Source organism: Nostoc sp. CALU 546 (assembly GCF_048836525.1).
The window spans coordinates 1-45,451 of record NZ_JAWJTF010000078.1 but is presented as its reverse complement, the minus strand read 5'-3'; the positions used below and the strand labels follow the sequence as shown (position 1 = coordinate 45,451).

Below are 45,451 nucleotides of genomic sequence, written 5' to 3'. Positions count from 1 at the left end.
ATAAACTAGAGCTAAAATCACTTCGCTGACGTTGTTATTTTGATAAGCGTCCCAGATAAAGAAGCCAATTCCGACAATACCGGACATGACGATTTCGGCGGCGATAATCGCTAACCAAGCTAAACCGATCGCAATTCTCAAGCCGGTAAAGATGTAGGGTAATGCCGCCGGAATCAAAATATTAGTGAAATATTCTTTGCGGCTAAGTTGCAGAACTTTGGCGACGTTGTTGTAATCTTGGGGAATTTGGGTAACACCGACAGCAGTGTTAATTAAGATGGGCCAAATGGCGGTGATGAAGATTACGAATAAGGCTGCGGGTTCGTTTTGTCGTAAAGCTGCTAAAGAAATGGGAACCCAAGCTAGAGGTGGTACTGTCCGCAGTAGTTGAAAGATGGGGTCTAATGCTTTGGACATGGTTTTATTCACCCCAATCAAAATGCCCAAGCCAATACCAACGATCGCAGCTAGGGTATAACTGATAGCAACCCGTTGCAAACTAGCGAGAATCTGCCAAAATAGACCTTTATCAATGCCACCTCGGTCATAAAATGGCCAGAGAATCAAAACCCAAGTGTCTTGGATAACCTGTATTGGCCCTGGTAATGTGGCTCCCGGAGTCCAGGCGAATAATTGCCAGAGAATCAGGAAAATTGCGATCGCGATCGTTGGTGGTATAAGATCGGGAAATTGCTTTTTCAGGCTGGATATAAAGCCATTACTCAATCTAGGGTTTGCAGGGCGTTTTTGGGCGAGTGTCATGATGCTGTGTTCTCCTCAAATTTTATTTGTTATTTGTCATTTGCAATATCTCTAGACGCGATGAATCGCGTCTCTACAAGAGAGGAATTGCATCTCTATTTTTTGATTTTGAGACTCTTCAAATATTCTTCTGGCTTTTCGGGGTCAAATTTGATGCCATCAAAAAACTCTTCTACACCACGGGATGTATTTGTAGGAATATCAGCAGTAGCGATGCCAGCTTCTTTGGCAGCTTCTTTCCAAATATCTTCGCGGTTGACTTTGTTGATAAGTTCCTTAGCTTTAGCAGCATTATTGTCTAGGTAATCTTTTGGCAAGAATCCCCAACGAACATTTTCAGTGATGAACCACAAATCATGACTCTTGTAGGGATAGGAAACACTACCTTTTTCATCTTTCCAGTAGTAAGCAGCCATTGATTTATCATCAATCTTGCGACCATCACCCATGTCATATTTGCCTTGGTATGGATCTGCTAATATTTCCGGTGAAGAAAGATTGAAATAATTACGTCCAGCGAGAATTTGAGCCGCTTCTTTGCGGTTGTCAAAATTATCTAACCACTGTTGGGCTTCCATAATTCCTTTTAAAATTGCTTTGGTAGCCTTGGGATTTTTATCAACCCAGTCGCCTCTCATGGCAAGGTATTCTTCAGGATGATTCTTCCAAATTTCTGCGGTTAATGCTGCTACGTAGCCGATTTTGTCTTGCACCAAGCGATAAGGCCAAGGATCGCCTGTACTAAAGGCATCCATTGTTCCTGTTTTCATGTTGGCTACAGTTTGCGCCGCTGGTACTGTGAGCAATTTGACATCTGCATCTGGGTCTAAGCCACCTGCTGCTAACCAGTAGCGAATCCATAAATCTTGGTTGACGTGGGGAAAGGTGAATGCAGCAGTGAAGGGGGTTGAGGATTTTAATTCGGTAAATAGGGACTTAGCGCCAGCGAGTTGTAAGCTAATACCTTTGCCTTGGTGCTTGCTGGCGATCGCAATTCCATTTCCATGTGTAATTAATTGACATAATACATACATGGGGATTTTTTGATTGCCCTTGGTAATTAAACCTTCTGAAATTAAATGTGGCATTGGCATCTGCCATTGACCGCCATCTATCCCACCACCGGCAGAACCAATTTCTACGTTGTCTCTAGCTGCACCCCAAGAAGCTTGTTTGGAAAGGTCAACATTAGTCATCCCATACTTTGCAAAAAAGCCTTTTTCTTTAGCAATAATTAAAGGAGCCGCTTCTACAATGGGAATATATCCTAACTTGACTGTAGTAGTTTCTGGTGTTTGTTCAGGGCTAATATTAGCAACCGTTTGAGCAGTTGGCTGTGCTTGAGTGCTTCCACCAGTTAGGTTTTCAGGAGGATTACCCAAACAGCCTTTGAGGAATACAGCACCCGCAGATGCTCCGGCTGTGAAGATGAATTTGCGGCGAGAAATTTGATTAAAAAATTCTGTCATAAATATCTCCTGAAAATGTAAATGTTATTTTTATAGCTATGACAATTTAGGCAAAAAACCTTATGTTTCTTGCATTATTAATGATTAATCAAGCTATATTTGACCAAGCGATCGCAGCCATTTCATCAATGAAATAGCTAGCTATATAAAAACTCGGTTAAATTATTGGCTCTGCTTTTCTAGTGTGATGCAGAGGTGTCATTCACCTTGTTGAAATCAGTTTACAGCCTTTGAAGCCGAAATTGTTAACTTGGAGTCGGGATTATTAAACAAATATTAGATTGGATGTATAAGGAAAAATTTATCTATTTTCCTTAACTATAGGAATAATTTTTAATATATCAACTATTATTTATGAAGACTATTGTGTTTACTTTATGATTGACTATCTTCACTTCTTTTGTAACTTAAATTTTAGTAGTAATTTGTCATCTATAAGTTTTTATTTATCACAGCTATTATGTTATCTCTATAATTTAGGAATCGTACTGCGATGAGAGCGAGATGGTAAGGCTGGGAAAGCTGTAGACCTAAGTAAACACCCCAAATAGGTGTATTTCTTATCCAGCGATCGCAACTATCTGCCATTTCCAACACCACGAAGAAACCCCGTCTCTTTAAGCAGCTGCCGTAGCTCTTTGTGACGAAGTTTCGTATCCTTGTTGTTGTTTTCCCACATATCAGAAAAGAAGTCTTGCATCAGCGCAATGATACTGCGGTACTTGACGATGCTGGCAACATAAAAATTATCTAACTTCATGACTCCATCAGCATGTATCTGCTCAATGTTGTCGAGTAATATAGAGCGCAGTTCATAAGGTTTTAAGCCTTCTTTTATGCCATATTTTTCCATAATCCGGCGTTTATCGTTCTCCGAACACAAATCATATGGCGCTCGAATCAGATGACCAAGATTCCGCAGAACTTCTCCGTAGTCATAAAATCTGTTCTGCTTAAAAAAAGACTCTTCATCTTTCGTCAACGTAAAACTCTTATCAAGTACCAAACCAAAATCGGTCAAATATGTCCGCTTACCGTCGGTGAGGATATTGCGAAAATGTGCGTCAAAGTGGATGATTCCCTTCGTTCTCAAAAAGGTAATCGTCGTGCGTAAGTCATTTAGGGGTTTTTGAAGTTTGTTGGGGTTTTCCCGCAGCCATGTTTCCAGAACATGGGGTATGTACTCTAGAAACAGAACCAACTCATAGTTGGCGATCGCTCTATCTAACATATAATTGCCGGCGTTGGTACTATTGCCCCAGTACTCCACATAACTTTTTAGACGCGATCGATCAACATCCGCCCGCCGCCCGGAGAAAGGAATAATCCGATAATGGTACATCAGTGGGAAAGTGGCAATTACGCCCGACAATACCCAGTTGGTTGTCTTGATATGGGTAACAAGTTCCCGAAAGACTCCAAAACCAGTGGAACCGAAGCCGTAATTACAGTAAGTCGGCAGATTGTAGAGGTTTCTGGTGGAGAACAGGTTGTCATATTCGATGTTTGTAACCGGAACACGTTTCACAAAGACCTTAGATTCCCCAAGGACGATGGTGTGATTCATTCCCCAACCCGTACTCGACTCATGCGACTCACTATTGTCAAATAGAGAACGCAATTGTGCATTATCCAACTGAGCGATTTGTGAACTGAGCTTGAAGTACCTCTTCCTTCTAAGTTCTATATGCTTCTTAGGCATTTTCACCCGTCCAGCTACAGTATGAGAAACTTTAAAACTATTCTGATACCAATTCAATTAATGATTGCAACACATCCTTGGCTCAAGACGCGATGAATCGCGTCTCTACAAGGCAAACAATGGGAGTAGTTTACGTAGTGTATTCGGCGTTAATCTTCACGTAGTCGTAACTCAAATCACAACCCCAAGCTTTACCCACACCATAACCATTGCCAACGTTAACGGAGATTAACACCGTATCCTGTTGCAGATAAGCACCCGCCGCTGCTTTTTTCAAATAAGCACTTGCTGCTGCACGGTCAAATTGCAGAGGTTGTCCATTTTCTAACATTAAGAAATCCCCTAGCTTAATTTGCAGGTTTTCTTGCTCAAATGCTACACCTGCACGTCCGGCGGCGGCGGCGATGCGTCCCCAATTTGGATCGCGGCCAAAGATTGCAGATTTAACTAAGGATGAACCGGCGATGGTTTTGGCTATTTGTCGGGCTGAGAGTTCATCATGAGCGCCAGTCACTTCCACTTCAATGAGACAAGTTGCACCTTCACCATCACGAGCGATCGCTTTGGCTAAATGCTGGCAAACTGCTGTTAACATCGCCTCTAATTTCTCTGCTTCTGCACCCCATTCTATAATTGCTGGGGTGCGAGATTGACCGTTTGCCAAGGCAATTAAGCTGTCGTTGGTGCTGGTATCACCATCCACAGTGATGGAATTAAAGCTTCTATCAGCTGCTCTTGCTAACATCTGTTGCCAAAGGTGAGGCGAAACCACAGCATCACAAGTCACAAATGCCAGCATGGTTGCCATGTTGGGGTGAATCATGCCGGAACCTTTGGCAATGCCGCCAATTCGTACTGGGCGATCGCCTATAGTTGTCTCTAGGGCAATGGATTTAGTTACCAAGTCTGTAGTGATAATCGCTCCGGCGGCGGCATCTGAGCCTGTTTCTGATAGTGCTGCTACTACCTTGGGAATCCCGCTTCGCAAAGCATCCATCTTAATTCTTTGACCAATCACACCAGTGGAAGCTAATAATATAGATTCAGATGGAATGTTTAATGCTTGACCTACTGCCAGAGCAGATTCTAAGGTATCAAGGTAGCCTTGAGTCCCTGTAGCGGCGTTTGCTTGTCCAGCGTTGCAGAGGATGGCACGAGCGCTTTGTTTGGCTTGCAAGCGTTGGCGACAATATTCTACGCAGGCAGCTTTCACTTGACTAGTGGTGAATACACCCGCTGCGATCGCTTCTGCTTCTGAGAAGATCAAAGCTAAATCTGGTAACCCCGAAGGTTTCAACCCTGCGGTAATTCCCGCCGCTTGATACCCCCTTGGTGCTGTGATACCACCTGTTATTTCTTGCCAATCTGCCATTATTTTTCCTTATAACTATTAGGTTAAATATGTCAATTTGTGCTTAAAAAAGTTCTGAGGGCTGAGTTAGGAGTCAGGAGTTATTAGTTTTTCCATACTTCCTCTGCTTCCCAGTCTCCAGTCTCTTTTATTTGCTGATGGCAATAATAATGCACTAATTGACGATTGGCATAATTGTTTTTATCTTTCGTCATAAGAAAGGTAAAAGTAAAAAAAGGAGAGTTACTGAGGTCGCTCTCTAGATTATCAAGGTGCATCTACTTATTGCACTCTCTCATTTATCGAACAGAATAAAGGCGTGAGTCGTCAGAATGGGCTAAACCTTAGCTATCCGCTAAGGTTTAGCCCATTCTGACTTCTGAATTCTTCTTCAACTTCTAAGGTTTAATACTTATTAATTGAGATTATTAAAAATAATCTTATGAGATTATCCCTAAATATTAGAAAAATAAAATAAAAAAGAGAGCCACTTAGGCAGCTCTCCAGATCATCAGGGTGCATCTACTTACCACAGCATATCATTTCAAGTATGCGGGTTGTCACCATCTTTTATATGAAGATTTTGTAAAGAAGCACCGAGAAAATACTTACTTGGGAATTGGGTACAGGTGAAAAACCTACTGCAACTCCCCCATACACTCCTCATCCAGCAATGTTCTGTCTTATTAGTTACGATGGGTGAATAAGTTCGTAGTAAGGACTTTAGTCCTAGATTTTTAAGCACTGAAGTGCTTACTACAAACTCATCATATTTAACTCAGTTTGGGGGTTTAAGTCCCCTGGATTTACAGGCACAACGTTTTGATGCCTAAGCTAAATCCCCGGACGCTCTCTACGAGACGCTAAAAGCGAACGCAGACTCGCTAACGCAAAACGTAATTACGAATTATGTTAGCGACGCAGGAGCGTCATTACGAATTACGAATTCCGCCTTGCGGTACTAAGCGTTCAGTTTCTTCTCGACCAATTCGTTAGTCAGCTTAGGATCAGCACGTTTACCTGTCTTTTTCAGAACTTGTCCAACAAAGAAGCCTTTGAGGTTGGTGTTACCGTTGCGATACTTTTCTAGTTCTTTGGGATTGGCGGCTATAACTTCATCAATGATGGGTTCTAGTACACTAGGATCGGTGATTAACTCTTGACCTGCAAAGGCTTTCTCAGGAGAAACACCACTGAGCAAATCTGGCAGCTTTTCTTTAGCTTGAGCATTACTAATTTTGCCTGTTTCAATGCGAGTGATGATATCTGCTAAATTGATGGGAGTCAGGGCGATTTCAGTAATATTAAGTTTTTGCTTATTGAGGTAGGCTGCAATATCTTGAGTAATCCAGTTAGCAGCAGCTTTGGGATTTGCTCCAGCTGCGATCGCAGTTTCAAAATATTCGGTTACTGGACGATCTTCTGTCAATACTCGCGCATCATAAACTGAAAGCCCTAACTCATTTTCATAATGATGGCGTTTTTGGGCTGGTAATTCTGGTAATTCACTACGCCATTGCTCTAATTGGGCATTTGTCACCTCAATTGGTGCTAAATCTGGTTCTGGGAAGTAGCGATAATCGCTAGAACCTTCCTTTACCCGCATACTACTTGTGCGTTGAGCGCCTTCTTCCCACAGCCGAGTTTCTTGGATGATGCGCTCCCCTGCTTCGATTGCGGCGATTTGGCGCTCAATTTCGTAATCAATCGCCCGTTGGATGGCGCTGAAGGAGTTCATGTTTTTAATTTCTACCTTAGTGCCAAACTCCTTTCGTCCGACTGGACGCACAGAAATATTGACATCGCAACGCAGAGATCCTTCTTGCATATTGCCGTCACTCACACCGAGATAGCGGACAATCCGACGCAATTCTTCAGCATATTCAGCAGCTTCTAGCCCAGAACGCAAATCCGGCTCTGAGACGATTTCGACTAATGGTATACCTGCGCGATTGTAGTCTACTAAAGAATAGGAAGAACCAGAAAGGCGATCGCTACCTGCGTGTACCAATTTCCCAGCATCTTCTTCCATGTGCAGACGGGTGATTCCAATGCGTTTGCGAGTTGGATTCCCCTCAGCATCTACCAACTCAATTTCTAACCAACCGTGTTCTGCGATCGGTAAATCGTATTGAGAAATTTGGTAATTTTTGGGTAAATCAGGATAAAAATACTGTTTTCGGTCAAACTTGCTATATTTAGCGATTTGACAATTCAGTGCCAAACCAGCTTTAACGGCGTATTCTAATACTTTTTCATTGAGTACAGGTAAAACCCCAGGCAAACCCATGCAAACCGGGTCAATGTTAGTATTGGGGTCAGCACCGAATGCCGTAGAGCTATTAGAAAAAATCTTGGTGTTAGTACTTAGCTGACAATGGGTTTCTAGACCAATAATCGCTTCATACTCAGTTTTTACAGTCGTAGCAGTCGTCATAATATCACTATTTCAGCATAATCCTTCTTAGGGTACTATTGTAGCGGCGTATTGAGTTGCGCTGAAGACGGTTATTTGGGTGAGTAATGCTTACCCTGTTGAGCTTGAAAAAGAAGGTGCAAACCTAAAGTGAAGAAAATCTTGATTATTGGTTCTGGGGGTGCTGGCAAATCTACCCTAGCCCGCGAATTGGGAACCATTTTAGGCTTAGAAGTCATTCACTTGGATGTTTGGTACTGGAATCCTGGTTGGGTTGAGACTCCAAAAACTAAATGGCAAAGTATTATCCAAGACCTAACCTTGCGAGAATCTTGGATTATGGATGGTAACTATGGTGGTACTCTCGACATTCGTTTGTCGGTTGCAGACACGGTAATTTTTTTAGATTTTCCCCGGCTTTTATGTTTGTCGCGAGTGATTAAACGTCGCTTGATGTATGCTGGGAAATCCAGACCTGATATGGCATCAGATTGTCCTGAAAGATTGAATTGGGAATTTCTTAAATATATATGGTCATACCCAATTATTCGTCGTCCTGGAATTCTAGAAAAACTTAGTCAAGTAACACCAAACCGACAAGTTATTATTCTCCGCAAATCCGCAGAAGTCAGAGATTTTTTGCAAAATATTTCCCGCCATTAAAATTTACTAAATTGATAGACAAGTATGAAAGATTTGATTGCTTCCCTTATTCGTCGTTATTTAGGACTTACGCATTAACAGAAAATACCAAATATGGATTCTTTGAAAAAGCACGTCTGTCGTAGGGGTTTAGCACTGCTAAACCCCTACAGATGACCATCGAAGAACGATTAATAAAAGGCTGAAACGACCCATTTCTATAAATACACGCAAATTAAAAAATGCCTGGGAGTGTTGCCGTGTTTCCACCCCAGGCATTTTTTATTCTTAACTTGCTCCTCACACACAAATAGAGGATATCACTACTTCTATCAAATAGCAAGTATATTGAGTGACACATCTAAAATCGTACAAACAATCTAATTTCTGACAAATTAAAAAGCGCTTGGGAGTGTTGCCGTGTTTCCACCCCAGGCGCTTTTTATTTTTAACTTGCTCCTCACACACGATTAAAATATATCACCACTCCTATAAAAGAGCAAGTATATTGTGTGACACTTTCAAAACCGCACACTTGAGGGTCAATGATTTAGTGTAAAAAGTGACGTACACCAGTTAAAACCATCAGTAAACCTAGTTCGTTAGCAGCTTTGATTGAATCTTTATCGCGCAAACTTCCTCCTGGTTGGACGATGGCTGTAATTCCTGCGGCTGCGGCTGTTTTCACCGAATCATCGAAGGGGAAGAATCCATCGCTAGCTAGAGTTGCACCTTTGGCTTTTTCCCCGGCTTGTTCTAGGGCAATTTTAACTGAGCCGACACGGTTCATTTGACCAGCACCTACTCCTAGTGTAGTGCGATCGCTTGTCACAACAATGGCATTGGATTTAACGTGTTTGCAAACTTTCCACGCAAACAGCAATTCGGCTAATTCGCTGTCGGTGGGTTGACGTTCAGTGACTACTTGCCATTGACTGGTGTCAGCAATTATATCATCGCTAGTTTGGACAAGGAAACCACCTGCGATCGCTTTTACTGTATCCTTGGGGCCACTGCTCAAATCAGCTAGAGTCAAAACCCGCACGTTAGATTTTTTGCCAAGGATTTCTTGCGCTTCGGCATCACAACTTGGTGCAACCACACATTCCAAAAATGTTTTGGTTAATTCGCTGGCTGTCGCCGCATCAATTGGACGGTTGAGTGCGACAATTCCACCAAAAGCAGAAGTAGAATCAGCATTGAAAGCTTTTTGGTACGCTTCGGAAATAGTACTTCCCAGTGCAGTGCCACAGGGATTTGTATGTTTGATAATCGTTACGGCTGGGGTATCAGTGAATTCAGCAATAATTCGGCGTGCGGCTTCTAAATCAACCAAGTTATTGTAACTAAGTTCTTTGCCTTGGAGTTTGGTCGCGGCTGCCCATCCCGTTGGAGTAGTACCAGTTTGATACCAGGTGGCGGGTTGATGGGGATTCTCGCCGTAACGCAGAGATTGCAATTGTGTACCGTTGAGGGTGTACTGCTGTGCTTCTGCGAGATAAGATGCGATCGCTTGATCATAACTAGCAGTGTGCGAAAATCCTTTTAAAGCTGCCTTTTGGCGAAACTCTAGGGATGCTTCGCCGTTATTTTGGCGCAATTCCTGCAAATACTCGTCATACTGTGCTGGATCGCATAATACAGCGAGATGGGCGAAGTTTTTCGATGATGCCCGTAGCATAGCCGGGCCACCGATATCAATTTGCTCAACAGCTTCTAATAATGTTACCCCTGGTTTAGCGATCGTTTCCTCAAAAGGATATAAATTCACCACCACTAAATCAATCGGGCGAATTTGGTTATTTTCTAAATCTGTAATATCTTCGGGAAAATCGCGCCGTGCCAAAATCCCACCATGAATTCTGGGATGCAGCGTTTTGACTCGACCACCTAAAATTTCTGGAGAACCTGTGTAATCTGCAACTTTGGTGACAGGGAGTCCCGCATCTTTGAGGGCTTGGGCTGTTCCCCCACTGCTGATTAAATCAAAGTCGAATTCTTCAACCAAGCTACGGGCTAGGTCAATTATACCAGTTTTGTTAGATACACTCAGCAGGGCTAGACGCGCCATTGATCAATTCCTTAAAAGTAGGCTAGAAGCGAAGGATCTCAAGTTTTGCATAAGCCTTGCTTCACTTCAAGACCATAAGGATTGAAGGAGACAGGAGGAAAACTGCCTCCTGCCCCAATACTTGTCGGTTAAGGGGGAAAGGGGAAGGGGGAAAGGGAAATTAAAAACCTTTAACCCAAACCCAGTAACCCTTTCCCAAAACCAAACTTTGGGTTCAAAATGCTTAACCGAGTAAGCTAATAGTCATTCATTTTTCCAGAATGATTCGCTTGTAGTAAGGGCTTCAGCCCTGCTTTTATGCAACTTAAATGCCGATTAGCTTAGTATTGCCTCCTGCCCTCTGCCTTCCTTGATAATATTGACTCGTGTAATTTATATCCTTATACCAATTTGAAAAAAGAATGCGACAAATAGACCATTTGTAGAGACGCGACTCATCGCGTCTTTACCCAAGGATGTGTTGCTGTCGAAAATACTGGAAATAGCTAAAAATTAGGCGTTGATTTAACCAACAGGTACAGCAACATTATTTAGGATAGGCTGACGGGTTTTGAGGTCAAATTTGAATCCATGTGGCAAGATATGAAGCTTTGCTCCACAAATTGCCAAAGACTCATCCTTCAAAATTTCGCCCATATTGTTGTATGTAGCTTCTGATTCATCAACAATCGTAACCGCACCTGCACCAATCACTTCAATTTGGTGATCTGTCACTACCATAGCGGTATTTTCGTCAATACCAAATCCCAAAACAGCAGGTTCTAGTATTAAAGCTGAAATTAAGCGTCCCAAGCGTCCCCGCTGAGAAAAATGCTGGTCAATTACTACCCCTGGTAAAAATCCCATACCTGGGCCCATTTCAACAGTTTCCATCCGAGGATGTGTCTGTGAATCACCTTCCACAATCATTTTATCTGGCATCACAGCAGCACCCGCACTTGTGCCTGCGATAACTATACCTTCAGAGAAACGTTTGTGAATCGCCACATCGATTTCGGTGTCTTTGAGGATGCTGGTAATTCGAGCTTGGTCTCCCCCTGTAAAAAATACCCCAGTTGCTTTACTAATTGCTTCCAATGCGGTAGATGAAGATGCATCTTCGCGGGTTTCTGTATCAATAATGCGAGTATTTTCGGCTCCCAGGCGTTCAAACACTCTGATATAGTTTTCTCCCACTTCTCTTGGTAGTTCCGTTGCTGCTGTCAGAATTACAATGTGCGCCTTTGTACCCCCAGCACGTCGTACAAAATCCCGCAAAATTACGGAATCGCCATCTCTATCTTCGGCTCCCCCAATAATTACCAACTGCCGTTTGATATTACTTTCCATTATTGATGACTCCTGATTTGAGTTAGTAAATTTCACTAAACCATGACAATTAAAACTATCAAACCATCCTTATGGTAGATTGCTTGATAGAAGTAGGATTAACATTTGCGAATCAAAATTAGACCAAAAGATTTTCCGAAAAATTACCTAAATTTTCACTTACTAAATAAAATCTACAACGTCAACTGCCTCTAGAGTTATTTTCTAGAGGCGTTGTTAGCTATACTGCTAAGTGTTGATTGGAGATTTATCGTGCGATTGTGAGTAATTTGGTATTAACTCTAAATGGCAATTCCTAATGAATCCGACTTCTGTAAAGTAAGTTAGTTAAGAAAAAACGCGCTTGTTCTAGTGGTAGATGTCTGGGTTTGCCTTGGTAGACAATTTGATACTCATTCATATCTGCCCCATCTCCATGTCCAGAGATCAGCTTTTGGTGAAAAGCTTCCTCAGCAAGTTCTCGAATTTCATCTCTTAGAGCAGCTTGTGTGCTATTCATACCTTTGCTGTCTTTTTGATACCTCACTATTTATACAAATTCTTGGGTGAGGTTGCACCCTTCAAAAGTTATAGCTTTGATTACTCGTCAGGATGAATTGACTGTTGTTGATTCCCGGCTGAGGAATGGAGATTGAATTATGCCTTAAGATAGTTAAAAATACTTAACAATAGAGTTAGGGTGGGTTCTGATTAGCTTAATTGCAAAGCCATCACTCTCCAAAATAAATGTGAATCAATCTACAATCAATAAGTCTGAGAAACCAGAACTCAGAATTGAAATTTCAGGGTGTTTAGCCAAAGGTTCGTAATCAATGGTTCTACAAAAAAGCAGTGATTTAGTCCGCATTAATGCTAGAAGAACGGATGTATTCGATATTTTCAACTTCAAGCATTATTTAGGACCTAACCCTTATTTAAATATAGGGTCGCTAGTATTTGATTTTGCTCTAGTTGACTCTAGAGAGCCTTTGCCCATTGAAGATTATATTGCCAGCATTGGCGATCGCTATCCAAAACTGCGCGATCAAACTTACGAATCCCATGCCCATTTATTTGCCCAAGTTGTGTCCGAAGTCGGAAAACTGGACATGGATTTACACCTTAACCACTGGAGTGTTAAGCCATATCCAAATCTGACACGGATTAGCATCCAATCACTACATGAACGCACAAGCAGAGAAGTAGTTTATTTTGTTTGGGATTGGTTTGAAGCTATTACCCAAGACGAAAAATTCGCCTTTGATGGAGAACTAATAAGGCTACAAGATAGATTTCGCGCATCTGTCTACGGTGGTCCTACAGTTTACGCCCTATTGCGAACAGCCTCCGAGAAAGGTATTCCTGCCTTTTATTTGTGGGAAGAAGGATTAATGCAATACGGCTGGGGAAAAAAACACGTCCGGGGGGTAGCAACAACATTTAACTGTGATAGCCATCTAGATTCGGAGTTTACCACCCGCAAAGATGACTGTAAGGCATTTTTGAAAACCTTGGGTTTCCCAGTGCCTAAAGGTGATATTGTCTTTTCCGAGAAGGAAGCCTTGGCGGTAGCAAGAGAAATTGGCTACCCAGTAGCAGTTAAGCCAGTGGTAGGTCATAAAGGAATTGGCGTCACGGCTGACATACAAGACTCAAAAGAACTGGTAGCTGCTTACAATAGAGCAGTGGCAGCCATTCCCGAAGATCAGCTAACCCGAATAATTGTTGAGAAAAGCATCTCAGGATCAGATTTTCGCTTGTTGTGTGTCAATGGCCGATTCGTCGCCGCCACAGAACGCCGTCCAGCATCGGTTGTCGGTGATGGGTATTTAACTCTTGCAGAGTTAATTCGCGAAGAAAATCGCAAACCTGCACGTTTAGATACGCCAACCTCACCAATGAGTAAAATTCAGATTGATGAAGCGATGGAACTCTATCTAGACGAACAGCGCTTATCATTAGACAGCGTGATTGAGAAAGGACGCACTGTTTACTTGCGGAAAGTTGCAAATCTTTCAGCCGGAGGTGTAAGCATCGATGCAACCCCGACAGTTCATGATGATAATATTATTCTGGCGCAAGATATTGCCCAACATTTTCAATTGACTTGCCTGGGGATTGATGTCATTACCAAAAGTCTTGCAGAATCTTGGAAATCCAGTAATTTTGCCATCCTGGAAATAAACGCTGCACCAGGCGTTTTAATGCATCTTAAACCTTCTGTTGGTGAAAGCGTTGATGTGCCTTCTCATATTTTAGAAACCTTTTTTGAGTCTGGTACAGATGCGAGGATACCGATTATTACCTTCAATAAAATCTCTGTTGAAGAACTGCAAGCGACAATTGACCATATCCTTTTGCAACATCCCGATTGGACAATAGGTGCTGTTTGTCGTGATGCAGTTTTTGTGAATCGCTCGAAAAAAGTATTAAGCAAAGATTACAACACCAATGTCCAAACTTTGCTGCGCCATCCCAAACTTGATTTGCTGATTGCTGAGTATGCAGAAGACATTTTAGAAGAAGAGGGGATGTTTTACCAGAGTAGTAATATGGTAGTTTTGGATAATCCTACCGAAATTGAAATGATTTTGGTGCGGGATGTTTTCGATGGTTCAACTGTGGTGATTAGAAAAGGTAATGATATTTCTATTCGTCGCAAAGGGTTGATTGAAGATTATACTCTGGGTGAAGATGAGCCATTTACGCGGGTTTATTTGAAAGAAACCGGGACGATTTTGTGAGTTAAGTGAATAGGTGATTGGGGAACTCGGGGCCCCCTCTGGGGATTAGGGGCAATGGGGACTGGGGACTGGGTAACTAGGATCAGTTTACTCCCGATTCAAATCTTTAAGTGTACCCAATCCCCCGGATTTCTCACCACACTTCTTAAAGCCTGCGCTTGTGCAGGGAAAAAGTAATAAGTAATAAGTAATAAGTAATAAGTAATGAGTAGAATTTATTACTTCTTACTCATTACTCATTACTCATTACTTCTCCTCTGCTCCATCAAACGCCTTAAGCTTGTGAGAAATGCGGGAATCCCCAATTCCCTGTTAAAGCTTTCAAAGGTGGAGAGAGAGAAAAGAGCGCGTGGAGTCAGTTAAACTAAAGAAGAAATTGCTTAATAAGTTTTAATAATTCTGTTATGAGTACTGACTCACCTGTTAAGTCTCCCGAAAAACCTGAATCCACATTCGGGAAACGCCTGAGAAACTTCTTAATTGTAATGGTAGCGATCGCACTTAGCGTTTCCCTCGTCTTAGGATTGCGAACTGAAACAACCTCGGCAACTCTAGCTAAGTTAAGCGAGACTTCCACACCGTTAGAAGTAGCAATCAGCAACGGCAAACCATCTCTAGTAGAGTTTTATGCTGATTGGTGTACTGTCTGCCAAAAAATGGCCCCAGATATCACTCAACTAGAAACCGAGTATGCTGGCAAGATGAATTTTGTCATGCTAAATGTGGATAATACCAAGTGGCTGCCAGAAATGCTGAGATATCGGGTGGATGGGATTCCCCATTTTGTATTTTTGAGTCAGCAAGGAGAAACCATAGCCCAAGCCATAGGCGATCAACCCCGGACAATTATGGCAAGCAATTTAGAAGCTTTGGTTACTGGTTCGTCTCTTCCTTATGCTCAAGCTAGCGGCAAAGTTTCCAAGTTTTCAGCCCCAGTCGCACCAACGACTAATCAAGATGACCCCCGTAGTCATGGCAGCCAGGTGGTAAATTAGCAAAAACAACAGTAAAAATGAAATTCACACAGGAAGACTTATACTTAATGCGATCGCTGACAAAATTTCACTTTTAAGCCATCACGAGGACGAGAGAACGGTAGTAAAACCCTCTCAAGATTTTGTCCAGGGAGCAGTTCCCATTCATAGTCACGGATTAACATAGCTGCAAACAACTTCATTTCCAGTCTGGCAAACTCTTTACCTAAACATTCTCGGATACCACCACCAAAGGGTATGTGGCTAAAGATTTTTTTGTCCTCAGCCCGTTCAGGAGCAAAGCGCTGCGGGTCGAAACGTTCAGGCTCAGTATAAACATTCTGATCTTGATGAGTCTCCGGGATTTGGTAATGTACATTCCAGCCCTTGGGAATTAAGTATCCACCAAATTCGCACGCCTCAATCACCTCCCTAGATCCACTGCGAACTACTGGAGGGGTGAGCCGTAGAACTTCTTTGAGAACTTGCTCTAGGTAGGTCATTCGCTTGAGGTTTTCTTGAGTAAGGGGTTCTATGAACCCTAACTGCTCTTGTTCTGCACGGGCAGCTTTTAACACTTCTGGATGCTGGGCTAGCAGCAAACATAAGGAAGTCAGTGCTGAAGTCAAGGTTTCATGTCCAGCGACTAGCAATGCCAAAACGTTATCCTTCACTTCCTCTAAACTCAAACAATTTCCCTCCCCGTCTCGCGCTTGCAACAAAATTCCTAAGACATCTTGATTTAAGGAAGGATTTTGCTGGCGTTGGTAGATCATCTCATCAATCCTGGCAAGAAGTTGTTCACGAGCGTGTACTGCGCGATCAAACTTACTCCCAGGTAATCGAATCGGAACTGATAACAATCCTTCTCCCCAAGTTTCATAGACTTTTTCTAAGTTCTCGTCCGAGGCTGTATCAACTCCCACTAACAGCTTACAGGCAACATCAAGGGTGTATTTTTTCAGTTCAGAATACCAGGTCATTGTACCCAAGCGTTCCCATTTATGCAGATAGCTGCGGGTTATTTTCTCCATTATGGAGACATATCCTGCTAAAGCTCTGGGCTGGAAAGCTTGTGACAACTGCTTACGCAGATTTTGGTGAGGGATGCCAGTTTTCATCCCAATAGAACCTGCTCCCAATAACACCTCAAAACTTAAAGGGTTAGTCATGGCCAATATCTGACCCTCGTTAGTGAACAGAAAACGGCTGGCTTCTGCCCCAATCAGGACAATTGTCTTCTGACCCAATAAATGAGTTTTGAAGATTGTTCCATGTCTCTGCTGTCGCTGCTCAATAAAACGTCCTGGATCGCGCAAATAGCTCATTGTTTCGCCAATGATAGGTAAGCCCAAGTTACCAGGGGGTAATGGGAGGCGCTCTTTAGAGAAAGTTGTCATTTTTATTGTGGGAAAAAAGGTATTATTTTAGTTACGGAACAGTATCGTAAATTTATAAGAGTATGTCAATCGGTAAGATTTCATGAGTGAATCTGTCAAAAACTCGCCCGGACGACCTCGGAGTGTCCTATCACATCAAGCCATCCTCAAAGCGGCCTTGGATTTGTTAGCGGAAGTTGGATATGAACGCATGAGTATTGAAGCGATCGCAGCGCGTGCTGGGGTAGGGAAACCTACCATCTATAGGCGTTATAGTTCTAAAGAAGAACTCGTAGCAGATGCTATTGAAAGTTTAAGAGAAGAAATATCAATACCGGATACTGGTAGTCTTTGGAGTGATCTCGATCTCATCATTGAGAGTGCCGCCAGAACTACCCTTACTCCCTTGGGTCGTCAGATTAAAGCCTTGATCCTCAGCACCGCTTCGAGTAGTCCACAGTTTGCCCAGGTCTACTGGGCAAAATACCTACAACCGCGACGCCAAGCCTTCCGAGTCGTGATCGAGCGTGCAAAAACAAGAAACGAAATCCAGACTGACACAGACAGCGATTTAATCTTCGACTTGATGAGTGGGGCAATGCTCTACGCTCAAATCTTTCCTCCCGCCTCTGAGCCTTGGGAGGCACATATTCGACGTGCTTTGAAGCTTTTCCTGAAAAGCAATTTCCCTACCTAATCCCCAGTCCCCTGTCCCCTGTCCCCTGTCCCCTGTCCCCTGTCCCCTGTCCCCTGTCCCCTGTCCCCTGTCCCCTTCATGTAAGAGATTGCCGCTTGAGACGCTTATGAGCATACATTAATTCGTCAGAGCTAGCGATTAATTGTTCCAGTGACATATTGCTTTCTGGTGAGTAACGCTCTATCCCCATACTCATTGAAAGTTCATAGCTACGGTTTTCCTGTTGATTAAAGTTGGCAATATTTGCTTGCAGATACACTTGGATGCTATCAGCGTCCTTAAAGTAGCTGGAGATGAAAACAATGAACTCATCTCCACCTAAGCGGGCAACAATATCCGAGTTCCGAAAACTTTGCTTGAGTAATTGACCAGCATCAGTAATCAAGGCATCTCCTATATCGTGACCAAGGGTGTCGTTAATCTGTTTTAGCCCATCTAAATCAATGAAGATCACCCAGCAGAATGCTTTCGTGTGGTGAGCAATTTTTAACTCTTGTTCAGCCATCAAGAAGAAACCACGTCGGTTATGCAAACCGGTTAATTCATCAGTCAGCGATGCTTGTTTGCGGTTGCGAACTTCCTGAATAAGTTCCATCTGAGCGATCGCCTGACGGCTTAAGCGACGCAGTGCATCTAACTGCTGGTAACTTAGATGATGAGGAATGGTATCTAAAACACACAATGTGCCGATTGAAAGACCATTGGGCGTAATTAGAGGGACACCAGCATAAAAACGAATTTTGGGATTACCTTTGACTAGGGGATTGTTATTAAAGCGATCGTCATGAATGGCGTTCGGAACCACTAATATATTTTCTGGTTGAAGAATGGCATGGGAGCAAAAAGACCCATCTCTAGGTGTTTCGCTCACTTTTAGTCCAACCTTAGATTTAAACCATTGGCGATCGCTATCAACTAAGCTAATTAAAGCAATTGGAGTCTTACAAATGTAGGCAGCAAGAGCAGTTATATCATCAAATGCTTCTTCAGGCAGGGTATCCAGTATATTGTATTCCGCCAGTGCTTTGAGCCTTTCTGCTTCATTGTCAGGTAAAGGAACACCTTGGGTTTTCACAGATAAGTGTCTGAGCCTTAGCCAGAAAATTCTGGGACGCTGGAAATTTTGCAACAACTGTAAGATTACCTCTCCAGCAGCAAGGCTGCGTGACATAAACATCTCTGCAACGACAATCAACATTCTGTTGAATATACAGAAATATTGTATTATATGATGTTCTTCATGCCTTTGGTTTGCTCTATTGTTCATGTCACCCTGGCTTTCACTGTGCAAAATCCCTGAATATGTAAATGCTTACAAGGTCTTTTGCCCAAAGCCAGCTTGAAAATAATTAATTATAGCTAAAAATTATCAAAACTTATTATATCATCAGGCTTCCTTCGTCAAAACTTGATAATTTTGATACCGCTAATTTGTATAGATACACGGAAGTTGTGAGGGTCGGCTTTCAACTCCTGCAACTTCTCTTTCTGGTCTTTATAATCCTTCTCGATCATCTCTGCGTAGACACGCAGAGATAGGCTCAAGAATAGTTACAGCAGAAGTTCTAATTTATGCAGAATTTTTCTCTATGACCAAACCAAGTTGTTTGAAAAGTTGCCTCTGCGACTAGAAGTCGCGGCTACACAATACAAAACCCGCCTACGCGGGTTATAAAACTCGATTTTCTGCTAGGTGGACTTAGAGACGCGATAAATCGCCGTCTCTACAAGTGTTTTGGTCTTATCTGAACTGTATTGAATTATATTCGCCCAAAACTTTTCAAACATCCTCTAAATAAACTTTGCTGCTAAATCTCTAAACACGGTGGAATAATTTTCTTCTCCCTAGAGCAATTTCCAGTATTACATCAGGCTTGAATTACTCTTTATACGACTCTAAAACCCCACTGCGAATCATGAGTTGTGGCCAAAAAAACACAAAAAATACCATCCACGTTACTACAGGGATAGAGACGAGAACTGTTAGCCAGATAGTTTTAAATAGTAACCAGCTACTACTAATCAGTATTACAGTTGTGAGAACTATAGACCAGGGCTGACACCACCAAGGTTTGTAGTTCCAAGGACTTATGGGTTTTTGTTCAGTCATTAGTTTTATTTAGTAAAACTCCAAATATTCCTTTAATAATTATGAATTACTTTGACAGATTAAATTTTGTCGTACTCTATTTTTCCATAGTCAAGTTTGATAATTCGGTCTGCTAAATGAAAATAGTGATCGTCATGGCTAATCACTAACACTGTTTTGCCCCGCGATCGCAGTTCTGGCAAAAGTTGAGTGTAGAATATTTCCTTGAATACTGGATCTTGATCGGCTGCCCATTCATCAAATAGATAAATTGGTCGATCTTCCAAGTAAGCTGTGAGTAAAGCTAGTCTTTTCCGTTGTCCTTGAGAAAGTGCTGTGGTAGAAAGTTGTCCATTTTCAACTTTCACCTTATGGTCTAGTTGCAGTTGTTGTAAATATTTTGTCGCTTGAGCATCCAAGTGAGAATTTTTTAATCCTAAAAGTTCTTCAAATAAATAAAAGTCGGAAAATACCACAGAAAAATGCTGGCGATACCATTCTCGATTTTGTTCGCTAATTAGCTCCTCACCGAAGATAATCTCGCCGTTCTCAGGGATGTAAAGTCCAGTAATTAGTTTCGCTAAGGTAGATTTTCCGCTACCATTCCCGCCAACAATAAATACCAATTCTTGAGGATATAGTGTTAGGTCGATGGGGCCAAAGATAAAGCTATTATCTTCTTGATCTGTGTAGTAAGTGTGGGTAACACTTTTAAATTTTAAGCTATGCCAGTCAGATTTCAGGGCAGGTGGAACAGTGGATATTTCAGTTCGACTAGCTAGAGATAAACCCAGAGATTCGATTTTTTGAAAGGCAATACTGGCTTTACTTAATAGGGGAAGTTTGCTGATGATGTTATCCATTGGTAACACCAAGTAAGTGAAGGTCAAAATATAACCAGAAAGAGTTTCGGCATTGATGGTAAGCAGATTCGGCAGCGCAAACAGTACAAAACCAAGGGCAAAAAAGAATATGAGTTGACCCCAGCTTGAAGTCATGGCAAAAAGAGTTAGACCGTTAACGTTGTGATGACGGAACTCGCTAGCAGTTGATTGCAGTTTTTCTTCTAAAAAGTCTTGACGCCGCCTGTAATTCAGCTTGAGTTCCTTGACTCCTTCGGTAATGGTGCGAAAATGTTTAAACAGCTGATCTTCATCTTCACGAGCTAGGGCCAGCAATTTTCCTCCTCTGTTGAGTAGCCACTGACAACTAGCGATCGCAACTACTGAAATCCCACAAACCATTAACAATACTAACCAAGAGAGCCAAGTTATATACGCGACACAACCCAAGACGATCGCTAAATTAATAAAGATGAAAGGCATCTGATAAACAGCATTGGCAACTGCCTGAATATCTTCTGTGAGAGTTGCCAATAATCGAGGATTCCCCAAGCGTTCTAGGTGACTCAACTCGGAAGCGAGAATCTGGCGACTTAAACGCATCCGTAATTGCAAAACTGCACTCTGAGAAAGGCGAATCAGCATCACTTGAGAAATGATACTGGTAATCAGTGCAACTATTGCCAGTCCCGCAAAACCCCAAATTATCGATGTGAGGCGGGAAGTACTACCGCTACTAGCAGCACGGCTAATTAAGGCAATCAAACCAGCACTACTACCGCCACTCAAGAATCCAGTAGCGATCGCGATCGCTACCATTCCCCACGAAGAACGCAAAAGAAAATAAATCAAATTCATGATATTGGCTTGCCAACAAACTCAGTTCGCCCTTCTATGGGAAATTTTATATTTTACAGTTAAAAACCTCTGAAAGATCACGGTAAGCTAGTTTGCATTACAGCTGATTATGTCAATAAACTGTCAAATTACCTGCTCAGTTTTCCAGGGTGAAATTTGCAATGACTGTGAATCTAAAGTCTTTAGAGAACCCAATTCATGTTGCGGCCGATTCCAAAACCGCTTCTATCACTCAAAGAACCCGCTACATTCCTTCGCACCATCGACGCATTCTGTGTATCTTTCCTAAATACAGCCGTTCCTTTGGTACTTTTCATCACGCCTACCCACTCATGGGCAATGTCCGGGCTTTTATGCCACCCCAAGGTATTTTAATTGTGGCTGCCTACTTACCTCAAGAATGGGAAGTGCGGTTTATTGATGAGAATGTCAAATCAGCAACGAGGGCTGATTACCAATGGTGTGATGTGGTGATTGTGAGTGGAATGCATATCCAAAAACCACAGATTAATCAAATTAATGAACTTGCCCATCGAGCCGGGAAAATTACAGTTGTGGGTGGCCCTTCGGTATCTGGGTGTCCAGAATATTATCCTGAATTTGACATTTTACATTTGGGTGAATTGGGAGATGCTAGCGATCGCATGATCGAATATCTAGACCAAAACTCTCAACGTCCCCCGCAACAAATTCGCTTTGAAACTAAGGAACGTTTACCCTTAACAGAGTTTCCCACCCCAGCTTATCATTTGCTGAATATCAATGATTATTTCCTAGCAAATGTCCAGTTTTCTAGTGGTTGCCCTTATCGTTGTGAGTTTTGTGATATTCCCGAACTCTATGGCAACAGTCCCCGGATGAAAACACCAGAGCAAGTAGTCGCGGAGTTAGATGCAATGCGACAATCTGGCAATTTGGGGGCAGTGTATTTTGTCGATGATAACTTTGTTGGCGATCGCCGCGCCGCCATGAAGTTGCTTCCTCACCTGATTGACTGGCAAAAACGCAATGGCTACCCCATCCAGTTTGCCTGTGAAGCAACGCTCAACCTAGCTCAAAGTCCAAAACTGCTGGAAATGATGCGCGAAGCTTATTTCTGCACAATCTTTTGCGGCATTGAAACACCTGAAGCAAATGCTCTCCATGCTATTTCCAAAGACCAAAATCTGAGTATGCCAATCTTAAAAGCAATTCAGGTTTTAAATAGCTATGGCATGGAAGTAGTATCAGGAATCATCATCGGATTAGATACAGATACACCAGAAACAGCAGACCGAATTATCGAATTTATTCGGGCATCCCAAATTCCCATGTTGACAATTAACTTAATTCATGCTTTACCAAGAACTCCTTTATGGCGGAGATTAGAAGCAGAAGGACGACTTGTCTTTGATGAAAGCCGTGAATCAAATGTGGAGTTTTTAATGCCTTATGAGCAAGTTGTTGAGATGTGGCGGCGCTGCATCACAACTGCTTATGAGCCAGAATTTTTATATCAGCGGTTTGCCTACAATATGGAACACACCTATCCAAACCGCATCGAAGTTCCTAACAGCCCGTCTCGAACTTCTAGGGCTAATATTCGCAAAGGTTTAACTTATTTAGCTAATATTTTGCTGCGGATAGGCATATTTAGTAATTATCGTCAGACTTTCTGGAAAATGGCCAAGCCAGCACTAAAAGCAGGTAATATTGAAAACTTGATTCACGTTGGACTTGTCGGACATCATCTGATTAAGTTTGCCCAAGATTGTGCCAAGAATCAAGAATCGGCTTCGTTTTATTCCCAAAAAATTCTCACTAAAGTTCGTAGCTAACTGTCATTGACAAGGGACTGGGGACTGGGGACTGGGGATTAGGGACTGGGAAAACTTGGAAAGTGATTCAGACCTCAACCAAGTTTTGTTCGCGACACGTTGATTATTCTAGTCTGAGACTGGGAATTTAGGGAGGCTCTGACCGCCTCCTGTCTACTTGACACTCACCGACCTAAAGGTTCGGTGATTCTTGGTTCAGCGAGTCCACTTAAACTAGACCCCTTGCGTTATCTAGCACAGAGGTGGTTCTCTCCCCAATTTTAAGCCAAAGCAACTGCTGGTTGTTGCCAGCGTCCCACTGCCTTACCAATCACTGCTAATTCTTGCATCAAGTTGTCAAAACGGTCTGGTGTGACAGATTGGGGGCCGTCGGATAAAGCTTTGGCAGGATTGGGGTGTACCTCTATCATCAGGGAATCTGTGCCAGCTGCGATCGCAGCCATTGCCATTGAAGGTACAAACTCAGACCAACCGACGCCGTGGCTGGGGTCAATCATGATTGGTAGGTGAGTCAGCTTTCGCAACACTGGTACTACTGATATATCCAGCGTATTTCGCGTATACTGGCGGTCAAAGGTGCGTATTCCCCTTTCACACAAAATCACATTGGGATTGCCAGATGCCAAAATATACTCGGCTGCCATTAACCAATCTTCAATAGTAGCCGCCATTCCTCGCTTCAATAGAACTGGTTTCGGCTGCGCTCCCACTTTTTTGAGCAAGGAGAAATTCTGCATATTCCTTGCCCCCACCTGGATTACGTCAGCAACTTCTGCTATTTTATCCAGGTCGGCGGCATCCATTACTTCTGTAATAATACCTAGTCCGCTGACTTCCCGCGCCTTCGCTAACAAATCCAAAGCACTCTCGCCGTGTCCTTGGAAGGCGTAAGGTGAAGTCCGGGGTTTGTATGCCCCGCCGCGCAAGAACTTGGCTCCAGCCGTCTTGACGCGTCGCGCTGTTTCCACAATCATCTCTTCATTTTCTACCGAACAAGGCCCAGCAACGACTACTAAAGGATGGTGTTCACCAAATACCACCGCTCCATTAGGAGTATTAACCACTACTTCTGAAGCTTCACCGTGGCGATACTGGCGGCTAGCTCGTTTATAAGGCTGCTCTACCCGTAACACCTGCTCAATCCAGGGGCTAAGTTCCTGAATTTGGAGTGGATCTAAGTTGGCGGTTTCACCGACTAGACCAATAACTACTTTGTGTTGACCAACAATTTTTTCTGGAGTTAGCCCCCAGCTAGTTAGTTCCTCATCAATGCGGTTTATTTCCGCCTCTGGGGAACCACTTTTCATTACTATAATCATGTGAAAGTTCCTGATTAATTGAGTAAAATTTTCTGTAAATGGGCTAACTTTATTGTTGCTTATCAGCCTAATTACGAGTAGTTCAAAATAAAACTTATTTACAAAATAAATAGACAAAACATAGCGCTCAGTCAGTAGTTTTACTACTAAATAACTGCATGTAGGGTATAAAAAGTATTATATAAAATTTAATTAGCAATGTTGAAGTTATAAAATTTCAACTTCAACATTCACTTCTTTATTTACCCAATACCGCAGTTATGTAATACCTGAGCGCCGTTTATTATGAGTTTTTTTGCCGAGTTTCACGCCAAGCTGCCACCATTCGTCCCCAATTGGTGTTGAACTCACCCAAACCCAGCAAACTTCCATCTTTTTCTTCATCCCAAGAGGCAGAGAGAACGCCATAAGTTATCCCTAAGACCCCCAAACCAAATAATCCCATGTTCACCAGTAGCACGGCGATGGGAGGTAGTCGGATGTCGGAGTAGATAGCAAGCAGATAGCTAACAACCAAGGCGCTAATGCCCAAAGCTGTTGGTACACCACAAAACCCAGCTACGCGTCTGATCATGCGTTCGCTGACTACTTGGGGAATTGCCATCTCTTGTTTGGTGTAAGGCACCTTTCTCTCAGCCTGTTTGACGGATTCTTGTGGCTGTGCTGCTGGTTTACTTTGAGCTTTTGCGGGTTTTTGGCGCTTTTTGTTTGGTTCAAAGGGCAAGCGACTGCGTTCAGATTCTTCAGCAGACATAAGCGGTAGTCCTATCCACGAATACCAAGGCGAGCAATCAAAGCTTGATATTTTTCGCGGCTTTCCTGCGATATATAAGCTAGAAGACGCTTGCGCTGACCAATTAGCTTTAACAGTCCCCGCCGGGAAGAATGGTCTTTTTTATTTGCCTGGAGATGTTCGCTGAGGCGGTTAATCCGCTCAGTGAGCATGGCTACTTGGACATCGGCCGAGCCAGTGTCGGTTTCGTGAACTTGGTAATTGGAAATTATTTCTTGTTTCCGCAGTTGCGTCAGGGCCATGATCGATTCAGTTTCTAGTTTTTCTAAATGTATGTAGCAGTCTCCCATAATATCACAGCCCTCAAGCTGGATGTGGAATGACCTTATATAGCTTAATATCTGTACTTTTTGATACAAAGGAATCAAGAAGCCAAATTTTTATCATACTTAAATTTCAATCCCTAATAGGGATTTTGGTTGATTGCAATACCTTGGAAGCCAATCAGCTAAACCTATTTTCAGATGTGTTTCAATCCCTAATAGGGATTTTAAGTTGATTGCAATAAACAAGTCATGGCTGGGTGATGCAGAGCGCCAAAAGTTTTAATCCCTGATAGGGATTTTAGTTAATTGCGATGACAAAATGTAGTTGCAGTATCAAATTGGGCATAGTTTCAATCCCTAATAGGGATTTTAGTTAATTGCGATTACCAAGATGAAGAGGGTAAACATTATCAGCAATGTTTCAATCCCTAATAGGGATTTTAGTTAATTGCGATAATTTCCTCTTGTTCTTCTGCTGCCTTGGAAATTGCGTTTCAATCCCTAATAGGGATTTTAGTTAATTGCGATATTTACAGCCAAAGATTCAAGAAGCTCTTAAGGCTGGTTTCAATCCCTAATAGGGATTTTAGTTAATTGCGATCGCAGGCGTCTGAAAGGCGTGTGTTATTTAATTTTCAAGGTTCAATAGCGCGAATGCAGAAATCATAACATGGGGAGTGGCAATTGTGCCAACTGTAAATAGCTGAAAGTCAGTCTACATAAGGTGCGCGGATGGTTTCAAGATGCTGAAAGCCTCAAATCCTTTGATATACGGCAATCTAGCCATTTTTGTAGTCACCCCTTCACCAACACCTACCCATTCGCGCACTTCGCAAAAAACTAGTACAGCACGGCGTAAATAAACCAATCATTCCAAATCAACGAAACCCTTATGCTGTATTCATTTCCAATTTTTAATTTTTAATTCCGCCTTGCGGTACTAGCCTGATGATTTAAAAATTTTCCTTAGCAGCTAACATCTGTAAAATCTTTTCTACATGATCCAACTCTCCAACGATTCGGCGAATTGGGTGAGGCCAAACCTTGACAAGGGTAGGAGTTGCAGAAACCTGATTGAGTTCTGCTTGTTCTGGATGACTTAAAACATCAATTACCTTCAGAGTATAAGGATGTCCGAGCGATCGCTCTAACAATTCGTGTAAATTTTGCAGAATGCGTTCAGTAGTGCTGCTGTGTCCAGCAACAAACAAGCGGAGAACATAACCTTGTGTAATTGCTTCTTTTTTTTGTACTATAACTGGCTGGTGGTATTTTGGCACAGGTTCAGAAAGGTCTAGACGGACAATTAAATCGTGATCCTCCCAAAGCTGCGAAAATGAGGAACGATAAGTTGTTAACACCATGCGATCGCACAATCCATCCTGCCAAGGAGCTGGTTGCCAGACTAACTCTCCAGTGCCAAAAATGGCATTCAGCAAAGTTTGATGTCTAATTACAGCCGGATAAGCTTCAGCAAAAGTTCGCACTTGTTGAGTACGCGGATCTAACCAATTGTCAATAGTCGCAGTATAACAAGGCACTAAAAAGTGCGGAGGTTCTGGTAAATCTAGGATTTCCTGCAAAGCCGAACACAAATGCAAATGCCATCGACCTTGTTTGCTAGGGTCGATGCAGTAAATTAAATCTCCTCCAGGTGTAAATAGCGCAATGCCTTTAAACAACCGGGGTGTAGATAGTTTATTTGTCGTCAAGTTATTCACAGAGGCTAAGGAGCTAAAAGTAAAAAATTCTCTCTTTTACCTTTACCTTAGCTATAACTGCAACCAGGATCAGCTAGAAAATTGGAAACCCGTTAAAACAATTCGCAATATCTCCCGCTCACAATCCCCACAGAGATGGGTACATTGAAGGTGGGGACTTCCGCGATACGTTAAACCCCATCAGTACGTTGGTGTAGTCTGTCGTAGACATCGCATTTTCTCAGAAATCTTTTGACTAATTTTATTTTTTCTTAATTTCGCTACCAGTAAAAACCTTTTGAAAGGTGGTGATATAAAATATACTAAGAATAAATACAGAGAACGGTTAAGTGATTCTCTGCAAATACTCATCTTTGCATATAAAGGAGCGCATTATGGAATATCTTGCTTATTCTCAGATGTTTATTGCTCAAGAAGAGGCATCTGGTAACACTAAATTTCATCTCCCTAAACCTCAATTAAATTGGAAAAAACTACTTAAATCTTCGGCTTGGTTAGCTTTAGCTGGTGTTGGTGTATTACTTGCTGCTGTTGCTCAAATTCAAATGAGTTCGGCTGCTTATGTAAAAACTAACGGTAGTTGTTTACGTATCCGTACAGGCCCAAGTACCAACTATTCCTATGTAGATTGTGTACCAAATGGCACTACACTTCCAGCTATTGAAAGGTATGAAAACGGTTTTGCTAGGCTTTCTACGGGTAGATACGTTTTTTCCCGATGGGTTGGTGATAGACCTAGCAATCCTCCTGTAACTAGACCTGGTGGCGTTGGCGGTTCGGTGATTCTTACCCCTGGTTCTAGAGGTCAGCTTGTTAGAGACGTTCAAACAGCTTTAGGTAATCTTAGAGTTGATGGAATTTACGGTCAACAAACTGTTAGCCGAGTCCGCAGCTTTCAGCAAAGTAAAGGTCTACTTGTAGATGGTGTTGTGGGCCCCGAAACTCGATCCGCTTTGGGTGTTTAGCCAGAAGCCGCCCTGCGATTGGTCTTAAAGTCTCTTGTTCTAAGCACTTAGTTTAGCGCTATAGGGGAAGCAGAGGGTGATTTTATGCTCGAACTGCCCTCTGCAACAACTGCCTTTCTTGGTAAAAATTAAAAACCGGGATAAAAGCCGATTTTATACACCCTGAAAAACAGAAATTTTGCATTTTGTTCACTCTAAGTTTCTAAGTTGATGTTTCTGATGAAATACCCAAGTAATTTTGCACAATCTGCAAAATTCGCTCTGCTGCATGACCATCCCCAAAAGGATTGATTGCATTTGCCATTGCTTCATAAGCATCTGAATTGCTGAGTAACTCCGCTGTCGCTGCAAAAATGTCCTCACTTTTAGTACCTACAAGTTTGGCTGTACCAGCTGCAACCGCCTCTGGTCTTTCAGTGGTATCTCTTAAAACCAGTACTGGTTTTCCCAAACTGGGGGCTTCTTCTTGCAAGCCACCAGAGTCAGTGAGCAGAAGATGCGATCGCTCAATTGCTCCTACCAATTCGCCATAATCTAGAGGTTCTGTCAAGAAAATTCGGGGATGATTCCCTAAAAGTTCCTGCAACGGTACTCGCACTGTCGGATTGCGGTGCAATGGTAGCAGCAAAGCTGTATCAGGAAACTTGTCTAAAATTTGTAAAAAGCTCTGAGCGATCGCTTGTAAAGGTTCTCCCCAATTCTCCCGACGATGAACTGTTGCTAACAGAACCCGATATGATTCCCAGTCTAAGCCTGGGACATTACAAACTACTTGGGTTGCAGCTACATTTAACAACGCATCAATTACTGTGTTACCTGTCATGTGAATTTCACCCAAAACACCAGAACGATGCAAATTTTCTACAGCCCAAGGAGTCGGCGCAAAATGCAACTGAGTAATTTGAGAAATCAACCGCCGATTAGCTTCTTCTGGGTAAGGATTGAATATATCATCAGTTCTTAGTCCTGCTTCTACATGACCAACAGGAATTTTTTGATAAAAAGCTGCCAAAGCTGCGGCAAAAGCCGTGGTAGTGTCTCCCTGCACGATTACTAAATCTGGCTTTTCCACCTTGAATAACGCTTCTAACCCTTGTAAACTGCGGCAGGTAATATCATTTAAAGATTGCTGAACCTGCATAATTTCCAAGTTATAATCTGACTTGATATTAAACAGTTGCATAACTTGCTCAACCATCTCTCGATGCTGTCCAGTTAGAATTACTTGCAACTCAAAACCTGAAGATTTCTGGAAAACTTGAATGACTGGAGCTAGTTTAATGGCTTCCGGGCGAGTACCTAAGATAATGCAAACGCGTTTTTGATTAGTCATTAGTCATTAATCATCTGTAATTTGCCAATGGTTATAGTCAATGGTCTGTGATCAATAGTCAATAGTTGGCGGTCAATCATCACATAAACCATAAATATAAATGGATGAATCACACAAAATTTGAAGAAGAATTCAGAATTCAGAATTCAGGAGTCAGAATGAATCAGTGGGGGATTTAGACCCGCCACTGATAGCGCCGGCGGCAAGCGAGTCCGCGATAGATAGCGTAGCGGTAGAGAGGAACGAGCGTTGCGTCTTGAAGACCACTATGCAGATTTAGTGGGGGTCTTAAACCCCTGGATTCATTCACTCTTTCGTTCAAAATTCATTCTGTTAGCGGATAGCTAAGGTTTAGCCCATTCTGGCTCCTGACTCCTGAATTCTTTTTCGATAAAAAAACCCGGCTTAACCGGGCAGACGCACTGTTTGTCGAATTCAACTGTAATGACTACTTAATCTCACAAATTCAATATTATGTCTAAATAGCATGAAAAAACCCGGCTTAACCGGGCAGACGCACTGTTTATCGAATTCAACTGTAATGACTACTTAATCTCACATGTTAGAGGGCAAGCAGCGTAAACAGTAGTCTGCATTTGGTCTGCCTCTCCATGCAGCCAGCTTAACCATTTAACTTCACTAGGATGAACTCCCTTAACAGTTAGCACACCCGCAGCCAATACAACTGCCATGACATTAAACATTATTAGAGCGCCTGCTACAAGCAAAACCGCACTAACAGGCATCACAGATTGCAAGATAATCGACAACAGACATCCGACCGTAGCCATCAAGACAACTAGTGGAAAACCCACAACCAACAAGCATACTGCTAATGTAAAAGTCCATATTAAAAAGCTTTTAATCATCAACAAGGAGTAGGTCTTTCCTAGATTAGAGCTTTGAGCAGAAACCATGACTTTTCCTCCTAAAATACAGGGCATATTTTAATTTCAGTCTTATCTCACTTTTCGCGAGTAAACTGAATTGTTTCAGTGAAATTCAGTATATAAAAACTAATCGGAAAAATGAGCATTCGTTTACTAAAGTTTACAGTTAATTTTTTGTAATTATGGATATGAAGTCAAGTTTCTATCTATTAAAAAAACTTCTTTTCTGCATCTATCTTCAGGCATATAACCTAAAAGGTATGAGCTTTTAACCTTGATCCCCAGGACATTACTCCTATTCAACTTAACATTTCTTATAAAAATTAGTAATAGTTCTCATAATTCATAGATGGGCTGAATAAATGGTCTGCTAGTATTTGTGCTGTTAATTGCTGGTAATTCCTGTCCATACCTGGGATAAATTTCTCATCTAAGGACTTAGAATATTTACCCTGCATTTAGATGCATTAATAAACACTTAAATATCTATGTATATTTGTCAGGGTGTTTTGAGTCCTTACGTGTGTTAAACCAGGTTAGATAGGTTAAATAATTTATCTAAATTTTTTGAATAGTGAAATCTCAGGAAAAAAAGATACCAGTTGAGGGGGATGAAATGCATTAATCGTCGTTCTAGACTTTCAATCGCCTCCCATCGCAGCTAGTGCTGACAGACAGGCATTCTCCAAAAGTCATCGAAGCAAGTGACTTGACTTTTCATTAATTCAACTTTTTAACTGCCAAATGTGAAGATATATGACAGAATCACAGTCTCCATTAAATTCTAACTCTGCTGCCGGACGTAATGTGCCACCAATGCCGCCGCCACCACCCCCAACGCCAACCTTTAGTACACAGCGGCAGATGACACAAACATTGGATATGTCAACCATTCCTCCCGTTGCAGGTCATCGTCCGGGTAGTCCACCGCCAATACCGACTTCAGCCCGTCCTCAAAACACCGTTCCACAACTCACTTTAGCGAAGTTAATCAGAGAAGCTTACGATCAGGGATATTCTGACTTGCACTTGGGTGTAGGTGAAGTACCCCGCTTCCGCAGCCGAGGAGAAATTCAATCAACGGATTATCCCGAAACAGATAAAGAAGCTTTTATGAATTGGTTGCGGGAGGTGATGAGTGAGGGGGAAATTCAGCGCTTTGAAGAACATTTAGAATTTGACGGAGCAACTCAATACGACTTTGCTCGTGTGCGGATTAATGTTTTTGGCTCCCTCAAAGGGGCTGCAATGGTGTTGCGGTTGATTCCACTGAAAATTTTAACAATGGAACAGTTGAATTTACCGCCAGTTTTTCGGGATATTTGTCATCACCACAAAGGTTTAATTTTGGTGACTGGGCCCACTGGTTCTGGTAAATCCACCACAATGGCAGCGATGGTTGACTACATCAATAAGGAGATGGCCAAGCATATTATCACCATTGAAGACCCGATAGAATTTGTCCATCAAAGCCGCAAGTCTTTAGTCAAACAGCGAGAAGTGGGAATGCATACCCGCAAATTTGACAACGCTTTGAAAGCAGCTTTGCGGGAAGACCCAGATTTGATTCTGGTGGGGGAAATGCGGGATAAAGAAACAGTTAACACCGCCCTAAAAGCCGCTCAGACTGGTCACTTAGTCATGGGAACCCTGCACACTAATAGCGCTGTTAAAACCATTGAGCGGATTCTCAATCTCTACTCTGGTGACGAACAGGATGCAATGCGGGTGGCAGTTTCTGAGTCTTTAGTGGCAGTAATTGCTCAAGGCTTGTGTCGCACAACTGACGGTAAGCGGGCTGCTTTCCACGATGTGCTGATCAATACTGAGGCGATTAAAGAATGGATCAAAGATGGTAAATATGACGAAATTGGCGAGTTGATGAAACAAGCTAGTTTTGACGGCATGATTACGATGAATCAGTCGTTGCTCAATCTCTATCAAGATGGTCGCATTACTGAAGAAACTGCTTTAGAAATGTCGCCAACTCCTAACGAAATGGCGCAGTTTCTCCGAGGTCGGGTTTAAGATTGGGCATTGGAGATTAGGGATTGTCTCGTTCTCAGTCATAAGCTGGGAACGAGTTAGTTATGAATTAGGCTGATCACGACTTTACCGAAGTGAGCCGCACTTTTGAGGTAATGATAAGCCTCTCGTGCTTCAGCGAAGGGGAAAACTCGATCGATAATCGGTTTGATTTGATGCTGTTGCATCACCTGATTCATCGCCTCAAACATTTCCCGGCTGCCAACATAAATTCCCTGAACGGTTAAACTCTTAAAAAGTATTGGCATGGGGTCAATCTCACTTCCTCTCCCTGACAATACGCCAATCAAGCTAATACGTCCTCCGATGCGGACTGCTTGTAGCGATTTTGGCAGAGTACCTGCACCGCCTACCTCAACTACATGATCTACACCTGTGCGATTAGTCAATTGGTAAACTTGCTTTTCCCAATCTGGTGTTGTTTTATAGTTGATTGTCTCATCAGCACCAAGCTGTTTGGCTCGCGCCAATTTTTCATCACTGCTGGAAGTAATAATTGTTCTAGCACCATGTATCTTGGCAAACTGGAGAGCAAAAATTGAAACTCCTCCAGTACCGAGTAACAAAATACTATCACCCGCACGAGTATTGCCTTTTGTCACCATTCCATGCCAAGCTGTGACTGCTGCACAGGGCAAAGTTGCACCTTCAATGTAGGATAAATAGTCTGGTAATATTACCAACCCATCTTGGTGTAATACGACATACTCAGCTAGCATTCCATCGATACCGCCTCCGAGATCAGATTTCATTTTCTCTTTGGTTAAAGAGCCATAAATCCAGTCTTGGAAGAAAGTACCCGCTACGCGATCGCCTATTTTGACCCGTGTCACACCTTCCCCCACCGCCACAACTTCTCCTGCACCGTCAGATACAGGAATTAACGGATATTTCTGTCCAGCACCGTAAGCTCCTTCAATCACAAGTAAATCGCGGTAATTTAAGGATATTGCTTTGACTTGAATGAGAACTTGTCCAGCTGCGAGTTTTGGTTCAGTGCGATCGACTAATGCAAGAGCATCAATCCCGGCGTTGCTTTGAATTTCGTAAGCTTTCATAGAATTTATTTGTCAATAGCTTAAACAGCAAGGAGTCCCCTAGCATATCTGTATTCGCATTGGCTAGCGCGAGGAATTGTGCTTCTACTCCTGCCTTCTGCCTCCTGCCCCCTGCCCCCTGCCTCCTGCCTTCTAGGCTATCGCCAATCATCCAAGGCAAAAACATCTGGGCGATTGAATCCCGGTTCATTCGGTCTATGCATTGCAACTCCGATGATTTCACTGCGAAAACCACGAGCAAGCATTCTGCGGTAAGCTTCGTCTCGACTCGTATTGACCCCAGCGATTAAACGTGACATTTTTTGAGCCGCAGTCAATGCTTCACACAAATCTAATAACTGCTCGAAACGTTGCCCTGCATTGTTGCCAGAATATACTGCCCCAAATCGGACAAAGCAAGTATTACTACCTGCCTCAGTACCCGCCCCATAGTGACAAACTGCAAATCCTGCCAAGCTTGTATCATCCCATAACAACACCGTATCACCCAGTCCTTGAGCTTGAACTGTGAGAATTTCCCGTGATAAATCTAGTCCTTCATAAATAGAATTAGTGAGTTGATCAATTGCTTTCAGACTTTGGATACGTTCATCCTCACTCATCTGTGAGTATCTAGTTCCTTGAGGTATTGGCTGTAATTGTTGTACTTGCTTTGCCAAAATCGCAGTGAGAAAACGCAGACGAAAGCCAAATTTTTGATATAGTACGTGATGCTTAGGACTTTGAGCAAAAGTAAACAGTCCTGTCATTGGAGTATTCCACTGGTCAAAGCAAGTTGTGGCAGCTTCAACGAGACGTTGACCTACTCCTTGGTTCCAAAAGTCAGGATGAACGCTTAACGGCCCAAAATAGCCAAAGCTCCCCCAATTCACCACCAAGTTAGACCCGATTAATTTTCCGTCTACCTCAGCAGCAAATGCCCTATTCGGATCAGTTTTCCAGCGATGGTGGATGTAAGCAGCATCCCCATAAAACTCGGTTGGTTCAGGTAGTCCTAACAAAGTGCCAAAGGCCAGCCGAAAAATATGGTCAGCAGCAGCTAACTCATTCTCTTGGAGTAATCGGATAGAAACGTTCATCTCTTTGTTATGTTGAGAGCGCTAGGTTCTATCCTATTACCTAGAGTTATGCCAAGTTGCAAACTTTTTAGGACGCGGGGACACGCAGGTTAACTTGAAATTAAAAGGGCAGTTTTTAACCGCCCTTGTAAAGCTACAGAGAATCTATGAACTGCTGTACTTTTTCCAGGAGTGGCTGATGTTCAATTTGCTCTGCTAACTCCTGGGCATTTTGGTAGCACGATCGCGCCAACTTTTTGCGTTTGGTTGTGGCGTAAAGGGTTCCCATATTCAGTAAGGTTGAAATTTCTCCAAGAGAATCGCCCAGCTGTTGATAAATTGTCATGGCTTGTTTGTAGAACTTCATGGCTTGCCGGTGCTGTGCCAGGGAACTGTAGGTAAAACCAATGTTGTGGAGGGTTGTTGCAACACCTGCGCGATCGCTAATTGCCTGACGTGTCAAAAGAACTTGATAGTAAAGCAACAGCGCTTGTTTGGGTTTTCCTAAATCATGATAGACAGAAGCAATGTTGTTTAAGGTGGTTGCTTCTCCAAGCAAATTCTTGACAGCTCGTTGAATTGGAAGTGCTGCTTCAAAAAATTCTAACGCTTGCTCAAACTTGCCTAAAATATTGTAAGCAAACCCAATGCCATTTAGGGTTGTTGCCTCACCAGAAAAGTCACCTAACAATCGCCGCATCCTCAAAATTTGATGTTGTAGCAACAGCGCCCGTTTCGGTTCTCCCAACCGCGTATAAATTAGCGCCACATCATTGAGAGTAGAAATTTCTCCTTGAGTATCTTGCAATCGCCGAAAGATTGGTAGTGATTTGTCAAAATATTCCAACGCTTGCGAAAAGCGTCCAAGACGGCTGTAGGTAGAACCCAAATTGCTAAGTGCAGTTGCTTGTGCTGGCGCGTTGCCAATTTCATTAGCAACCGAAAGCGCCTGATAAAAACGCTCTAATGCTCTTTGAGGTTGCCAGCAAGTGAGGTGGGCTAAACCAAGGTCGTTTAATGTATAACCTTCTCTGGCTCGGTCTGGAATTGCTCTAGCCAAGTGTAAATTCTTGGTAGCCAGGTCGAGATACTCTTGAAATTTCCCCCGCTGATAGTAGCGGTTTGCTTCATCACGACGTTGTTCCCACTCTTTGACTTGATTTAAAGGTTGCGTCATCTGACCTCAGTTGCACTCTGCGATAAATAGGCAGGACATCTTTTAGGAATGAACCTCTCTTAGGTTTCCCAAATTTTAACCTTTATCTTCTATCTTTAGATATAAGACGTAAATAGAGAAGTATGGTATTATTCCATACTTACAAAAGTATATATGAAGCAATTAATACAAATAATCTAGTAAAGAGAATCATCGAAACAGGAGTCAGAATTCAGGAGTCAGAATTCAGAATGAATTTTGTACTAGTGGCGGATAGCGTAGCTGTAGCGAGTCCCCCTTGGCGATAGCGCCTACGGCAAGCGAGTCCGCCTTCGCGTAGCGTCTCATAGAGAGCGTCTTGACTCTGACTCCTGAATTCAGAATTCTGAATTCTTCTTCAACTAAAGGGTCTTAGTAGCAATCTTGCGGCTTCTATCTCAGGCATGGTATCGGGGTAGCAAGACAAACACTACTTTAAACAAGGGTGTTTTTTTCCAAACATTAAATATAATGCTCTTACTATGAGCATCTACCAATCTCTCAAAAAATCTTATACCCAAGACCGACGGCGTGAGAATGACTGGCGGTTGTTTTTGCGTTTAGTGCCCTATGCCCGTCGTAGCGGACGACTGTTGACGCTATCAATGTGCTTACTCGTACCGATCGCACTAGCTAATGCCATACAACCGCTGTTGATTGGCCAAGTAATCTCTCTGATTCGCAATGAACCTAGCACTTACGAATTTCTCAGGAATCGCCCCTTATCTCAAGGGCTAAATATCCTGGAGGGATTATTGGTAATTGCGATCGCAATCCGATTGATTTTGACGGGCTACCAAGGTTACATAGTACAGAAGCTAGGACAACAAATCACCGCAGCAATTCGCCAAGACTTATTCCAGCACGTCACATCTCTAGCAGTGCGCTTTTTTGACCGCACGCCCGTAGGTAAATTAATCACCAGAATCACCAGCGATGTGGAAGTGTTAGGCGATGTCTTTTCGACTGGGGCAATTGGCATTGTATCCAATTTGTTTTCCATGCTGGTGATTTTGGGTTTAATGTTTTCCATCCAATGGCAACTTACCTGCTTGCTGCTAGTGATGTTATTACCAGTTACCTGGGTCATTGTTTACATCCAGCAACAGTACCGCAAAGCCAATTACAAAGGGCGGGAAGAACTTTCCATATTGAACTCACAGTTACAAGAAAATGTGGTTGGCATTAACGTAGTGCAGCTGTTCCGCAGGGAAAAATTTAATGCCGAATTGTTTCGTACCACAAACAGCCGCTACACTCAGCAAATGGATCAAACCATCTTTTATGATTCATTTATTTCAGCAACCTTAGAGTGGATTGGACTGATTGCGATCGCAGGTGTTTTGTGCATGGGTGGTTGGTTACTTTTAGGAAAAAGCTTGACTTTTGGAACTTTATCTGCATTTATCTTGTATGCCCAGCGATTATTTGACCCTTTAAGGGATTTTGCGGAAAAATTTACAGTAATTCAAGCTGGTTTCACTGCCATTGAACGGGTAGGCGATATATTAGATGAACCGATAGAAATCCGCGATCGCGCCAATGTCCGCTTCTCAATATTTGATGCGAAATTTGGCTACATAGACGAGATCCTGGCAAATCTAGAATCCCCAGACCTTACTTCCCCGCCAGAACTGGGAGAAATTCGCTTCGATCACGTCTGGTTTGCTTACAAAAATGATGATTACGTAATTAAAGACTTAGATTTCACCATTAATCCTGGTGAAAGAGTGGCATTAGTAGGCCCTACAGGTGCGGGTAAAACTTCGATTATCCGGCTGTTGTGCCGCCTCTACGAACCCACCCAAGGACGCATTCTCATAGATGGCGTGGATATTCGGGAAGTGCCACAGGCAGAACTGCGGCGCTACATGGCAGTAATTTTACAAGAAGGATTTTTGTTTGCTGGCGATGTTAAAAGCAACATTTCTTTAGGAGATGGCTATACCATTGAACAGATTCAACAAGCAGCAGAAGAAACCAACATTGCCCAGTTTATAGAAGAACTACCCGAAGGCTATGATACTCAACTTCGAGAACGGGGGACAAATATTTCTAGTGGTCAAAAGCAACTTTTAGCCTTCGCGCGGGCTGCCATTCGCAGTCCCCAAATTTTGGTACTAGATGAAGCTACCGCTAGCTTGGATGTTGGCACAGAAGCTTTAGTTCAAGAGGCATTAAACCAGCTTTTGCTCAGACGCACCGCCATTATTATCGCTCACCGCTTGTCTACAATTCGCAATGTAGACCGGATTTTTGTTCTCAAGCGTGGCGAATTAATCGAACAGGGAAGCCATGATCAATTATTGCGAGAAGGAGGGCTTTATGCCACTTTGCATAACTTGCAGATGTTGGGAACTTAAGATATTTTCAGAAAAAAATGAATAGCACTAAGGAACTTCCAAATAAAAAATACTCAACAAATTCTTGTGGGGCGGACAAGATGTCTACCCCAGAAGATTGGATAATTTATTTGTTGAAAGTCGCTAATATAAATTAGCGCGTGATAGAAAATGCGATGGCTACGCCCGCCATAGGCATCGCAAAAAATCATTGTGTAAGAGTGCCTAGTTTACTCTCGTAGGCATTGCATGAAATTATCGTGTAGAGAGAATATAGTGTTGGGTTTCGCTTTAATCCACCCAACCTGCAAATAACCTAACGCACCAATCAAAGCGCGTAAAACTGTTTGAGTTGCTTTGTTTGATGATAGTTGGATGATATAAAAAAGGTGCGTTATATTCTGTTAAAGCACACTATAGGCTCGGCGATTATACTACAATATTCTTTCACAAATATCCCTAGCTTCGCCTCTCCTCAATTCTCGTCTTGACACACTCCTTAATTGTCGAGAACATTCAGAGACTGTTTCATTTCTTATTAAGGATTCACAAACATTATCAACCTCTCGTCTACCAACAAGTTCTTCTCTTCTCAAAATTCTTACACATCTACGTATATCTCTAGGTCTTCGATCATCATCCCGCCGTTGTGCTTGTAGTGGTGGTGATTGTGGACAGCCAAAGGGCGTACAGGCTTGTCCTAGTGGTGCATTAGGACAGCCAAAGGGATTACATTCAGCAACACTAGATGGTGAACAGCCAAAGGGATTACAATCCGCAAATGCAGGTTTGATATCAACACCAATAAGGATTGCACCGATTGGAACTGTCAAGAATAATGCAGCATTCACAATTTCTCGTCGGATGATTTGTAACATAATATTGGATTCTCAAATTAACGTGTATAACAGCAACAGAAATTATCATTATGGAACAATGGAACGGGTTCATTTTGACTCAAGCATTTTCGTGTTTGCAAACAGTTGATAAGTTATAACCATTCCCAAACTTAATGCAGCGAAAGTTAAACCAATTCCTAATTGTTTGTTCATTCCTCTTGCTTACTTTGTTTCGCTTCTCCTAAATTCCCAGTAAAAACTTGGGAATTATGAATACTACTTATCTAAAGACTCTACTGCCTGGTATAAAGATTGCCGGTTAGAAAAGGTCGGAAAAAAGTCGGATCTTTTTAGTAAATTTACGTAAAAATTAAGAAAAAATAAAGCTTTTAGTGAGAATATCGTAGTCTAACTAGTACTAATACATATACAAATGACGGTTGAAGAGGCGATGCCTGCGGCGGGCTACGCCTACGCACTAGCCGAGCAATTATTAGAACGGGGATGCTTAACAAAAATTAAATCTGTAGAGACACGATTTATCGCGTCTCTTGCCTTAACCGAACCGTATTGTCTCTACTCCCAATACTTGTCGGGTTTTGGGGAAAAGGGTAAGGGGTAAGGGGAAAGAAAAAACTTTTACCCTTTAACCTTTTCCCAAAACCCAATTCCGAGTTCAAAATGCAGTATTGTCTCTACTCCTAACTCCTAACTTCAAACTCCTAACTTTTAACTTTTAACTCCTTAAAAAAATCCCCACTCAGAGATTTGTCTGAGTGGGTAATATGAGGTGGGACAAGATAATCTTCCCAACAGGAGTAGGGGAATTATTTGCTTTCTGTAAAATCAGCGTCAATCACATCATCGCCGCTACCAGAGCTAGATGTAGAACCGCTATCTTGAGGTTCAGCACCAGGTGCAGCACCGCCACCAGCTTGTTGATAGATGTTGCTACCAACAGCGAATAGCGCTTGTTGCAATTCTGGGGTGAGCTTCTTGATTTGCTCATCGTCTTCTTTCGCAACTGCTTCCCGCAGTTCTTTCACTAAACCTTCAACTTTAGTCTTGTCAGCATCGGGAACTTTATCGCCCAATTCTTGTAACTGCTTTTCAGCTTGGTATGCCAAAGAATCGGCTTGGTTCTTGCGTTCAATCTTTTCACGCCGTTCTTTGTCAGATGAAGCGTTCTGTTCAGCTTCTCTCACCATCCGGTCAACGTCATTTTTATCCAGGGTGGAAGCGCCAGTTATGCTGATGGACTGTTCTTTACCAGTGCCTTTGTCCTTAGCAGTGACGTTAAGGATACCATTAGCGTCAATATCGAAGACCACTTCAATTTGAGGGACGCCACGTGGTGCAGGAGGAATACCATCAAGGCGGAAGGTTCCCAAGCTCTTATTATCGTTAGAGAATTCGCGTTCACCTTGCAGAACGTGAATTTCTACGTTGGTTTGTCCATCCACAGCGGTGGAGAAAACTTCGGATTTTTTGGTGGGAATTGTAGTGTTGCGAGGGATAATTTTGGTCATCACGCCGCCCAATGTTTCCACACCCAAAGATAGCGGTGTCACGTCTAACAGCAAGATGCCAGTTACATCACCAGCCAGTACCCCAGCTTGAATAGCTGCACCAACTGCTACGACTTCATCAGGGTTCACGCTTTGGTTGGGGTCTTTGCCCAATACCTGCTTCACAATCTGCTGTACAGCAGGAATGCGGGTAGAACCACCAACTAATACCACTTCATCAATATCGCCTTTGTTTAACTTGGCATCCCGAAGGGCGTTTTCCACAGGAACACGACAACGGTCGATTAAGTCAGAGCAAAGTTCTTCAAACTGAGCGCGAGTCAGGGTTGTATCCAGGTGCTTGGGACCATCCTGGGTTGCGGTGATAAATGGCAGGTTAATTTCTGCTTGGGTGACGCTAGAAAGCTCAATTTTGGCTTTTTCTGCGGCTTCAGTCAGACGTTGTAAAGCCTGTTTGTCTTTCCGCAGGTCAATACCTTCGGCTTTCTTGAACTTATCAGCTAAGAAGTCAACTATTTTTTTATCGAAGTCATCACCGCCAAGGTGGGTATCACCAGATGTGGCTAGTACTTCAAAAACTCCATCTCCAACTTCCAGTACGGATACGTCGAAGGTACCACCACCCAAGTCAAACACGAGAATGGTTTCGTTACTTTTCTTGTCAAACCCATAAGCCAGAGATGCGGCTGTAGGCTCGTTGATAATCCGTAGAACTTCAATCCCGGCAATTTTACCAGCGTCTTTTGTCGCTTGCCGTTGGGAGTCGTTAAAGTATGCCGGAACGGTGATTACAGCTTGGGTTACGGTTTCGCCCAAGTATTTGCTGGCATCTTCAACTAGTTTGCGAAGAACTTTTGCAGAAATTTCTTCAGGAGCAAATGCTTTACCAGCGATTGGACAATCTAATTTGACATTGCCGTTATTGCTGAGGACTTTGTAAGAAACTTCCGTAGCTTCGTTACTCACTTCGTCGTAGCGGCGTCCGATGAAGCGTTTGACTGAGTAAAACGTATTTTCTGTGTTCATCACCGCTTGGCGTTTGGCGATTTGACCAACCAAGTTATCGCCATTTTTAGCAAATGCTACTACTGAGGGTGTTGTCCGAAAACCTTCAGCATTAGCAATTACTGTGGGTTTACCACCTTCCATCACTGCCACGCAGGAGTTCGTTGTTCCTAAGTCAATTCCAACTACTTTTGCCATTTTAGGTGCTGGCTCCGTATAACTACAAATGAATGAATGAGAATATAAAGCACTAAATTTTCAACCAACAGGGTCAAGAAATCAGCCAGTTCAGCATGAATACCTTTGATTCGGCCTTCCTGGGGTTAAAACTCCAGACTAATGCTGATATATATACTGAACCTTAGTGGTAGCCAGTCCATGAAGGGTGGTTTCCCGAACCTTGCTTAGGACGGTTAAACTAACTAAATTGTGTTTTTAGTTGGTTCATGGATTTATTTGTCTTCACTCTGTCTAATGTATGAGAATTAATACTTTCAGCAATTAGGGTGAACCGTAACGTCCGAGTGGTGTTTGCCGTCTTTTGAGGCGATAAACTACAGAAACACTGAGGATTGGGCATGAGGCATGGGGCATGGGGCATGGGGCATTGAATAAAATATGACACTCAGCACTTAGCAGTTACTCAGAGTAAAGAAAAAAGAGTTTCCCAATCAATTACAGGCGGTCTTTGTCCTTGGTTGACTATTTCAAAAATTTTCCTAGAACTACTTGGGTAAGAAAGGCATTCCACACAAGCATTTGCTACATCAATCCGGCTGGTATCACCCGAAAGTGTATCCCCAGTACCTACGACCACACCATATTTACCGCCTGTTTTTGCCTTGAGGAGGGTGTTGAGGTCGTATGAGGTATAGGGGCCGTCAATGAGGCGTCCTGGGCGGATAATGGTGTAGGGTAATCCTGAATTAATAATGGACTCTTCGCCCTTTTGTTTGGCATCCAATACACCAAAAGCATTAAGAATACTAAAAGGAAACTGATTTTTACGGAGAATTCCACAGGAAGAGACGAAAACGAATCGCTTCAAATTCCGGGGTGCTGCTGCTACTAGATTGCTTACACCTTGGGCATCGACCTTTTCTGGACTATTCTTTGCTTTTGCTTGACTAGATTTGGGGTTAAGGAAAGTGATGCCCCATTCAAGCAAGTTCGGGGATTGCTCAAATTCCCATCGCTCAGAGGGAAAGGCAGTGGTTCCAGTACAATTTATGATGTGGGTGACATCTGGCATTGCGGCTGGCAGTGTAGCTGGCTGGCGGATGTCACCAACGGCAATTTCCACTCTTTGGTTAAACATCTCTTCAGCTTTGGTGGCATTGCGTGTCAGGACACGAACTTTCACGCCTTTCTCCAACAGCTTGCCTACCACCAGTTGCCCTACTCCACCAGTAGCACCAGCAACTAGTACCAAATCTTCAACTGAATCAAAAGAAGTCATAAAGTGCTTTTAAGATAGTTCATTGTTAATCTACTCAAAAAATGCAATGTCTATGATCGGCTATCCCTACGTACATCGCCGAAACAGGGACTTTCAATAAAAAATATCCCATCACCAAAGAATTGGGTCTGAAACCCCGTGCTTCACGCAAGGTTTTAAAGTAATGAGTAATGAGTAAGGAGTAATGAGTGGATGAAAAATGGGTATTTACTCATTACTTATTACTCATTACTCCTTCTTAAGAGCGCCTTTAGGTCGGTGAGGAGATCAATTTGAGGGTAGGGAAAGTCATTTTGAACATAAATGAGTAAATACCCATTACTCATTACTCATTACTCATTACTCATTACTCATTACTTATTTAATTTGGTTCACCAATGATGACACCAAAACTGTATGAATAAAAAATGGGTAAATCTCATCAAAGTCAACAGCCTAGGCGTAGCCCGTCGTAGACATCGCCAAATAGCGGAAATTGCGCCCGAATTGTTCGGTTCTACCACTGTCACCAGTACACAAATGGCTATAACCTCTTAAGTAGTAGTGAAATGTCTACCCTAGACGCTGTTAGTCGCTCTTGAATTAAGGGGTGAAAGCCTGTGTACAAATGGATATTGCCAAGCCTGAGCGAAATCTTGGCTGAAAATCAATCAAGTATAGCTGAATGTTCACCTGCCAAAGCAGAGCGGCAGTGGCGTGTCAGCCTAGCAGCGACAGAACATTTGCTATTAAAGACTTTAGCAACTGCCTCGGTTGACACAACCCAAGGATTAGTTTTAGCTGCACCCGCACCCTTATTTAGTCAGCCAAAACTGACTCAAAGCTTAGAAACAGTAACTTTTACCGCAAAACCATTCAACCCCTTGGCGCTGATGCCATTTCAGATGCCGTGTGCGATGCCTGGGTTGGACTACGCCAACGAATTTGTAAATGAAGAAATTGCTCCTCATGAATCGGTACTTCCCTTACTACCTGCTGATCCACTCGGTACGGAACAATTTTGCTTAGTTTTTACAGATAAATTTAGATTAGTGCTGGTTTTAGCAACCCACAAAAACGGTAAAAAAACCTTTTCATTTTCTTTTGAGCCAGAGGTAGTACAGCAAGCTTGGCGATCGCTAGGGGCAAGGGTAATGCTAGCTAATCCAGAGTTCTTTGCCCGCCTGGATGCATTGGTAGAACAGTATTCTCCGGTAGCACCAGACTACCGAATTATGATTGAGTTTAGCCAGTTGTTGCTTCAAGAAGTAACAGAAGCAGAAGAGACTAGAGACTCTTTACTAGGAACTGGGGACAAGGAGAATAACCCATGCCCAATTCCCAACGCCCAATGCCCAATCCCCCATACCCAATCCCCAAATCCTGATGTAGAATTGCTCCAAGCTTTTGCTCACGAAGTCCGCACACCTTTAACCACGATTCGCACTATGACTCGTCTGCTGCTGAAACGGCGAGACTTAGATGCTAGCGTGATCAATCGCTTAAAAGTTATCGATCACGAGTGTACCGAGCAAATTGACCGCATGGAGTTGCTGTTTAAGGCAGCAGAACTGGAAACTACTACCTCAGCAAAATCCTCAAAAACTCAACTCACGCCGATGTCTTTAGATCAAGTGTTGCAGCAAAGTATTCCCCGTTGGGAACAAGCAGCACATCGGCGGAACTTAACTTTAAATGTTGTTTTACCCCAGCAACTACCAACAGTGGTGAGCAATCCCATGATGCTAGATCAGGTACTCACTGGTTTAATAGAGAATTTCACTCGCAGCTTACCCTCTGGTAGCCATATTCAAGTACAAGTTATCCCGGCTGGAGATCAACTGAAGTTACAATTATCGCCCCAATTTGGGTGCAAAGATTCAAATAAAGCCGCCACACCTGCAACACCACCAATTCGCAAAGCTCTTGGTCAACTGCTGATGTTCCAACCAGAAACGGGTACGATTAGTTTGAATATCGCCGCAACCAAACATTTATTCCAGGCGATCGGTGGCAAATTGATTGTACGCCAGCGTCCACACTATGGGGAAGTTTTGACGATTTTCTTGCCTTTAGAAGTTAGCAATAAATAGAAACCAGGAGTCAACAGTTAGGAGGTATATCATATCTGCATCAAAATACTTAAATAATAGCTAAGTGTTGAGCGCTGTACATGGATAGCGGGGCGTTGAGCCAGTGCTAAGTAAAAACCAGTTGTTCAATACAATTCAGATAAGACCAAAACACTTGTAGAGACGTCGATTTATCGCGTCTTGTAGATTTATAGCGTCTAGAAAACCCACAATTTTGTACACTTAGCCCTTAACCCAAGCGTATTGGGGTAGGGGTAAAGCACATTGCTCATTGGTGTCAACTTAAGCTGGAAATAGCTTTGCTGCGGGCTTCATAACCCGCCAGAGAATGAATTCTCTGGCTCATAGCTAAAGTCTACTGAAGTAGACTGAATAATTTTTGGGGATATCTAGTCATCTTTCAGATGACTTTAGCTATGAGACAGGGATTTACAATCCCT

35 protein-coding genes and 1 CRISPR repeat array are annotated in these 45,451 nt (G+C 42.7%); of the genes, 11 read left to right on the top strand and 24 right to left on the bottom strand.

Going from position 1 to position 45,451, the window contains the following annotated elements; all coding sequences use genetic code 11:
* The 5 genes from ntrB to gatB all read right to left on the bottom strand — a co-directional run.
* The coding region (gene ntrB / locus RRG12_RS29550) for a nitrate ABC transporter permease (protein WP_420761638.1) at nt 1-762 on the bottom strand (762 nt) is incomplete at its 3' end.
* Nucleotides 763-857: 95 nt separating this feature from the next.
* Nucleotides 858-2,231: a CmpA/NrtA family ABC transporter substrate-binding protein gene (locus RRG12_RS29545; RefSeq protein WP_420761637.1), complete on the bottom strand. Its 1,374-nt coding sequence runs from the start codon at nt 2,229-2,231 to the stop codon at nt 858-860.
* A gap of 577 nt (nt 2,232-2,808) precedes the next feature.
* A complete protein-coding gene (locus tag RRG12_RS29540; protein WP_420761636.1) occupies nt 2,809-3,933 on the bottom strand; it encodes a hypothetical protein in 1,125 nt (374 codons plus the stop codon).
* A 130-nt stretch (nt 3,934-4,063) separates the two neighbouring features.
* The gene (argJ, locus tag RRG12_RS29535) at nt 4,064-5,305 is read right to left on the bottom strand and encodes a bifunctional ornithine acetyltransferase/N-acetylglutamate synthase (RefSeq protein ID WP_420761635.1); all 1,242 of its coding nucleotides are present in this window, start codon (nt 5,303-5,305) and stop codon (nt 4,064-4,066) included.
* Between the two features lie 940 nt (nt 5,306-6,245).
* Nucleotides 6,246-7,721, bottom strand: a complete 1,476-nt coding sequence (gene gatB / locus RRG12_RS29530) for an Asp-tRNA(Asn)/Glu-tRNA(Gln) amidotransferase subunit GatB (RefSeq protein ID WP_069073997.1) — start codon at nt 7,719-7,721, stop codon at nt 6,246-6,248.
* A gap of 129 nt (nt 7,722-7,850) precedes the next feature.
* Here gatB and RRG12_RS29525 point away from each other — a divergent pair, with 129 nt between their 5' ends.
* Complete coding sequence (locus RRG12_RS29525; RefSeq protein ID WP_420761634.1) at nt 7,851-8,363, top strand: DNA topology modulation protein; 513 nt, start codon at nt 7,851-7,853, stop codon at nt 8,361-8,363.
* 529 nt (nt 8,364-8,892) lie between these two features.
* On the opposite strand, the gene purH is transcribed toward RRG12_RS29525, so the two are convergent.
* The 3 genes from purH to RRG12_RS29510 all read right to left on the bottom strand — a co-directional run bounded on the left by purH (nt 8,893) and on the right by RRG12_RS29510 (nt 12,241).
* Nucleotides 8,893-10,413 (bottom strand): bifunctional phosphoribosylaminoimidazolecarboxamide formyltransferase/IMP cyclohydrolase, encoded by a 1,521-nt coding sequence (gene purH / locus RRG12_RS29520; protein WP_420761633.1) that lies wholly within the window; start codon nt 10,411-10,413, stop codon nt 8,893-8,895.
* Nucleotides 10,414-10,917: 504 nt separating this feature from the next.
* A complete protein-coding gene (locus RRG12_RS29515) occupies nt 10,918-11,742 on the bottom strand; it encodes a cyanophycinase (protein WP_420761632.1) in 825 nt (274 codons plus the stop codon).
* 295 nt (nt 11,743-12,037) lie between these two features.
* Nucleotides 12,038-12,241, bottom strand: a complete 204-nt coding sequence (locus tag RRG12_RS29510; protein WP_069074004.1) for a hypothetical protein — start codon at nt 12,239-12,241, stop codon at nt 12,038-12,040.
* Nucleotides 12,242-12,554: 313 nt separating this feature from the next.
* On the opposite strand from RRG12_RS29510, the gene RRG12_RS29505 reads away from it, so the two are divergent.
* Both RRG12_RS29505 and RRG12_RS29500 read left to right on the top strand, forming a co-directional pair.
* Nucleotides 12,555-14,465: an acetate--CoA ligase family protein gene (locus RRG12_RS29505; protein ID WP_420761631.1), complete on the top strand. Its 1,911-nt coding sequence runs from the start codon at nt 12,555-12,557 to the stop codon at nt 14,463-14,465.
* 404 nt (nt 14,466-14,869) lie between these two features.
* Nucleotides 14,870-15,460, top strand: a complete 591-nt coding sequence (locus tag RRG12_RS29500) for a thioredoxin family protein (RefSeq protein ID WP_420761630.1) — start codon at nt 14,870-14,872, stop codon at nt 15,458-15,460.
* A gap of 44 nt (nt 15,461-15,504) precedes the next feature.
* On the opposite strand, the gene RRG12_RS29495 is transcribed toward RRG12_RS29500, so the two are convergent.
* A complete protein-coding gene (locus tag RRG12_RS29495; protein WP_420761629.1) occupies nt 15,505-16,839 on the bottom strand; it encodes a cytochrome P450 in 1,335 nt (444 codons plus the stop codon).
* Nucleotides 16,840-16,921: 82 nt separating this feature from the next.
* On the opposite strand from RRG12_RS29495, the gene RRG12_RS29490 reads away from it, so the two are divergent.
* Nucleotides 16,922-17,515, top strand: coding sequence for a TetR/AcrR family transcriptional regulator (locus tag RRG12_RS29490; RefSeq protein WP_420761628.1), 594 nt, complete (start codon nt 16,922-16,924; stop codon nt 17,513-17,515).
* A gap of 76 nt (nt 17,516-17,591) precedes the next feature.
* On the opposite strand, the gene RRG12_RS29485 is transcribed toward RRG12_RS29490, so the two are convergent.
* From RRG12_RS29485 to RRG12_RS29475, 3 genes are all read right to left on the bottom strand, one after another.
* Nucleotides 17,592-18,686, bottom strand: a complete 1,095-nt coding sequence (locus RRG12_RS29485; protein WP_420761627.1) for a sensor domain-containing diguanylate cyclase — start codon at nt 18,684-18,686, stop codon at nt 17,592-17,594.
* Between the two features lie 708 nt (nt 18,687-19,394).
* Nucleotides 19,395-19,625 carry a DUF6737 family protein gene (locus tag RRG12_RS29480; RefSeq protein ID WP_084227358.1) on the bottom strand — a complete coding sequence of 77 codons (231 nt, stop codon included), beginning with the start codon at nt 19,623-19,625 and terminating at the stop codon, nt 19,395-19,397.
* 59 nt (nt 19,626-19,684) lie between these two features.
* Entirely contained in the window at nt 19,685-21,304 is a 1,620-nt protein-coding gene (locus RRG12_RS29475; protein ID WP_420761626.1) for a cyclic peptide export ABC transporter, read from the bottom strand.
* 161 nt (nt 21,305-21,465) lie between these two features.
* Between RRG12_RS29475 and RRG12_RS29470 the strand changes: the two genes are divergently transcribed.
* Nucleotides 21,466-23,121 (top strand): B12-binding domain-containing radical SAM protein, encoded by a 1,656-nt coding sequence (locus RRG12_RS29470; protein ID WP_420761625.1) that lies wholly within the window; start codon nt 21,466-21,468, stop codon nt 23,119-23,121.
* A gap of 260 nt (nt 23,122-23,381) precedes the next feature.
* Here RRG12_RS29470 and aroF read toward each other — a convergent pair whose 3' ends face one another.
* From aroF to RRG12_RS29450, 4 genes are all read right to left on the bottom strand, one after another.
* On the bottom strand, nt 23,382-24,440 hold the full coding sequence (gene aroF, locus RRG12_RS29465) for a 3-deoxy-7-phosphoheptulonate synthase (RefSeq protein ID WP_069074009.1): 1,059 nt from the start codon (nt 24,438-24,440) through the stop codon (nt 23,382-23,384).
* A 283-nt stretch (nt 24,441-24,723) separates the two neighbouring features.
* Nucleotides 24,724-25,194, bottom strand: coding sequence for a PAM68 family protein (locus RRG12_RS29460; RefSeq protein ID WP_069074010.1), 471 nt, complete (start codon nt 25,192-25,194; stop codon nt 24,724-24,726).
* Nucleotides 25,195-25,205: 11 nt separating this feature from the next.
* Entirely contained in the window at nt 25,206-25,475 is a 270-nt protein-coding gene (gene rpsO / locus RRG12_RS29455) for a 30S ribosomal protein S15 (protein ID WP_041565894.1), read from the bottom strand.
* A 300-nt stretch (nt 25,476-25,775) separates the two neighbouring features.
* A CRISPR array of direct repeats spans nt 25,776-26,100; the repeat unit is 37 nt; unit sequence GTTTCAATCCCTAATAGGGATTTTAGTTAATTGCGAT.
* A 352-nt stretch (nt 26,101-26,452) separates the two neighbouring features.
* Nucleotides 26,453-27,220 carry a circadian clock KaiB family protein gene (locus RRG12_RS29450; protein WP_084227339.1) on the bottom strand — a complete coding sequence of 256 codons (768 nt, stop codon included), beginning with the start codon at nt 27,218-27,220 and terminating at the stop codon, nt 26,453-26,455.
* Nucleotides 27,221-27,594: 374 nt separating this feature from the next.
* Between RRG12_RS29450 and RRG12_RS29445 the strand changes: the two genes are divergently transcribed.
* Nucleotides 27,595-28,185 carry a peptidoglycan-binding protein gene (locus tag RRG12_RS29445; RefSeq protein ID WP_420761624.1) on the top strand — a complete coding sequence of 197 codons (591 nt, stop codon included), beginning with the start codon at nt 27,595-27,597 and terminating at the stop codon, nt 28,183-28,185.
* Nucleotides 28,186-28,387: 202 nt separating this feature from the next.
* Here RRG12_RS29445 and wecB read toward each other — a convergent pair whose 3' ends face one another.
* Together wecB and RRG12_RS29435 are read right to left on the bottom strand one after the other, a co-directional pair.
* Nucleotides 28,388-29,518 (bottom strand): non-hydrolyzing UDP-N-acetylglucosamine 2-epimerase, encoded by a 1,131-nt coding sequence (wecB, locus tag RRG12_RS29440; RefSeq protein WP_420761623.1) that lies wholly within the window; start codon nt 29,516-29,518, stop codon nt 28,388-28,390.
* 545 nt (nt 29,519-30,063) lie between these two features.
* Nucleotides 30,064-30,435, bottom strand: a complete 372-nt coding sequence (locus tag RRG12_RS29435; protein WP_181927651.1) for a hypothetical protein — start codon at nt 30,433-30,435, stop codon at nt 30,064-30,066.
* Between the two features lie 729 nt (nt 30,436-31,164).
* On the opposite strand from RRG12_RS29435, the gene RRG12_RS29430 reads away from it, so the two are divergent.
* Nucleotides 31,165-32,436 (top strand): type IV pilus twitching motility protein PilT, encoded by a 1,272-nt coding sequence (locus RRG12_RS29430; protein ID WP_420761622.1) that lies wholly within the window; start codon nt 31,165-31,167, stop codon nt 32,434-32,436.
* Nucleotides 32,437-32,492: 56 nt separating this feature from the next.
* Here the strand turns inward: RRG12_RS29430 and RRG12_RS29425 are convergent, their stop codons facing one another.
* The 3 genes from RRG12_RS29425 to RRG12_RS29415 all read right to left on the bottom strand — a co-directional run bounded on the left by RRG12_RS29425 (nt 32,493) and on the right by RRG12_RS29415 (nt 35,747).
* Nucleotides 32,493-33,512 (bottom strand): zinc-dependent alcohol dehydrogenase family protein, encoded by a 1,020-nt coding sequence (locus tag RRG12_RS29425; protein WP_420761621.1) that lies wholly within the window; start codon nt 33,510-33,512, stop codon nt 32,493-32,495.
* Between the two features lie 137 nt (nt 33,513-33,649).
* Entirely contained in the window at nt 33,650-34,591 is a 942-nt protein-coding gene (locus RRG12_RS29420) for a GNAT family N-acetyltransferase (RefSeq protein WP_420761620.1), read from the bottom strand.
* Nucleotides 34,592-34,724: 133 nt separating this feature from the next.
* Nucleotides 34,725-35,747: a tetratricopeptide repeat protein gene (locus RRG12_RS29415; RefSeq protein WP_420761619.1), complete on the bottom strand. Its 1,023-nt coding sequence runs from the start codon at nt 35,745-35,747 to the stop codon at nt 34,725-34,727.
* A 500-nt stretch (nt 35,748-36,247) separates the two neighbouring features.
* Between RRG12_RS29415 and RRG12_RS29410 the strand changes: the two genes are divergently transcribed.
* Complete coding sequence (locus RRG12_RS29410) at nt 36,248-38,128, top strand: ABC transporter ATP-binding protein (RefSeq protein WP_069073792.1); 1,881 nt, start codon at nt 36,248-36,250, stop codon at nt 38,126-38,128.
* 413 nt (nt 38,129-38,541) lie between these two features.
* On the opposite strand, the gene RRG12_RS29405 is transcribed toward RRG12_RS29410, so the two are convergent.
* The gene (locus tag RRG12_RS29405) at nt 38,542-38,985 is read right to left on the bottom strand and encodes a hypothetical protein (RefSeq protein WP_420761618.1); all 444 of its coding nucleotides are present in this window, start codon (nt 38,983-38,985) and stop codon (nt 38,542-38,544) included.
* A gap of 394 nt (nt 38,986-39,379) precedes the next feature.
* Between RRG12_RS29405 and RRG12_RS29400 the strand changes: the two genes are divergently transcribed.
* The gene (locus RRG12_RS29400) at nt 39,380-39,568 is read left to right on the top strand and encodes a hypothetical protein (RefSeq protein WP_420761617.1); all 189 of its coding nucleotides are present in this window, start codon (nt 39,380-39,382) and stop codon (nt 39,566-39,568) included.
* A gap of 205 nt (nt 39,569-39,773) precedes the next feature.
* On the opposite strand, the gene dnaK is transcribed toward RRG12_RS29400, so the two are convergent.
* Both dnaK and RRG12_RS29390 read right to left on the bottom strand, forming a co-directional pair.
* Entirely contained in the window at nt 39,774-41,678 is a 1,905-nt protein-coding gene (gene dnaK / locus RRG12_RS29395) for a molecular chaperone DnaK (RefSeq protein ID WP_069074449.1), read from the bottom strand.
* A gap of 445 nt (nt 41,679-42,123) precedes the next feature.
* A complete protein-coding gene (locus tag RRG12_RS29390; RefSeq protein ID WP_420761616.1) occupies nt 42,124-42,939 on the bottom strand; it encodes an SDR family oxidoreductase in 816 nt (271 codons plus the stop codon).
* A gap of 396 nt (nt 42,940-43,335) precedes the next feature.
* Between RRG12_RS29390 and RRG12_RS29385 the strand changes: the two genes are divergently transcribed.
* Together RRG12_RS29385 and RRG12_RS29380 are read left to right on the top strand one after the other, a co-directional pair.
* A complete protein-coding gene (locus tag RRG12_RS29385; RefSeq protein WP_176727200.1) occupies nt 43,336-43,476 on the top strand; it encodes a hypothetical protein in 141 nt (46 codons plus the stop codon).
* Nucleotides 43,477-43,538: 62 nt separating this feature from the next.
* The gene (locus RRG12_RS29380) at nt 43,539-45,011 is read left to right on the top strand and encodes a sensor histidine kinase (RefSeq protein ID WP_420761615.1); all 1,473 of its coding nucleotides are present in this window, start codon (nt 43,539-43,541) and stop codon (nt 45,009-45,011) included.
* Nucleotides 45,012-45,451 lie beyond the last annotated feature (440 nt).

What these genes read in the sequence shown, in the direction of transcription:
- RRG12_RS29545 (WP_420761637.1), bottom strand. Translation starts at nt 2,231, where the DNA reads ATGACAGAATTTTTTAATCAAATTTCTCGCCGCAAATTCATCTTCACA.
- RRG12_RS29540 (WP_420761636.1), bottom strand. Translation starts at nt 3,933, where the DNA reads ATGCCTAAGAAGCATATAGAACTTAGAAGGAAGAGGTACTTCAAGCTC.
- argJ (WP_420761635.1), bottom strand. Translation starts at nt 5,305, where the DNA reads ATGGCAGATTGGCAAGAAATAACAGGTGGTATCACAGCACCAAGGGGG.
- gatB (WP_069073997.1), bottom strand. Translation starts at nt 7,721, where the DNA reads ATGACGACTGCTACGACTGTAAAAACTGAGTATGAAGCGATTATTGGT.
- purH (WP_420761633.1), bottom strand. Translation starts at nt 10,413, where the DNA reads ATGGCGCGTCTAGCCCTGCTGAGTGTATCTAACAAAACTGGTATAATT.
- RRG12_RS29515 (WP_420761632.1), bottom strand. Translation starts at nt 11,742, where the DNA reads ATGGAAAGTAATATCAAACGGCAGTTGGTAATTATTGGGGGAGCCGAA.
- RRG12_RS29510 (WP_069074004.1), bottom strand. Translation starts at nt 12,241, where the DNA reads ATGAATAGCACACAAGCTGCTCTAAGAGATGAAATTCGAGAACTTGCT.
- RRG12_RS29505 (WP_420761631.1), top strand. Translation starts at nt 12,555, where the DNA reads ATGGTTCTACAAAAAAGCAGTGATTTAGTCCGCATTAATGCTAGAAGA.
- RRG12_RS29500 (WP_420761630.1), top strand. Translation starts at nt 14,870, where the DNA reads ATGAGTACTGACTCACCTGTTAAGTCTCCCGAAAAACCTGAATCCACA.
- RRG12_RS29495 (WP_420761629.1), bottom strand. Translation starts at nt 16,839, where the DNA reads ATGACAACTTTCTCTAAAGAGCGCCTCCCATTACCCCCTGGTAACTTG.
- RRG12_RS29490 (WP_420761628.1), top strand. Translation starts at nt 16,922, where the DNA reads ATGAGTGAATCTGTCAAAAACTCGCCCGGACGACCTCGGAGTGTCCTA.
- RRG12_RS29485 (WP_420761627.1), bottom strand. Translation starts at nt 18,686, where the DNA reads ATGTCACGCAGCCTTGCTGCTGGAGAGGTAATCTTACAGTTGTTGCAA.
- RRG12_RS29480 (WP_084227358.1), bottom strand. Translation starts at nt 19,625, where the DNA reads ATGACTGAACAAAAACCCATAAGTCCTTGGAACTACAAACCTTGGTGG.
- RRG12_RS29475 (WP_420761626.1), bottom strand. Translation starts at nt 21,304, where the DNA reads ATGAATTTGATTTATTTTCTTTTGCGTTCTTCGTGGGGAATGGTAGCG.
- RRG12_RS29470 (WP_420761625.1), top strand. Translation starts at nt 21,466, where the DNA reads ATGACTGTGAATCTAAAGTCTTTAGAGAACCCAATTCATGTTGCGGCC.
- aroF (WP_069074009.1), bottom strand. Translation starts at nt 24,440, where the DNA reads ATGATTATAGTAATGAAAAGTGGTTCCCCAGAGGCGGAAATAAACCGC.
- RRG12_RS29460 (WP_069074010.1), bottom strand. Translation starts at nt 25,194, where the DNA reads ATGTCTGCTGAAGAATCTGAACGCAGTCGCTTGCCCTTTGAACCAAAC.
- rpsO (WP_041565894.1), bottom strand. Translation starts at nt 25,475, where the DNA reads ATGGCCCTGACGCAACTGCGGAAACAAGAAATAATTTCCAATTACCAA.
- RRG12_RS29445 (WP_420761624.1), top strand. Translation starts at nt 27,595, where the DNA reads ATGGAATATCTTGCTTATTCTCAGATGTTTATTGCTCAAGAAGAGGCA.
- wecB (WP_420761623.1), bottom strand. Translation starts at nt 29,518, where the DNA reads ATGACTAATCAAAAACGCGTTTGCATTATCTTAGGTACTCGCCCGGAA.
- RRG12_RS29435 (WP_181927651.1), bottom strand. Translation starts at nt 30,435, where the DNA reads ATGGTTTCTGCTCAAAGCTCTAATCTAGGAAAGACCTACTCCTTGTTG.
- RRG12_RS29430 (WP_420761622.1), top strand. Translation starts at nt 31,165, where the DNA reads ATGACAGAATCACAGTCTCCATTAAATTCTAACTCTGCTGCCGGACGT.
- RRG12_RS29425 (WP_420761621.1), bottom strand. Translation starts at nt 33,512, where the DNA reads ATGAAAGCTTACGAAATTCAAAGCAACGCCGGGATTGATGCTCTTGCA.
- RRG12_RS29420 (WP_420761620.1), bottom strand. Translation starts at nt 34,591, where the DNA reads ATGAACGTTTCTATCCGATTACTCCAAGAGAATGAGTTAGCTGCTGCT.
- RRG12_RS29415 (WP_420761619.1), bottom strand. Translation starts at nt 35,747, where the DNA reads ATGACGCAACCTTTAAATCAAGTCAAAGAGTGGGAACAACGTCGTGAT.
- RRG12_RS29410 (WP_069073792.1), top strand. Translation starts at nt 36,248, where the DNA reads ATGAGCATCTACCAATCTCTCAAAAAATCTTATACCCAAGACCGACGG.
- RRG12_RS29405 (WP_420761618.1), bottom strand. Translation starts at nt 38,985, where the DNA reads ATGTTACAAATCATCCGACGAGAAATTGTGAATGCTGCATTATTCTTG.
- RRG12_RS29400 (WP_420761617.1), top strand. Translation starts at nt 39,380, where the DNA reads ATGACGGTTGAAGAGGCGATGCCTGCGGCGGGCTACGCCTACGCACTA.
- dnaK (WP_069074449.1), bottom strand. Translation starts at nt 41,678, where the DNA reads ATGGCAAAAGTAGTTGGAATTGACTTAGGAACAACGAACTCCTGCGTG.
- RRG12_RS29390 (WP_420761616.1), bottom strand. Translation starts at nt 42,939, where the DNA reads ATGACTTCTTTTGATTCAGTTGAAGATTTGGTACTAGTTGCTGGTGCT.
- RRG12_RS29385 (WP_176727200.1), top strand. Translation starts at nt 43,336, where the DNA reads ATGAATAAAAAATGGGTAAATCTCATCAAAGTCAACAGCCTAGGCGTA.